We start from the raw sequence: 57,671 nt of genomic DNA, 5'->3' as shown, positions 1-57,671 counted from the left end.
TTGATCCAGCCGTGCGCCGGCCGCGGGTGGAAGCGCGGGAAAGCCGGGTCCGGGTGGGTGGCCGCCGCGGCGAGTGCAGGGGCGGACGAAATGAGGTCCGTCATCGAAGTCCTTTCAGGGAAGTAGAGGCTATTTGCCGGTGCCGGCGGTGAGTCCGTCACGCAAGGCGCGTTGGCCGAACATGAACACCACCAGGGCGGGAATCATGGAGAGGATCACGCCTGCCAGCACCACGGAGATGCTGCCCGTGCCCAGGTTGCCCTGCAGCGACACCAGGCCCAGCGGGAGCGTGAAGTTCTGCTCGGAGATGGTGAGGATGAGCGGGCGGAAGAACTCATTCCAGTGGTAATTGAAGGCCAGGATGCCCACGATCGCCATGCCCGGCATCGCCAGCGGCGCATACACGGAACGGAACGTGCGCCACGGCGAGGCTCCGTCGATCGCGGCGGCCTCGCCCAAATCGGCCGGGAGCCCCAGGAAGTACTGCCGCATCAGGAAGGTGCCGAACGCCGTCGGGATCGCCGGAAGGATGAGCGCGAGGAGCGTGTCGGACAGGCCGATGCCGCGGATCAGCATGAAGACCGGAACGATCGTCACCTGCGCCGGGACCATCATGGTGGCCAGCACAATCGAGAACAGTGCCCCGCGGCCGCGGAACTTGAGGTTCGCGAACGCGTAACCGGCGAGCGCCGCCGTGAACATCTGCCCGACGGCGATCAGTCCCGTCACGAGGGCGCTGTTGAGAACCAGAAGCATGATGTTGAGTTGCTTGAAGACCTGGTCATACGACGAGAAATCGGGGTTGAGGGGAAGGAACGACGGCGGCAGTTGGAACGATTCCGCCGGTGGCCGCAGCGAGGTGGACAGGGTCCACAGCACCGGACCGAGGATGAAAACGGACGCGATCAGGAGCAGCACGATTCGTCCCGCCATGCTCCAGTTCCGCTTCTTTCGCGGCGCGAGCCGCTGGGGAGCCAAGCGATCGACGGCGGCGCGCTGGGTTGAGGTTGTAGTCATGGCGGGCCTTACTGGTAGAAGACGAATCGTTTGCTGAGCCGGAACTGGGCGGCGGTAATGGCCATGATGATCAGCGTGAGGATGACGCCGATCGCCGAGGCCTGGCCGAACTCGAGGCGCTGGAACGCGGACTCGAAGATCACCATCACTGCGGTGCGCGTGGCGTCGCCGGGGCCGCCGCGGGTGAGGACGTAGGGCTGGTCGAACACTTGCAGGGCGTTGATGATCGCCATGACGGACGCCACCAAGGTGGTGGGGCTCAGGAGCGGCAGCGTCACGTGAAGGTGCTTGCGCCAGCCCGTGGCGCCGTCGATCGACGCAGCCTCGTACGTTTCGGTGGGGATGGACGCCAGTCCGCCGATGAACAACAGGAACGAGAACCCGAAGTTCTGCCACACGTACACGAGGATCACGACGGCGGCAGAACCGGCCGGCGTCGTCAGCCACGGGACGGCGGGGATGCCGACGAAGGACAAGAGCCAGTTGACCACGCCGAATTGTTCGTTGAACAGGTAGCGCATGAAGATGGACACCGACGCCGCGGACAGGATCAGCGGGAAGAAGAAGGCGCTGCGGAAGAAGACACGAAGCCAGGCCGGGAGCTTCTCCTGCACCATGATCGCCAGTGCTAGCGCGAGGCCGAGCTGAAGCGCGACGGCGACCACCACGAACAGGATCGTGTTCAGGAACGAGACACGCACCGTGGGGTCCTGGACCACTTCGGCGAAGTTGTCGAACCCGACGAAACTTGGCGCCGAAATAATGTCCCAGCGGAAGAAGGCGAGAACCACGGAAGCAACGATCGGCACGAGCGTGAACAGCCCCATGCCAAGGATGGTGGGAGCGAGGAACGCCCAGGGCAGCCAGCGCTGACGCTGTCTTCCGGTAGTCTCGCTCTTCGCTGCTGCGCCGTTGCGGCGTTTGGTGGACATGCCCGTTGTTGCCGTGCTCATGCCTGCCTCCTCAAGGCGATCTCAAGGTCGCGTTGCATGGAGGCGAGGGCCTGCTTGAGCTGGTTCTCATCACCGCTGACGGCCAGGGATACGTTTTTCATCAGGGCGGTCTCGACGGCGGCCTGCTGGGGCGGTGCCGGAATGGGACCTGTGGTGGGGAATTTGTCGAGGGTGTCGTAGAAGACTTTCCAATGCTTGGGTCCGCGTCCGGCGTACAACTGCTCGTTGACCATGGAACGGCGCGCCGGGGTGGTGTTCGGCGTCGGGAAGACCAAGCGCATGGCTTCCAGGCTGGAAGCGAACTTGAGCCACTCCCACGCCGCGTCCTTGTCCTTGGCGGTCTTCATGATGGCGTAGCCGGCGGTGCCGAACTGGTGCCGCTGGGTGCGCCAGCGCGGGAAGAACTGAACGTCGAAGCCGTCTTCCTTCATTCCGGCTTCGTGGAGGCCTTCCACCCAGTAGCCGCCGGCCGGGGTCATGCCGATCCTGTTGGAGGCGAACAGCCCGACGAGTGAATTTCCGCCACCCTCCTCGGGACGAACGCCGAGGCCATCCTTGACGAGGCCGCGGAGGTAGTCGAACGATTCGTACACCCGCGGGTCATCCGCGTTGGGCTCAAGCCACTGGTAGCCGCCGGAGCGCAGCCCGCGTGACGGATCCTGGGCGTAGAAGCTGTCCCAGAGCCATTCGCCGCCGGTGGACTTGGATTCCTTGAGGAAGCTGGTGTCGTTGGCATAGAGCCAGGGCACCACGCCACCGAAGAGCCTGTTGGTCCAGTAGTACGGAGTGAAGTCCTGCGGCCTCGCTTTGCGCATCGAAGCCAAGGTGTCGCGGAAATCGACCTGGGTCCAGTTGTCTGCCGGACGTTCGAGTCCGGCTTGCTGAAGGGCCGAGGTGTTGTAGTACATGTTGGCGGCGTTCCAGTCGATGGGAAGCTGGAACAGGCTGCCCTTGTACATGAACGCCTCCACGAGGCTCGGGTGGACGTCCGCGAAGTACTCCTTCATGTCCGCGGCGTCGCGGCGAAGGTACTCGTCCAAGGGGTGCGCCAGTTTCTCGGCGAAGAGCTGGGCACCTTCCGTGGCCACGTAGACCACATCCGGTGGCGTTCCTGCTGCCACCATGGTGAGGATCTTGGTGAAGAAGTCCTTCCAGTCCGCGGCCTGGATGGCCTGGACCTTCACCTTGATCTCCGGGTGCACTTTAGCGAATGCATCGATGACCCGCTGGCGGGCGGCTGCGTCCGCTGCGGTTCCCAAGATGGCGATGCTAAGGCTGTTGTCCCCGCGGCCCGGGATGTCCATGCCGGTCAACCGCGGCCACGACGCCACTGTTGCTCCGACAATTCCCGCACCCAAGGCACCAAGGGCCGTCCTGCGTGAGATCTCACGCAGCTTCCCATTGCTTCCTGCCATGTCCAATTCCTTCCTAACACGTGTTAGGTAGCGTAAATCCATCACCTAACACGTGTCAAGCGTCACATTCGTGTTACGGCTCCCTCACCCGTCCCCGACGCCCGCTCACCTATGTGCCCTTTTTCCCGGACGCTCGCTCGGATACAAGGCCAAACCGGCAAACCCTCGCTCACCTATGTGGCCTATTGGCCAAACCCTCGCTCACCAACCGCGCTCAACCCCAGGCCCACAACCCGCCATATCCGAGCGAGCGTCCACCCACAACCCGCCATATCCGAGCGAGCGTCCACCCAAGAGCCGCCATATCTGCAGGAGGGTTCACTTCCGAAGACGCGGCGAATACGCTGAAGCAAGCTGCCCCATTCCCCCGTCCCTAGCTTTGGAGCCCATTAATGACAGGTTGGAATGCCGAGAACCTCGCAGGTTCGGCCGGCGCAGGTGCCGTGACACTTTTGGCAGGAACATCGTTTTGCGTCTCGGCGGCCAACGGCGATATGGACCAACTGCGCCCGCACGGGATGTTCTTCCGCGACACACGGTTCGTTTCGAACTGGGCATTGGAGGTGAACGGCCACCGCATCGAGGCCTTGGGTTCCCCTGTCCCGGAGCCCTATCGCGCCGATTTCGTCGGCCGAGCGTCTCGCACCGATGGCTTGGCAGACAGCCATCTCCTGATCGAGCGCCGGCGGAGCCTGTTCGGCGGGGTGCACGAAGAGATTACGATCAGGAATTTTTCCAGCAAGCCCACCCACGCCACGGTTTCACTCACGGTCAATGCGGACTTTGCGGACATCTTCGAAGTGAAGGAAGGCCGGGCACGCCACGAGAGCGTGCATTTGACGCGGGCCAGTGACGGTTCGTTAGTCCTCGAGTCCCAGCGGGAGGGGCGGCACGTACTTGTCACCATTGACGCACCGAATTCCGACGTTGACGGAGACGTCCTCAGCTACGACATCTCTCTTGAGCCCCAAGGCCATTGGTCCACGGGTGTGACGGCCACGCCCCGCATCGACGGAGTTGGACCCGAGGCGGACGCCCAGGTTTGGGGCAACCAGCGCGCCTACGATCTTCCTGAAGAAAGGCTTCAGGAGTGGCACGGCAGGGTTCCCATAACGGAGCTTGCCAACCAGGCCTTCGACAAAGCATTGGCCCGGAGCAGGGAAGACCTCGGTTCCCTCAGGATCTTCGACCCCGACCATCCTGGACGGACGGTGGTGGCCGCAGGATCGCCTTGGTTCATGGCACTTTTCGGCCGGGACTCCCTCCTGACGTCCTTCATGACCCTTCCACTGGACCCGTCCCTGGCGTTGGGAACGCTCAAAACCTTGGCCGACCATCAGGGCCGGACCGTCAATCCGCTCAGCGAAGAGGAGCCGGGCCGGATCCTGCACGAGGTGCGCCTGGGCGCCACGACAGGCCTCGCGCTTGGCGGCGGCAGTGCGTACTACGGTTCAGTGGATGCCACCCCGTTGTTCGTCACGCTCGCGGGGGAGCTCACCCGCTGGGGGTTCCATTCCGAGGTCTCGGAGTCCCTTCTGCCGGCGGTGGACCGGGCCCTTGACTGGATCCGCGACTACGGAGACGCCGACGGCGACGGGTTCGTTGAGTACTCGCGGGCCACGGACCATGGCCTCCTCAATCAAGGCTGGAAGGACTCCGGGGACGGGATCAACTTCGCCGACGGCACATTGGCGGAGCCTCCGATCGCCTTGTGCGAAGTCCAAGGCTACGTCTACACCGCCTATCTCAGCCGGGCCTTGATGGCCCAGGAGGAGGGCGACCTGAAGCTGGCTGCGGTGTGGGGCGCGCGGGCGGCCGAACTCAAGCGAAAGTTCAACGAGGAGTTCTGGCTCCCTGAACGCGGCTATTTCGCCATCGCCCTCGATCGCGACAAGCGGCCGGTAGACGCCTGCGCATCCAATATGGGTCACTGCCTGTGGAGCGGAATCGTCGACGACGACAAGGCTCGGTTAGTCGCGGAGCGGCTCATGTCGGACACAATGTACACGGGCTGGGGCGTCCGGACGTTGGCCTCGGACATGGCGGCCTACAACCCGGCGAGCTACCACAACGGCTCGGTGTGGCCGCATGACAATGCCCTCATTGCGGGCGGATTGATGCGCTACGGCTTCGTCGAGGAGTCCCAGCGCCTCGTCACGGGCCTACTCGATGCGGCAGAGGCGTTCGACGGACGGCTACCGGAGTTGTTCTGCGGCCTGGACAGGAAAACCTACGGGACGCCCGTCCCCTACCCTTCGTCCTGTTCGCCGCAAGCGTGGGCCGCTGCCACACCTGTTCACTTGCTGCGCGTATTGCTCCGTTTCGATCCTTGCCTCACTCACGGCGGCCTCTGGCTGGCACCGGTGGTTCCCGAAGGCTTCGGCCGGATCAAAATGCGGAACATCCCGCTTGCCGGCTCCCGGATCTCCGTGGAGGTGGTCAACGGAGAAACACGGGTCACGGACCTGCCCGAGGATGTCGCGCTGCACCGCGAAGCCCGCAAGCCGTTGGCCGATCTCTTGGATGTCCACCACGTCACCTCTGGTCTGCGGCGGGGGCACTAGGTGCGCATCGGCTTGGTTGCGCCGCCTTGGATTCCAGTCCCGCCGCCTGCATACGGGGGGACGGAGTCGATCATCGATATCCTCGCTCGCGGCCTGGTGGCCGCGGGCCACGATGTGCTCCTCGCCGCGGCGTCCGGAAGCACGTGTCCAGTGGACAAGGTCCCCGGCCCGCCGCTTGCCGACGGCTCCCGGATAGGGAACGGGACGGACGAGCTCCGCCACAGCGTGTACGCCTTCGCGGCCATGCACGACGTCGACCTCATCCACGACAACACCTTGGCGGGGCCGCTGTACCGGCATCGGCCGGAGGGAACGCCCATCGTCGCAACGGCGCACCTTCCGTTTTCAGAAGAAAACCATGACATTTACCAGGCCATGGCCACAGACACCGCGATCATTGCCATCTCGCACCATCAAGCGGAGACTGCCCCCGGAATCAAGATAAGGAGGGTCATCCACCACGGCATCGACACGCAATCCGTCCCGCAGGGAGCCGGCGACGGCGGCTACGCCAGCTTCCTCGGCCGGATGCATCCCGGAAAGGGCCTGCCGGAAGCAATAGAGACCGCCCGCCTGGCCCAGGTACCGCTGCGAATTGCGGCCAAGATGTACAGCGCGGAAGAACATGAGTACTACGCCGCGGTTATCGCGCCGCTGCTGGGGCCCGACGTCGAATACCTCGGAGAGCTGAACGCTGCGGACAAGTTCGTCCTCCTGGGCGGGTCCGTGGCCTTGCTGAATCCGCTTCAGTGGGATGAACCTTTCGGCATGGCCATGATCGAGTCCCTCGCGACCGGGACTCCGGTGGTGGCAACATTCCGGGGATCCGCCCCGGAAATCGTCTCCGAGGGCGTCACGGGCTACCTTCGTTCCAGCCCCCAGGAGCTGGCCGAGGCAGTCATCGCCGCCGCCGCGCTGGATCGCGCCGAGTGCCGCCACGCCGCGGAAAACTACTTCAGTGCCGAGCGCATGGTCGCCGAACACTTGACGCTCTACGAGGAGCTCCTCGCCGAGCAAAAGTGATCCTCCCAGCCAAATATGACACCCTGAAAGCAATGAGTTTTCCTAAGACGAGCCGGCTGCCGGCCACACGTGGAACCGCTACCAGGCGCTGGCCGGGCGCTGGGATGGGCTTACTTTTTGTGCTCGCAACCCTGGCATGCATGGCCGCATTCGTTGCCACCTACTACTTTTTTGTTCGCACCACCACCGGACAGTACATCGACGAATCCGCCCTGGTGGAGGCCGCCACCATCAACGGTCCCACCGAGCGGGCGACCACCCAGTTCCTCGATTGGCTGCCGGTCACCTCGGTGGCGATTGCCGCCGTCGTGGTTCTTTTCGTCACCTTAATGCGCCGTCGCTGGAAGTCCGCCGGGATCGCGGTGGCCGCATGTGTCGCGGCAAACCTGGCCACCCAACTCCTCAAGGACTGGTTCCCGAACAGGCCGTTCCGCGGCGTCCAGACCATTGAACTGAACTCGCTGCCCTCCGGTCACACCACGCTCGCGGCGTCTGCGGCTGCTGCGGTGTTCCTGGTGGTGTCGCCGCGCTGGCGGCCCCTGGCGGGGTTCCTCGGTGGCACTTTCGCGGTGGCGGCCGGAGTTTCGACGCTGATCAACCAGTGGCACCGGCCTGCCGACGTCGTCGCCGCGTTCCTCGTGGTCGGAGCGGTCATGCTGCCGGCTGGCTGGCTGGTGCTGCGCACGGGAAAGCGCTGGAACGTCCAGGACGGCCGCGGTGACCATTGGGCGTCGTCGCGTTTGTGGCTTGCGCTGTCGACCCTCGCGGGCGTGGTGGCCGCGGCCGTTGCGGTGTACTCGCTGATCGGAATCGCGAGCGGTTTCGGGCAGGAGAGCACCACCCACTACTTCTGGGCCGGGGTCTCCTTGATTGTCATCACCGGTTATCTGGCGACGGTCGCGGCCACTTGGCTATTTGGTCTGAATGCCCGACGGCGGCAGTCACCTTAGTGCCGCGAGGCGTACCCTGATGCTATGGGCGCCGAAGTCCTGGATCTCAGGCTCACCACGGGCATACAGGTTCCGTGTTTGGTCCATGGCGACGCCGATGCGAAGCCGGTGTTGCTTCTGCACGCCTGGGGCGAATCCCGCCGTAGTTTCGACCGCCTTGTACCCCTGCTGACGGACTTCAGGGTCTACGCGCCCGACCTCCGCGGGCAGGGCGACGCCGAGAAACCGGAGCTCGGCTATTCGTTGGCGGAGCAGGCCGAGGACGCCGCAGCCATCCTGGATGCGCTCGGTGTGCACAGGGCGTCCGTTCTTGGTTCCTCGAGCGGCGGCTACGTGGCCCAGCAGTTAGCCATCGCGTACCCTGGTCGCGTCGCGGCGCTCGTGCTGGTTGGCTCTCCGCTGAGCCTTCGGGGTCGGACTGCTTTCGCCGATGAAGTCGCCACTCTGCAGGACCCCGTCGACGAGAACTGGGTCCGGAATTCCTTGGCTTGGTTCCCACTGCTGCATGCGGTTCCCACGTGGTTTATCGAGGACCGGGTGCGCGACGGACTCAGGATGCCCGCCCATGCGTGGAAGCTCATCCTCAATGGCTTGCGTACGGCAACTCCGCCCACCGAGTTCGGAACCATTCTCGCGCCCACCCTGATCCTGTGGGGCGCGCATGACGGTGTGTTGCCTCGAAGGCACCAAGAGGCCTTGGCGGCGCGAATATCGGGCGCCGTGTTGAAGGTCTATCCCGGGGTAGGGCATCTGGTCTTGTGGGAGTGTCCGGACCAAGTTGCAGCGGACACCATCGCGTTCCTCAGTTCGCTCGGCTGAGGTTCACGCACGGCATCACGCCCCAGGCCTCGCGGCACCGACCTTCGGCACCAATGCGCGCAACCGGAGTCGGGCCGGTTCCTCGACATACTTGTACAGCAGGTGGGTGGCCAAGGCAATCCCGAGCAAGCATGCCACCCCGAGCTCGTTCTCCGCCACAGGTCCGGCGCCGTTCGGCCAGTCCCTGATGAGCCAGTAGAAGAGGTAGATGAAGAACATGTGGACCAAGTAAAGGCTGTAGGAGCTGTGCCCGCCATACTGCAGCCACCGGGCGGACAATGCCGAGCGGAGCCAGCCGCGGGTCAGGCTAAGCAGGGCAATGAGCAACGGGAAGGCAAGCACGGCCAGCCGTCCCGGACCGGGTTTACCTGCCGTGGCCAGAAAGACGACGACGGCGGTTCCGGTCAGCAGGGCGGCCGGACCGGCCAGGGCAGCGTTGAATTTCATACGGTCCGCATTCCGTGCGGCGATGCAAGCGAAGGCTCCGGCAATGAAGCAGCATGCGATCCGCAGCAGCCATTCGTAAGGCTGATGCTCATCCGTGGCGATGGGCAAGTCCGGACCCCAGACGGCCGTCGGCAGGAGAACGAGCACAGAGGCGGCCAGCGCCGCGAGCGGATGGAGACGGCGTAGCCGGAACAGGACCAGCGCCAGCAGCGGAAATGCCAAGTAGGCCAGCCACTCGGCACTTACCGTCCATCCGGGCCCGAACCAACTGGCGCCGTCGGTACCCGGCTGGAACCAGAGATGCATCATCAGCAGCTGCTTGGCGAGACCCCACGGCGACAGGTCGGGAGACTCGGTCTGGAGGGACCATTCCCGCACGGATTCCTGCGCGCTCCCGTACACCAACCAAAGGCCCAACACGCCCACCACCAGCGCGAACGCGGGCCACATCCGGGCGAACCGGGCCCAGACAAAGTCCGCTGAAGCTCGCCAGCTGAACCGTGGGCCGAGTCGGTCCAAGTACGTGTAGGTGATGATGAAACCGCTGAGAACAAAGAACACGTCCACACCGAGGTCGCCGTTGGCAATGATGGGTCGGAACAGCTCGTAGACGGGGGCGAGGAAGGTGTGCTGCATGGCTTGAAGGTGGAAGAACACCACCCACAGAGCGGCAACAAAACGCAGTGCGGTGAGCGTCGCCAGATCAGGCCGGGACTGCTTTGCGTCGCTCTTCGGCAGGCGATTCTGTGCCCCTGAACCAAGCGACGGGGCGCCGTCTTTGGCGGGATTCCCAGGGGTCGGATTCGCAGTGGGGGCACGATGCGGAGGCGCGATGACTGAGAACATCCAATTCACCATACCGGAGCCACCTGACCGGAATCTGGGAGCCGCATACCCACACCGCCGGTGGTGGCTTGCAAAGCGAGGGGGTCTGGGCAACGCCACCGGCGAGGGAGCCGGTGGGTGGGCCCACAGCCGCGGGGTTCCCTGGCTGAGCTTGCGAAGCTAGGGGCGGCTGGGGACTAGTAGTTCCTGCGGTGCTTGAGTTTCGGGAGCGCGACGGCGAATACCGCCGCCGCGGCCACGCCCAGGAAGCCCGTGGCCCAGACGCCCGCCGCGAGCGATACTGCGGCAGTGAGTGCCGAGAGCAGCACTGGCCCGCCCGTGGCACCGGCGTCGGAAATGAACCTCCACAGGCCGAGGAATTGCCCGCGGCCCTTCTCCGGGGAAAAGTCGGCGCCGAGAGTCATGATGAGTCCCGAGCTGATGCCGTTGCCGAAGCCGATCAGGAGCGAGGCCAGCAGGAGCCCCACGAACTCGGCGGACGACGGCATCAGGAACAACGCCGCGCCCATGATGAGGGTGGACGGCACCGCGACCCACATGCGCCCCTTACGGTCCATGAGCTTGCCGGCCGGATAGAACACCAGCATGTCGATCGCGCCGGACAAGCCGTAGATCAGAGACGCGTGTGTCGCGTCCAACCCCAGGTGGTCCGCCCACAACGGGATGACAACTTGGCGTGAGGCCCGCAGGGCGCTGAGCAGCAGGATCCCGGTCCCGATCGTGAGGAACACGCCCGCATGGGAAACCGCAACACCACGGAGGGTAGGCTCCGGACCCTTGCGGCCGCCGTCGACGTCGTCCGGCAAGACGAGATCCGGGATGGTGAGGGACAACACCGCGGCGGCCGCCATGCCCACCACGCCAACCCAATACGCCCCGCTGATGCCGGCGAACTGCATCACGGCCGCACCGACGAACGGGCCGATGAACACACCGATCCGGGTCACTCCGCCCAACGTCGAGAGCGCGCGGGCCCGGTAAATCACGGGGACGGCTTCCGTGAGGTACTTCTGGCGCGCGAGGTTGAAGACGCTCGTGGACATCCCGACGACGGTCATCGCCGCGGCGAGCAGCCAGATTCCGTTGTGCTCAAGGAGCGGCGCGAATCCTGCGGCCAACAAGGCCAACGCTCCGGCTGCGCCTGCGGCCACGATGGCCCATCGTTCGCCGAATTTGATGGTGATCAGCGAGGCGGGCAGGTTGAAGAACCAGGATCCCAGCCCGATCAAGGTGACTACCAACGCGGAAACAGCCACGGACGCACCAAGGTCTCGGGCGGACAAGGCCACCACCGGAAGCACTGCGCCTTCGCCGATACAGAACAGCAGGGCGGGCCCAAAGGCGGGCAACGCGATGCTGCGGAGATTGAAGGGTTGAACGGTGCTGGTTGTCGTCATCCCTTTCATCCTAGGCCGCCACTCCATTTGCGACGCGCGAAATACCTGTCGCGCACGGAATTCCGGCAGCGCCAGGCATTCCGCGCAGCGTCAGGCATTCCGCGCAGCGTCAGGCATTCCGCGCGGCGTCAGGCATTCCGCGCAGCGTCAAAAGCCTCCGCGCGGACGACGCCGGGGCACGCCTGCCGCTGCCAGCTTCCGTTCTAACACGCCGGGCGCCATGAGTTCCGCCCACACCCAACGGACGACGCCGCACCCCGTGGCACGGATCCGGTCCTCGCGCAGCTTCTCCTCGACGACGGCTTGAGCGGGGGTCCGTCCCTTGAGGAATTCCGGTTTCAGGTACTTGTCGATGCCGTCAAACTCCCCGGCCACCCGCACACCCTTCCAATAGAAGTCCGAAAAGCCCACCAGGCCCGCTTCGTCGCGGAATTCGCGTTGAAGAACCGGGGCCTCAAAGCCGCCGACATGCATCAAGGCGCGGCTGTAGGATTCCCCCGCGGATCCGGACAGGGGATCTGCGAATTCGACCGCCGTTTGGATTCTCCGGATGGCCGCCGCCGTGTAAATTCCGTCCGCTCCTGCCAGAAGTGCCTCTTTCGTGATGGCAGGCAATCCCCGTTTCGGGTCGGCTTTGAGCACGTGATCCAAGGGAGCGACGGCTTCGACGAACGGGGTGAAAGCTGCCAGATCCAGTACGGTGCGAACCCTGTCAGTCACCAGGAGTCCCTCGCGGCGACATACCTTGAGGCCGGAGGGGTCCGCGTAGTGGCGGGTTATCCCTGCCCGCGAGCGGCCGCCGTCGTTCCTCAGGGTCACGGCCTGCACCGGATGACGCAGGCCGATGGTGGGGATCCCCCATACTGACGCCGCCGAGTGCCTGGCGAAAATGGTCCGCGCTCTGGAGGTTTCGGCCGCAGCGCTGATCTGGACACGGTATTGTTCCCACGGTTTCAGCGCTGCCCACGTGGCGCCGTCGACGTACACGCCTTGGCCGACGCGACGCAAGGCACCCGTTTTGGCGCTGCGGGCGAGTTCCTTGAGGGTCGTTCCGTGAAAAAGGTGATCTCGGCTGAGGATCAGGCGTGGCAAGCGGGTCATGCCTAAGAACCTGCCACGGGGATGGGGCCCGCGACAGGGCCGAATTCCCCCATGTGGACAACTCCAGTGCTCTCCGACACGGTCTTTTCCCTGCGCCCCCGGAATTCCGCCCGCGTCAGGAATTTAGCGCGGCGCAGGGCACGAAGCGCAGCGACTACTTCAGGAAGCTGGCGTTGAACGAGTTCAGGTCCACGTTGATGCCGTTCAGGGTATGTTCGAACTTCTGCTGGATGCCGACGCGCATGGTGCCGGCCGTGTTCCAGCCGCCGTACTGCACGGGGTTCGGTGCCAGGTAGTTGGGGACCCAGCTGGCGTAGTTGAGATTGCTCGTGTCGGTATCCCACAGGGGCACGTCAGCAAATGCGGTGCTGTTGCCCATCAGCCCGGGCCACATGCCGCTGCCGCTGTAGATCACGGGCCGAACGCCGAGGCTCCGCACGCCATCCACCATGGCCCGCGTCACCAGGGATCCACCGGGTTCGATGTCCAGGGCAAAGAACTGCAATTGCGACATGTACGGACCGGCCGCTTTGATCCCGTTCGACCAGCACGACGCGTCGCGCGTGTAGACCGCGATCTTGAGGCCGGCGTCGAGCGCCATCTTCAATTGGGCCTGGGTCTGCTGCCACGGAGTGCACGTGCCCCAGACGGTGGAGTGCATCACGTAGAGACGGAAGCCCTCGGCGTAGGCCTGGCGGAACCAGTTGGGGTCGGTGATGGCCGCGGTGGTGTCGAGCACCTTGACGGAGCCGCCCTGGTCGGTTTGGGGTACAGCGTCCGCTTGGGGTACGGCGGCAGCCTGGGGCACGACGACGACGGGCGCGGGTACGGCGGCAGGCTGCGGAACGGCGGGCGGTGCTGGAGTGGGGGCAGCGGGCGGTGCTGGAGCTGGCGTCGCGAGCGGGGCCACCTCAGCGGCGGGTGCGGCATTCGCGATTGGTGCGGCGCCGGCGTCGGGCGCTGTGTTGGCGGAAGGCCGAGCGCCCGTGGCACCCGTCACTCCGAGGAGAAGCACGGCAGCGAACATCAAGGCAAGTTTTTTGGGAATCAAAAGAGGCTCCTGGGTGCTGGCCTCGGGTTCAGAGACGGGCGCAGCAGGGTGTCATGAAGGCACGGAATTGGGTGCACCATGCCCGGGCCCAGTTCCCGGTCATGGCGAGGTCGCCCCGCAAAGCGAATGACGTCCAGGTGCAACTTTAGGGAAATCCCGGCGGAAGCGACAATTTGCAATCCGCGTAGTAGTCGAGTAAGAACCCGCTCTTACCCGGGCAAAAACAAGTAGTAATAGAGTGTCGCGGGCGTCACGCTAGGCAATAACTAAGTAGCCCCACCCAACTGACTCGCAGTTAATGTCGTTTTGAGCGCTCAAAACGACATCTAATGCGAGCTAGTTGGGCGGGGCCGCCGAAAAGGGGAGGCGCTACACGTACCCGTCCACGATCGCGGCCGCGATCTCTTTGTACGCACGCCGGGTGTCGGGGCGGAGGACGTCAAGGGTGACCAGGTCGCCGTCGGCCACTCCCCTGTCGTGCGGGACGGCAATCAACTGGCGGCAGATCCCGGCGAGGTGTTCCTCGATGGCATCCTTGTCCACGCGGGACGACACCTCATCCTTGTCCGTGATCACCACGATCGCGTTGCGGGCGAGGTCCTCGTAGCCGTGGCTCGCAAGCCACTGAAGGGTGCTGCGGGCACGCTTGGCACCGCTCACGGCGTAGCCGGCGGCGATGATGAGGTTGTCGGCCGATTGCAGGATGCCGCTCATGGCATTGTGCGTGACGCCGGTACCGCAATCGGTCAGCGCGATGGAGTAGTAGCCCGAGATCAGCTGGCGGATCCGCAAGTATTCCTCGGCGGTCAGCGAATCCGAAACTTCCGGGTCCTGTTCACCGGCGATCAGGTGCAGTCGGCCGGCATGGTGCATGTACCGGGCCAGCGCCGTGAGCGAATCGACGTTGTCCACGTTCTTGAGCAGGTCCGTGATGGTGCGCGGCGTGGCCTTTTGGTAGATGCCCTCGCCCAGCGCACGCTCCACGAGGTCGCCGGAATCCGGGTTCGCGTCGATGGCGCAGGGCGGGTCGCCGCGGAATTCCGCCAGGGTGAGGCCCACGCCGACCGTCGTCGAGGTCTTGCCGATCCCGCCCTTGAGGCTCAGCACGGCGGTGTTGTAGCTGCCTTGAAGCTGGCGGGAAATGCGCCGCGCGAGCTCGTCCTCTTCACGCTGCTTGGCGCTGGGACCGAGGTTCCACGCGCCACCGGTCAGCCTGTAGAGCATGCCGCGGAAGCCACCGATGGGACGCGGTTTCTGTTCCCTCACGAAGGAACCCGGGGACGAGATGAAGTCTGAAATCGGAGCATTGGCGGCTGCGGCCCGTCCGGCTCGAGCGGATGCCGGCGAGTCAGCGCCCGACGCCGGTGCTGCCGCTGTCGGGATCTCGCGGCGCGGTTCCTCACGGCTTGCGTCACCGCTGGCCGGGTCGGTGACCGCTCCGGTGGATGCGTCGGCTGCGGCTGCCGCTTCGGCCCACGATCTGCTTTGCAGCGGGGCAGGCGTGGATGCGGGTGCGTCGGAATCGTTCGGCGTGATGATCGGCATGGTTCCTGTCCAGGGGTCACCCTCTTCGCGACGGCGATCGCGGCGTCGACGAAGCTCGGGCTGCCCTTCGATAGATGCAGCGGCGCTGGCTTCGTTCTCCACGGAATCCGGCATGGTCTTGTCCCCTAGGATTCGCAGCGTTGTGCGCCGCGGCTCTCGTTTGAATTGCTTCAACCAGCAATTCTAGGTGGAGACGGTCACAAACCCGTCATAGCGGGCGTGCCGCGCAGTTCGGACATTCGTTTTTTGGCGGTCGCTCAAGCCGGCGGGTCGGACGTCGGAACACCGCCGATGCCGAACACAACGTCAAGAAGCCCGACGTCGATCGCGTCGCCGCTGTTGTCGAGTTCGACGTGGCGGGCACCTTTCCACTCACAGGCGTTGACCTGGGATGCGGCCCAGAATTGTTCCCAGTTATTGAGCTTCCATTCGTCGCGCTCATATCCCCGGGCTACAAGGCGCGCCCTGACGGCCTCCCCATCGGTTCGAACATGCACCACGATCAGTTCGGCCTCGGGCCAATGATGCTCGCGCCCGGCGTTGATGAGGTAGTCCGGATCGGCGAAGAACTTGCCAAAGGGTGCGTCCAGGACCACGGAGCGGCCGACGCTCAGGTTGTCACGGGTGAGGTCCAAAATGGACGCGTACTCCAGCGGCAGGATGGCCCGCTGGTAGAACTCATTATTATCGCGCTCGTTCGGATCGGAGCCGTCGAGTGTCAACAGCAGCTCCGTGAATCGCTTGGTGGCGGTGTCCTTGTCGATGTAAGCGGCACCGTGGTGTTCGGCGAGGAGCTTGCTGACGCTCGACTTGCCGGAGCCCGCCGGCCCGATCACGAAAAATACCTGCGGCATGGTTGTCTTCAACTGTCTGTTCTGCATTGAACCCTGGATCAAATTCTTTCAGTCAAGGGCTGTGGCGGGTAGGCGTTGTTGCCGTCCCCGCCACAGCGCCGAGGCTAGGCCGAAACTGTGGTCCGGCGGTCCTTAACGAAGAAGCCGTAGGAGAGTGCGCCCACCACCAGCAGGACTCCGCCAATCAGGAAGACCAGGGTGTAGTTGCCGCCGGTTTCGGTAAGGATGAAGCCAGTGACGATCGGAGCGAGTGCCGCACCGAGGAAGCCGCCGAAGTTCTGGATGGCGCCCAAGGAAGCCACCTGGGAGGGTTCTGCGATGTCCGCTGCCAGCGTCCAGAGGACACCGATCGGCACTTGGGCGGCGAAGTAACCGACAGAGAGCAGGACGATAGCCAGTGCGGAGTTATCAACATAGGCAACGGGCAGGACGGCTGCGGCGGCGAGGAGCGCGCCTCCGACGATCGGGAGCTTGCGGGCGGTGACGGTAGGAATGCCGCGGCGGATGGCCCTGCTGGAGATCACGCCGCCGGTCAGCACACCAATGATGCCGCAGAGGAACGGCAGGGCCGCGAGCCAGCCACTCTGGCTGAGGCTGAAGCCACGGGCGGTCTGCAGGTAGCTCGGCAACCAGGTGAGGTAGACCCACACTGTGTAGAAGATGCCGAACGCGCCCAGGACCATGAACCAGGTGTTCTTCTGCTTGAGCAGTTCGCCCCAGCCGGCTTGCTTTTCCTTGGGCTTCGACTGCTCTTCGAACTCGGCACCCTTGATGAGGAACTGTTCCTTGAGCGTGGGGTCACGGTACACGCGGAGCCACACGAGGGCGACGATCACGCCGAGTGCGCCGATGACGATGAACATGCCGCGCCAGCTCATGGTCAGCAACAGGAAGGTCAGCAGCGGAGGGGCGATGGCGTTGGCAATCTGCGAGCCGGTGTTGACGATCGAGACCGGCAGGGCGCGCTCGGTCTTGTTGAACCAACGGTCGGCGACCTTCAGCCCGGAAGTGAAGAATGGGGATTCCGAAATACCCAAGGCCACACGGGCGGCGTACAGGAAGCCGAAGGAATTGGCGAGGGCGGAGAGCATCGAGATGATGGACCAGAGTCCGGCGGCCCAGGCGAACATGCGCTTGGGACCATACTTGTCCACAAGGTAGCCGGCAGGCAGGTTGGCAATAGCGTACGGCCACGAGAACGCCGAAAGCAGCAACCCCATCTGAAGGGCGTTAAGGCCGAATTCCTTGGCAATCGTGGTGTTCGCGATGCTCAGGTTGTTTCGGTCCAGGTAATTCACGATCCCGCCGATGACCAGCAGAGCTACCAGGTACCACCTGATTCTCACGCGCCTCAGGGGCTTGGTATCCGTGGCGTCTATATCTGCTGATGCTTGGCTCATGCAGCTCACTCCTTTGTGTTCTGACCGACAGTCCTTGTCGGGTTGTGCTTTCGCCGGCTCCTGCCGGATTTGCTTGCCGGCTAGCGCCGGGCTTCGGTTAGCGCCGGGCTTCGTCGATCGCTGTGAGGAAGGTCTGCGCAGCGCGGGCGACTAGTCCGTAGTCGCCGTCGTTCCGGGCCGCCTTTGTCACAAAACTTCCCACGCCGACGGCGGTCACACCCGCGCCGAACCAGGCGCCGACATTCGCGGGCGTAACTCCGCCGGAAGGCATGATGGGTGCCTGCGGCAGGGGCGCCAGGATGGTCTTGACATATGAGGGCCCGCCCAGTTCAGCGGGGAACAGCTTGATGATGTCTGCCCCGGCTTCGAGGGTGTTGACGACCTCCGTGGGGGTGAATGCACCGCTGGCAGTGACGGCTTGGTAGCGGTTTCCTGCAGCGATCATCTTCGGATTGAACTGCGGGCTGACCAACAGCCGGGCGCCCGCAGAGATGCTCGCAAAAGCAGCTTCTGCGTCGAGCACGGTACCGGCGCCAATCACGATGCCTTGGTCCCCGTATTTATCGGCAAGCCGCTCGATGACTCCCAGGGCACCGGGAACAGTCAACGGGACCTCCACTGCACGGATGCCGCCCTCGATGGCCGCTTCAGATACACGGTAGGCCTCGTCGGCAGTGTCCAGGCGGGCAATCAGCAAGGCGCCGGTGCGGACGATGGTCTCTAGTACTTCAAATTTGGTTAACATTGATTAAGAGATTACCCCAAATATTCACAAATTGGAACAGTCTGTGAAAAATTGTTAAAACTTCGGCGGCCGGAGGCTCAGCTGCTGCGCATGGAAGTCGAAATGCCGGGTGGCATAGGCATAGGTATCCGCGAGCGTCATGTCAGCTGTGAAGAAGGGGTCCCACCGGGTCGGGAAAGGCATCGATCTGGCCAGGGAGTCCGGGGATTCGCGTTCGAGGCGTTGCGCCAGTACCGTGATCGTCTTTTCGAGTTTCCGGCCCATCCGGTGCCGGTCATAGACGGTGGCGGCCGCCCGGGAACCCCAATAGTTCACCCAGTCGAACGGGCCGGTTCCCGCGTTCAAAGCGGCGGCGAACCCCCTGCCCCAGGATCGGGGCAGGCGACTCATGACGCGGACCAAGGGCAAGAGGGACCGGACGATCATGTATCCGAAGACCATGTGGAAAAGCAGTTCCTCGTTGGTCCAGCGGGTCCCGTTGCTCTTGCGCTTCAAATCCGATGGCGTCGCGTTCGCCAGCCAACTTTTCAGCTGAAGGCAGGCACGCCCGTATTCGGCGACGGTTGCTTCCCGGCCCGGATCCATGGCTCAAGTGTCCCGCAATCGACCGCCGAAGGAACGCCGATCGTGTCAAGTTTTTCGGCCCGGGCGGGCCGGCCAAATCTGGTCCGGTGGGGCAGGGCCCGCCAAAGCTTCATGCCCTCGGAAACGAACCTGCGTTCATCCTGTTTCAGGCAGTGAGGGCATATCCTTCGCGGATCCAGGCCAGCATCTCAGCATCAAGCTCTGAAGGGTCCTTCAGGAGGACTTCGTTATGCCACCGGTTAGCAGATACACGCTCGGCGCGGTGTACACGATCAGATTCGAGTTGCCTGTCCAAAACAATGTTGACCAGAATCCCGCCTCGGCGGGGATGGATCCCCAGAAACGCGCGCCCGTGAGCGACATGGAACGACGAGGCGTTCTCCTGCAGCTCACACCCGTCAAGCGCAGAAATCTGATCGAGGAGGGCACCGTAAACGCCCGACGAAACGGGATCGCCATCAATGCGTTCTCTTGCGGTACGTGCCATTCAGCCAGCATAAGGCGAAGGCTTGTCTCCGAGCCTTCGCTTGGACCCGGTTTAGTCGGGATTTCACGGAAAGCGCCTCGGGCCCCGCTTGTGACTATCAAGGAGTTGACCGGCTGAGGCCGTGTGCAAGGCGGAGGAGCCTGTCCCGTAATCGGCGGCCGAAGAAAAGCCGGCGGCTTAGTTTTCCACGAGTTCGGCGTACAGCTTGTGGACGCGGGCATTGATGTCGTCACGGACCAGGCGCATGCGGTCCATGCCTTCTATTCCGCGAGCGGAGGGCTCGTCGGTTTCCCAGGTTAGGACGCGGGCCGTGCCGTGGCGTTCGAGTTTGGCTTCGGTGCCCAGGACAACCACGACGTCGGCGGCGTCCAGCACCTCGTTCGTGACCGGTTTGGGGTGCTCGCCGGTGACGTCGATGCCGAGTTCGCTCAGGGACTCCACGGATTCGGGATTCAGTGCCTCGCATGGGTTGGTGCCCGCGGAATGAACCGCGACAGCGTCTCCGGCAAGGTCACGCATGAGCCCGGCGGCTAACTGGGACTTTCCGCCGTTCCTGCTGCAGACGAACAGGACGCTCGGGGTCTTGATTGACTCGATCATGCTTGTGATTCTTGCATCTGAGATCGCCGATTCTTGCATCAGGCTGCGCCCGAGCGTCCGTGGGTCAGCCCGGTGGGGAACCCGACGAGGACCGGCTCGGGAGCCGCGCAGCAGCCGGCGTCCTCCGATGATGCAATCTCCTGGGCGGGGACGTCGCAGCTGGCACCGGCATCCGTGGAGCACACCCCGGTTTCGGGCAGTTCAAGCTGGACGGTGTCAGCGGCGGTCTGGTCTCCGGCGAGGGCGGCAGCAACGGAGCGGACCTGTTCGTAACCGGTGGCCAGCAGGAAGGTCGGGGCCCGGCCGTACGACTTCATGCCCACGATGTAAAAGTCCTTCTCGGGGTGCGCCAGAAGCCTCGCGCCGTGCGGAGGCACCGTGCCGCAAGAATGGAATTCAGGATCGATCAGCGGGCCGAGCCTTGTAGGTGCTTCAATGGCGGGGTCAAGGTTGAGTCGGAGTTCGCGGAGCATGTCCAGGTCGGGGCGGAAGCCGGTGCAAGGCACGACGACGTCCGCGTCGAGCGTGCGGCCATCGGCGGCTTCGACACTCACATGGGTATCCAGGGATTTCAAGGTGCGGATGCCGAAGCCGGTGTGCAGTTCGATGGTGCCGGCCTCGACCAAGCGGCGGAGCCGGGATCGGAGCTGGCCGCGGGCGGGAAGACCGTCAGCGTCGCCGCCACCATAGACCTTCTCCGCGGAGGCGCCCCGGACCGCCCAGAGGATCGTGGTTCCGGGTTCTTCCTTGGCGAGGTCCGCGAGGTTGATCAGGGTGTTCGCGGCCGAGTGCCCTGCCCCCACCACGAGGACGCGGCGGCGGGCGAATGCGGCGCGGTCCCGGCCCATTACGTCGGGAAGGGGCGAGGAGATCCGCTCAGCAGCCGCGTTCTCGCCGATGGCGGGCAGGCCGGAGGTGCCGAGCGGATTGCGGGTGGACCAGGTTCCTGAAGCGTCAATGACGGCTGCCGCGGTGTGGTCGCGGATTTCGCCGTCCTCGTGCTCGACCCGCACAACGAACGGCGTGGTGTCACGGTCCCTGACGTGGGTCTTGTCCAGGCCTGCACGGGTGACCGCCACAACTCGGGCACCCGTCTGGAGGCGGGAGCCGATGGCAGGAAGGGCGGCCAAAGGTGCAAGGTAATTGTCGATGAGCTCCCCGCCATACGGGAGTGCCGTGGGGCGCGGTGCCTCCCACCCGGATGCATCGAGCAGGCGGAGGGAAGCGGCGTCGAGGTTGAACCGCCAGGGTGAGAACAAGCGGATGTGGCGCCATTGTTCGATCGCGTCCCCCGCCGTCGGGCCTGCTTCGAAGACCACCGGTTCCAAGCCACGTTCAAGGAGGTGCGCAGCGGCGGCCAGGCCGATAGGTCCGGCGCCGATCACTGCAATGGGAAGGTTCTTCACTGAATCCATGCTGCCCTCGGTTTGTCCAGTTCTCCGGCGTCCCGCGCTAGGCGGCAGGGCTAAGGGATGCGATCAGGTCCTCGATGCGGGTCTTGATCTCGTCGCGGATCGGCCGGACGGCTTCGATCCCCTGGCCGGCCGGATCTTCGAGGACCCAATCCTCGTAGCGCTTGCCCGGGAAGTACGGGCATTCGTCGCCGCAGCCCATGGTGATGACGACGTCGGATTCCTTGACGGCCTCTGTGGTGAGGATCTTGGGGATTTCGGCGGACATGTCGATGCCAAGTTCGGCCATGGCTTCGACGGCGGCAGGGTTGACCTTGTCTGCGGGCTGGGAACCCGCCGAGCGGACCTCGATCCGGCCCTCACCGAGGGTCGTGAGGAAGGCGGCAGCCATCTGGGAACGGCCTGCATTGTGGACACAGACAAAGAGGACGGAGGGTTTCTTGACGGTTTCAGCGCTCATGAGAGGACCTTTCGATCGGGTGCGGGAGCTGACAGAGACGGAGGCAACGCGGGAACGCGTGGGTACAGGGTACGGATCAGGAAGAACCCTACGGCTCCGCCCAACAACTGCGCGAGGATGAACGCCGGAGCGGAGGCCGGGGCTATGCCGGCGAAGGTGTCGGTAATGGTCCGGGCCACGGTCACGGCGGGATTCGCGAAGCTGGTGGAGCTGGTGAACCAGTAGGCGGCCGTGATGTAGCCGCCGACTGCAAACGCCACGCGCTCAGGGCGTCCGGAGCGGATGGTGCCGAAGATAACCAAGAGCAGCCCGATGGTCGCGATGACTTCGCCGAGCCACAACCCTCCCCCGGCGCGTTCGTGCGTGGAGAGCGTCACGGCGTCGAGGCCGAACATCAGGTTGGCCAGCACTGTCCCGGCGAGGCCTCCTACGAACTGTGCGGCGATCAGTGCAAGCGCAGTGGGCGTATCCAGGATCCCCAGGGCGCGCTCCACCAAAGTGACCACCGGGTTGAAGGATGCCGAGACCGGCTGCAGCGCCAGGATCAACGCCACGAGCGCGGCGCCCGTGGCGACGCTGTTCTGCAGGAGCTCCAGTCCGACGTCGTTCGGGGACAGTCTCGAGGCCATGACCCCGGACCCCACCACGGCCATGACCAGGAAGGCAGTACCCACGAACTCCGCCACGGCCCGCCGTGTCAGAACGCTCACTGGCCCTGTCCCCCGATCAAGGCCGCCAGGCCGGACAGCGCGTCGGTTCGGGCGCGGTAGTAGACCCAGACTCCCCGCTTTTCGCGTTCCAGGAGACCTGCTTCGTGCAGGACCTTCAGGTGGTGGCTAATGGTCGGCTGTGACAGCTCAAACGCGTCGTTCAGATCGCACACGCAGGCTTCGCCGCCCTCATGGGACGCCACGAGGGACATCAGCCGCAGCCGTACCGGATCGGCCAGCGCTTTCAGCAGCGGAACGATTCCTTCGGCTTCGGATTCAGACAAGGGCTCCCGGGACAGCGGCGAGCAACACGCCACCGCCTCGACGGGCGTCAACTGCAAGGACATAGACACACGTAAATATTCACACTTGTCGATGTATAAGGCAAGGCCGCGGCGATCAAGAAGGTTCCCGACTCCGGCGGCAAACACAAATCGGAACACTGTGTGAAAACTTGTTAAGATGGGTTTGTCACCGCGAAGGAGCAACCTTGAGTTCGTCAACATCACCTCCCCTGATCCCGGAGCAGCGCCATCAGGAGATTCTTCGCTTGCTTCGCCGCGAGGGAGTGCTGAGCATCCGCAGCCTGACGGAATCCATGAACGTCTCCCACATGACCATCCGGCGCGACATTACGGCCCTCGAAGATGCCGGTCATGTGTTGTCGGTCCAGGGAGGCGTGCGTTTGGCGGAGAGGACCAGCCAGGAACCTCCACGGGAGCGGGAATCACGGGCTCAGCTAGAGCTGCCTCGGAAAAAAGCAATCGCCGAGCTTGCGTCCCAGTTCGTTGAGGATGACATGGTCTTGTTCCTCGACGCCGGTACAACTTGCCAGTCCGTGGTCCCCTATCTCGGTGCCCGGAAGAACATCACGGTGGTCACCAACGATTTTTACGTGGTCACGTCTTTATTCGCATACCCCAACGTTGAGACCATCCATACCGGCGGTGTGGTGGATGCTTCCAGCGCTTCAAGCTCAGGCCGCATGGCAGCCGACGCCATCAAGCACATCAACATCGATCTGTTCTTCATGAGCACCGGCGCATGGAGCCTCTCTCGCGGCGTCACTACGCCGTCCATGGACAAGGTGGAAATGAAACTGGCCGCTCTTGAGGCAGCGTCGCGCTGCTTCCTGCTGGCGGACAGCACCAAGTTCGGAACCTTTGCGAAGTTCCGGGTCGCGCCGATCGAGCAACTGGACGCCGTCGTCACCGACGATGAACTGGAGCGGGACACCCGGGATAACATCCAAGAATTGGGCGTCACGGTGTACGTCGCGGCAGCGAACGGTTCCGGCCGCTAAGGCAAGGCCGGATCGTCGTCCGCCATCGACGCCGCCGCTGCCGTAATTCGGTTGGCCATTCCCTTGAAGATGACGCCGTGGAAGGGCAATACCGCAAGCCAGTACAAGCGTCCGCCCAGGCCTTTGGGGAAGAAGATCGCCCTTTGTTGGTAGAGCGCCCCGCCTTCGGCTTCTTCGGCGCGCATTTCCAGCCAGGCCCGCCCCGGGACCTTCATTTCCGCGCGGAGGCGCAACAGCGAGCCGCGGTCGATCTGCTCCACACGCCAGAAGTCCAGCGCGTCCCCCGTATTCAGGCGGGTCGGACTGAGCCGGCCGCGGCGGAGCCCCACTCCACCCACGATCTTGTCCATCCAGCCGCGCACGGACCAGGCCAGGGGAAACGAGTACCAGCCGTTGTCCCCGCCGATGCCTTCGATGACTTGCCACAATTGTTGCGGCGTCGCCGTCGTGAGCTGCTGCTGGTTGTCCTGGTACACCAGGTGACCGGCCCATTGCGGGTCGCTGGGAAGCGGATCACTTGGAGCACCGCGAACGGAGGAGTTCTGCCAGCTGGTTTCCACTTCCCCGCCGGCCTCCCGCGCCAATGCCAGGCGAAGCGATTCACGGTATCCAAGCAGCCCGGCTTCGGGTGGATCGATGTATTGATGGATGTCCCGCTCCCCGACCACGCAGTTCTGCTGCAGGGATCCGATCAGCGGCACGGCCAAGGACCGGGGAATGGGGGTGACGAGGTTGACCCACTGGGATGCCAACCAGGGAGTCAGGACGGGCAGTGCAATCACCGGACGACGCCGCAGCCCCGCTTCCGCGGCATAACCGTTCATCATCTCGTCGTACCGGAGGACGTCCGGGCCGCCCAGGTCGAAGGTGCGGTTGAGCGAAGCCGGGAGCGCGGCCGCCGCGACCAGGTAATAGAGCACGTCGCGGATCGCGATCGGCTGGACTTTGTTCCGCACCCATCGCGGAGCCACCATGAGGGGCAGCACCTCGGTCAGTTGCCGGATCATTTCGAACGACGCCGAACCGGAACCGATCACGACGCCGGCCTGAAGGACGATCGCGGGCACGCGCGGTTCCGCTAGGAAAATGTCGCCCACTTCCTTGCGGGATTGGAGGTGCCGGCTGAGCGTTCCTTCCGGGTGCAGTCCGCCCAGGTAGATGATCCGTCCGGCGCCAGCGTCGGCTGCCGCACGTGCAACGTTGCCGGCGCAGAGCCTTTCGGTCTGTTCAAAAGACCGCTGGCCGGATGGACCCATCGAGTGCACCAGGTAGTAAATGACGTCGGCCCCGGTAAAAGCCTCCCGCAAGGAGTCGACATCCTCGAGGTCGCCGATCATTACGTTCACACGGTCCGCCCAGGGGACGTCCCTGAGCTTGTTCGCATGGCGCACCAGGACCCGGACGTCGTAACCGGCGTCGAGCAATCGGGGAACGAGCCGTCCACCGATATAGCCGGTGGATCCCAATACCACTGCAAGTGGATTCATTGTGCCCCTTCCGAATGACCTTGCGGAGCCGGATGACCTTGCGGAGCCGGAACGCCGACGCCCTATGCCAGCGTAGCCCTACACCGATCCGGCCCGTTTCCGGCGGTCGTTCTTGCCGCGGAGGTCCCGGTTCAGGCGGCGGTCACCGTGGTAGAGCAGCGACTCCCAGTCGACCTGTTCCGGGGTTTTGGGAATGATGGCCGGCGGCAGCGCCTTCGGCTTCTTGGGCTCGACGTACAGCCAGTTCAGCACGCCAAGGTACAGGTCCACTCCGGAGTTGGCCAGTCCGATATAGGCCCGGATCGCGCCGGCGGCCATGATGGCGTTGAAGGCGGCGAAAGCGGCGTTGCCCCAGTTTCCAAGTTGCCAGTTGCGCCAGACGGTCAACAAGGAGAACGCAACGATCAAGTACGGAGCCAGGACGTAGAGGGCCGGGGCCGCGGTGCGGTCCTTGACCTTCGGGGTGCGGACGAACGGGATCTTGTCTCCCGTGAGGGCCTGCTGGAGGGACTTCAGGACGCCGGCAAGATTGACCGGCAGCAGCACCAGGTTGAAGCCGTAGATCCGGAAGATGTCGCTGAACCGGTGGCCGCAGTCCCGCAGGTCGCTGCCCATCGCCAGGAAGTAGGGCAGGGCGGCGAGGAAGACCAAGGGGCTGAGGAGGCGGCTGTCGTAGGGGTACGCGAGGAGGAACAGCAGCCCGAAGCTCGCCCAGGTGATGGAGGCCATGTAGTTGACCCGCAACAGGATCTCGCGGAAGAGGACCGGCCGGGCCTGCCCACGGCGCTTGCGGATCTGTTCCCAGAGTTTGGGAAGGATCAGCAGGCCGCCGTTGGCCCAGCGCCGTCGCTGCACCACGAGCGATCCGAAGTCCGGCGGCGTGGCGCTGTAGCTGAGCCTCTCCGGGTAGTTGGCCAGGGTCCAGCCGTGCTTGCCAAGGTCCACGCTGGACTCGGTGTCTTCGATGACCGTGCGGTCCTGGATGTAGGTCCTGACTTCAAAGCCACCCACCGTCGAGATCTCGACAATGTCTTCCAGTGCGCGTTTGCGGATCACGGCGTTCGCTCCAACCCAGAACGTGGCGCCGTATTGGGTCATGCCTTGGTGCTGGATGTGCTGGATGTCCGTGGTGGCGCCGGCGATGCGTTCGATCCGGGTCGGTGCCCCGCGGAAGGAGGAATACGGGGTCTGGGTGACGGCTACCTTTTCATTGCCCGGGGATTCGAGAAGATGAACCAGGCGGAGGCAGTAGTCGCGCAGCAGCATCGAGTCGGCGTCCAGGGTCAGGACGTAGGTGGTGTCCGGGACGGACAGCACATCGCCGTCGTCGACTCCTGCGGGCCGCAAGACGGTGCCGTCCGCCGTCTGTTCCGGGTGCCACGTCCCGCCCATGAGCGAAAGGTAGGCGTTCAGGTTCATGGCCTTGTTGGCCTCGTGGGAGAGGCTCGCGAATCGCTTCCGCTCGAACGTGGACACCCGGGCGTTGAAGATCCAGGTCAGCCGCGCGTACAGTTCAGCGATGCGTTCCGGGCCGGGCGAGGTCCGCTGCGCGTTCGCGGCTGTCAGGGCCAGGATCACCAGGCGCAGTTCCCGGGCCAGGCCCATGAGGACCAGATCGACGAAGAACTCGTCCACGTGGTCCTCGACGGACTCGGTCTCGGCCATAGCTTCGAGCCATTCCGCGGCGTATTGGTATTCGGCGATGAGCCGCTCAACTTCGGTGCCCGCGTTAGGCCCGGCCCCCGGTTCAGCTTCTTGATCACGACGACGACGGCGGTACCTCGCGTAGGCGCCGTTGACCCTCGCCGCTGGTTCCTTGAGGGTTTCCGTGATCTGGCCGGCGAGCGCGCGGGTGGCTTCGAGGCGGCGGAGCACGTCAGGGTCTGCAGGGAAGGGTGGGTCATCGAGGAGCAGCACGACGCTGAGGTCCGGGAATTCCTGCAGGACCGCGGACCACATGGTGCCGCGGACTACTTCCGGTTCCTCCGCATAGGAGGGAATCAGCACGGTGATGCCCTCGGAGTAGTCGAAGAAGTGCCGGTCGAGCTCCCCTCGGGGAACCCGACGGTGGGCCCGAAAACGGGTCAGGGCGCCCTGGCGGGCGGTGAGGTACATCAGTGCCGAGAACGTCAGGAAGGACACCACCACCAGGTAGGAGAGGGTTTCGGCGCCGAAGCGGAATCCGGCGCCGGGGTTGTCCACGAGCTGCTTGAGCACGGTCGTGATCACATAGCCGAGCCAGGCGAGGACAGTGGTGAGGACGCCGACGCGGCCGAGGACTATCTTGCGGCGCGACGGTGCTGGGTGGACGATCGAGAGCGGTTCAGAGCGTTTCTCCGCGCCCCACTGACGCTTCCGGGCTTTTGAAGACTGCCCGTCCGCGGTTCCCTGGTCATCGGGGCGTAGCAGCACGATCTGGTCCGACATGAATCCCCATTCGCCGTCCGTGCGCCCCCAGCGGACGCGCGGCACAATGCAGGCGTAATGTGACGGCCCGCACTACAGTGCGCCCCTATGATAGGCGAACGACGCGTAGTTGGGATAAGACTCGTGGAAATGCTACGCCAAGCTGCGCAGCCACCACCGGAGTGAGTTCTTTCCCGGACATCCGCGAAGTCCTATTCCAATGCTCTGGGGGTATCTCTGTGTCGAAACGCTTTCCCGGCCGCCGGCTGTCCGTCCTGCGTTTGGGCATCCTTTGCGTCATCGTGGTGGCTGCGGTCACGGCGGGCTACCTCGGACTCCGCAACGTCCAGGACGTCAGCGCCGCGGCCTCCATGCCTTCGGTGTTTTCCGGCTATGTGGACGTGACGGCGACGCCGCGGTTCGCGTTCGAAGATCCAGCCGTTCCCAGCGCGAAGGCCGTGGTGTTGTCCTTCGTCGTCGCCGATCGGAAGCAGGGCTGCGCCCCGTCCTGGGGTGCGGCGTACAGCCCGGACCAGGCAGCTTCCGACCTCGATCTGGACCGGAGGATCGCCCGGCTCCGCCAGCTTGGAGGGGCCCCGGCGGTTTCCTTCGGCGGGATGAACAACAATGAACTCGCAGTTTCCTGCAAGGACACGAAGTCCCTGACCGACGCCTACCGGCAGATCGTGGATCGCTACGACGTCGCGACGGTGGATCTCGACGTCGAAGGCGCCGCCTTGGGCGACATAGCCGCTGCCGACCGACGTGCGCAAGCTATCGCCGCCCTTCAGAAGGAACGCAAAGCCAGCGGCAAGCCCCTCGCCGTCTGGCTCACCCTTGCGGCCGACCCGGACGGACTCACGAGCCAAGGCCAGGTCATCGTGGCGCATACCCTCGCGGGCGGCGTCGAACTGGAAGGCGTAAACATCATGACGATGGATTTCGGCGCCAGCAAGCCTGCGGCTTGGAGCATGTCCCGGGCCGCGGAATCAGCCGCGGATGCCGCCCACGGACAGCTCGCCGCCCTCTACCGCAACGCCGGAACCGACTTTGGCAGCGAAACCCTTTGGCGCAAGCTCGGCCTGACCGTCATGGTGGGCCAGAACGACATTGCCGGCGAAATATTCACGCTCGACGATGCCGCCACCATGAACAGCTTCGTCAAGGACAAGGGCCTCGGTAGGTTGTCGATGTGGTCCATGAACAGGGACCGGACGTGTAGCCCCAACTACCCGGATGTGAGCAAGGTTTCGGACGGATGCAGCGGGGTGGTCCAGGGTTCCCAACTGTTTTCCGCCACGCTTGCCAATGATGTAGGGCTGCCTACGCCGGCTGTGGCTCCATCGCCTACTGCAACTGCCTCAATCAGTGCCACGCCCACCACCGACGATCCCGCAACCAGCCCTTATCCGGTGTGGAGCAGCTACGCCGCCTACACCGCGGCGGACAGGGTGGTGTGGCACGGCAGCGTCTACGAGGCAAAATGGTGGACCCGCGCCGACGTCCCGGACAACCCCGTTCTGCAGGGCGGTGCCACCCCGTGGAAACTCGTGGGTCCGGTGCTTCCTGGCGACAGGCCAAGCCCCAAAGCAACGGTGCCTGCGGGAACTTTCCCGGCATGGGCGCCGGAGACGATCTATCACAAGGGCGACCGCATTGTCTTCGAAGGGTCCGCGTTCGAGGCCAAGTGGTGGACCCAGGGAGACAGCCCGGAGGCAGCAATCCAGGGTGCCCCGGACTCCCCCTGGGCGAAATTGACCCCGGCCCAGCTCATGTCCCCCTCGCCCACCGCGCCAGCGGCCTGAACTTAAGCGCGAGCTGGCAGCTGATGCCCGCAAAATCGCTCCCAGAGGGCATTTGCTGCCAGTTCGCGCTAAGAAGGCAAGCCCAACCCGCTGCCGCCGTAAACGGGATAACTGTTGCGAAGTTCCCAACCGGCAGCCTCCGGCTACGGACCGTGTCCCCTATACTGACATCTGAATACCTGTTCAGATGTTGGAGGTTCCGTGCCTGTTCGTGAAGCCGTCGATGAATGCGGCGTGAAACTTGTCGACCCCGGCAAGGTCGAACTCGTCCGGGCGGCCCTGCCCTCGGATCACGACATTGCCGAGCTGGCGGACGTGTTCTCATTGCTGGGCGATCCGGGACGCTTGCGGTTGCTGACGTCCCTGTTGGAGGGCGGCGAGCTGTGCGTATGCGACCTCGCAGCGACGACGGCGATGAGCGAGAGTGCAGTCAGCCATGCGTTGCGGCTTCTGCGCGCCCACCGGGTGGTTTCCGTTTCGAGGCGCGGCCGGATGGCCTACTACCGTCTGGATGATGCCCACGTGCGGATGCTGTTGGACTTGGGCCTGACCCACACAGGACATACCGTCGCCGTTCATCCCGAGCGCACGGCCAAGAAGGACAGCGGCCAATGAGCAACCACCACCATGACACGGCGGGCAACCCAGCCAAGCACCACAGCCACGGCCACAGCCACGCGATAGCAGCGAACGCGGACCGGCGCTATCTGGTGATCGCGTTGGCGCTGATTGTCGGGTTCATGATCGTCGAGGTGATTGTCGCCATCCTTTCCGGCTCGCTTGCGCTGCTTTCGGACGCCGGGCACATGCTCACCGACGCCGGGGCGATCGCCGCCTCCCTGTGGGCGATCAACCTCGCGGCCCGTCCGGCGCGGGGAATCTGGACGTTCGGATTCAAGCGTGCCGAAATCCTCTCCGCGGCCGCCAACGGAATCACCTTGCTGGTCATCAGCGCCCTCGTGGCCGTGGAGGCAATCCACCGCCTCCTTGATCCGCCACCGGTTGAGGGCGGCCCTGTCCTCATCGTCGCGATCTTCGGCATCATCGTGAACCTCGTGGCGGTGTGGGTGCTGGCCAAAGCCAACCGGTCCAGCCTGAACGTTGAAGGATCCTTCCAGCACATCCTGACCGACCTCTACGGATTCATTGCGACGGCGGTCGCCGGGCTCGTCGTCCTGACCACCGGTTTTACCCGTGCGGACGCGATCGCTTCCCTCATTGTGGTGGCCCTGATGCTGCACGCCGCATGGGGACTGCTGCGGGACTCCGGGAGGATCCTCCTGGAAGGCGCACCCGAAGGTGTCGACCTGGACCAGGTCAGGGCGCACCTCCTCGAAACCGGGCACGTGCACGACGTCCACGACCTGCACGTCTGGACGGTCACCTCCGACCTTCCTGCCCTCTCCGCGCACGTCGTCCTGGATGAGAGCTGCTTCCACGATGGACACGCCCCGCTCATCCTTGACCAGTTGCAAAGCTGCTTGACCGGCCATTTCGACGTCGAACACTCCACCTTCCAGCTCGAACCCGCCGGCCACGCCGTGCACGAAACCGGAACCCACTGATGACAACAGTCCCGGAGGCCGCCTGGATCAAGGACGCCCGTATCGTCCGGCTGCTGTCTTGGTTCAGCCTGGCCTGGATGGTCCTGGAGGGAGCCCTCGGACTGCTTGCCGGCGGTACGGCAGGCTCCGTGTCACTGATCGGCTGGGCGCTCAGCTCCGCCGTCGAGGGCCTGGCGAGCATCATCGTAATCTGGCGGTTCACCGGCTCCCGCACAATGTCGGAAACCGCCGAAGGCCGCGCCCAAAAGGCCGTCGCCATCAGTTTCTGGCTCCTGGCGCCGTACATCGGAATCCAGTCGATCATCGATCTGGCCACGTGACACCGGGCCGGGAACAGCGTCCTGGGCATCGTGCTCACGGCGGCGAGCCTGCTCATCATGCCTGCCCTCGGCGTCGCCAAGCAGCGCCTTGGCGCCAGGCTGGATTCCGGGGCCACTGCCGGTGAAGGAACCCAGAACCTGCTCTGTGCCGCCACGGCCGCCGCTGTCCTGATCGGACTGGCCGGCAATGCGGTCTTCGCCGCGTGGTGGCTTGACCCCGTCATTGGCCTCATCATCGCCGCCGTGGCCGTCAAAGAAGGCCGCGAAGCGTGGAAGGGTGAAGACTGCTGCTAGCGCGCCCCAAGACAAAGGACACCCATGGCCAGCATTAACGACACAAGCGAAGTCCGCAAACTCTTGTTGCGCCGCGGTTTGCGGCTTGAATACGCGACCCTGGGCTGGAATGTGGTGGGCCTGGGCGTCCTGGCAGCCGCCGCCATTCAAGCCGGCTCCCCGGCGCTGGCCGGTTTCGGCCTGGATTCCCTGATCGAGATCTTCGCTTCGATCGTGGTGGTGTGGCAGCTCAAGGGTGCCCACAAAGAGCGCGAAGCCCCCGCGATGCGCCTGATAGGGATCGCCTTCGCCATTCTGGGCGCTTACCTGCTCATCCAGGTGGCCGTTGTGTTTGCCACCGGCGTCCGCCCCGCAACCTCGGGTCTGGGCATCGTCTGGACGGCCCTGACCTTCGTGGTGATGCTTGCCCTGGCGTGGGGCAAGATCCGCACCGGGCAGCGCTTGGGCAATCCCGTACTCCGCGCGGAAGGAAAGGTGACCCTCGTGGACGCCTACCTGGCCGGCGCGGTGCTGGCCGGGCTCGCGCTGAATGCCCTGTTCGGCTGGTGGTGGGCCGATCCGCTGGCAGGGGTCGTGATCATCTACTACGCCGCGGTGGAAGCCCGGCACGCCCTCAAACACACATCGACCAGGGCACCCCATGAATGACCTTGTCTACCGGGCGGTGCACCAGTGAGCCGCACCAGCCCTGCCGGTACAATCCACAGGCCGACCATTCCTCTCTATGCAGCGGGATTCGTGACCGCTTTCGGCGCCCACAGCATCGCCGCAGGAATGGGAGCCCAGAGCGGGAACATCGGCCTGAGCCTGCTGAACCTGGGCATCCTGCTGGCCGTTTACGACCTGGCCGAGGTGTTTCTCAAACCCGTCTTCGGTGTCCTCAGTGACCGGATTGGGCCCAAGCCGGTCATCGTCGGGGGCCTGCTGGCGTTCGCCGTTTTCTCGCTGGTGGGCTTGTGGGGCGCGGATCCGCTCCTGCTGGGCCTCGCCCGCTTCGGCCAGGGCGCATCCGCGGCGGCATTCTCCCCCGCCTCGTCGGCCACCGTGGCACGGCTGGCCGGCGGAAAGAACGCCGGGAAATTCTTTGGCCGCTATGGATCCTGGAAAAGCCTCGGCTACATCTTCGGCCCGCTCCTGGGAGCCGGACTGATCCAGGCCGGCGGCTTCGCATTGCTCTTTGCGGCCCTGTCGGCCCTGGCGGCAGCCACCGCCCTGTGGGTGGCGGTGAGCCTGCCGCGGTTCGAACCGGTTCCCCGCGTCAGGTACACCGCCCTGGACCTCGCCCGGCAGATCACCGAACGGCGTTTCCTCGTGCCCACGGCGGTGCTTGCTGCATCCACCGGCGCCCTGGGTGCCGCCATCGGCTTCCTGCCCGCCCTGGCGACCCGGCACGGACTCGATCCCGTCGCAGGGACGGCCGCAGTGAGCGTGCTGGCCATCGCTTCGGCCATCATCTCGCCTTGGGTCGGAACGCGGCGTGATTTGCGAGGGATCAGCGACGCAGCCGGGATGAGGGCCGGGCTGCTGCTGACCGCCGCGGGCATCGGAATCGTGGCCGCTGCACCGGGACCCATCACCCTGTTCATCGCCGCCCTGCTGATCGGGGCCGGGATCGGAACGGCCACCCCGCTCGCGTTCGCCCATCTGGCCGACACCACGCCCCACGAACGGATGGGCAGGACCATGGGTTCAGCCGAACTCGGCAGGGAACTCGGCGACGCGGGCGGACCGCTGATAGTCGGAAGCCTCGCCACCTTGGGCGGACTGCCGCTGGGCCTGGGCGCGCTCGCGCTGCTCGTAGGCGCAGCAAGCACACCGAGGCTCAATCGAACCTGACCTTCAAGCACACCCCTTAGTGGTGTGCTTGCGTCTCCTGGAGCCGCTTGATGAACCAGCGTGATTGCTCGGGTCCGTAGGGAAGCACCGGGATCGCTTTGGTAGCGTCCGACGGCGTGTCCCGGATCGACTGCCTAGCCTGACGTACCGCCGTGGACATGGTGTCTGCCATGGTCTTCACGAACTGGTCACTGCAAGGCTTGCCGTGGCCGGGGATCAGGAACTCGTAGCGGTGGCGCAGCGCCGAGATGTGCCGCAGGACATCTGCCCAGTCTTCCGGGTAGGAGTCCTCGAACGACGGGTGCGCGCCTTGTTCCACGAGGTCACCGGCGAAAAGGGTGCTGGGCGTGCCTACCAGGAGGTCGCCGTCGGTGTGGCCGCGGCCCAGGTAGAACAGGGTGGCGGTGAGTCCGCCGAGGTCAACCAGGACGGGTTGATCCTTGACGATCGCGTTGGGAATGACGAGTTCGACGGCGTCGCCCCGGCCCGCGGCCATCTCCGGTTCGGTGGCGGCGACGAAGCGGCGCTGGTGGTCGCCGTCGTCGTCGATTGTCGCCGCACAGTTGACGTGCCCCCAAAACTCGGTGACGCCGTCGTCGGCAAAAACGGCGTTGCCGAAGTAGTGGTCGTAGTGGGCGTGGGTGTTCACGACGACCAGCGGCAGCTGGGTCTTTTCGCGGACTGCGGCGAGGATCTGCCGGCCTTGGCGGGGGCCGCAACCGGTGTCGATCACCATGGCTCGTTCCGTACCTACAACGAGGCCCGTGTTAAGCAGGCACCCTTCGGTCTCCAACACGTAGTTGTTAGGGCCGACTTCGAGCCATGCTGACATTGTTTCTCCGTCTGATGCGTTCCGGCAGTGTTCAGGCCTCGATTCTACCCACGTAGAGCTGGGAGGATCGGGAGGAAAGGCACAGTTGAGACCCGGGCCGTTCGAAATCGGTCGATGCGCACTGAGAAGGCTTGAGGAGCAATGCGCGGGGAGCTACGCTATCGGGGTTGGCGATTGCTGCTTGTTAACTAGTTGCAGCTAGGTTCGGCCGCCTGCCTGGGGAGGACATGATCGTGTTACCGGATACTTCGGACGGTGAAAAGGCCAGTGTCGATTTGGGCGTCGACGGTCTTCTCCATTTGCGCTGGCGGCGCGGGGTCGCCATTGAGGTTGAGGATGCGCGGGCGGCCATGGCGAAAGTCAACGAGCTCTGCCAACAGGAGCAGCATCCAATGCTTGTAGACATGGCCACGGTCGCTTCCGTTAGCCGGGAGGCCCGGGGTGTGTGGTCCATTCCCTGCGGCGCTTCGCGCATCGCACTGTTGGGCTCGTCGCCTGTTGACCGGGTCCTGGCGAACTTCTTCCTGGGAGTGCACGTCCCGCCTTGCCCCACCCGTTTCTTCACATCGCGCAGCGAGGCCCTGGACTGGCTTAATGCGGGTTCCTGAGCCCAGGATGTGCTCCTTGCTGCTGCCCGCTGAGAATACGTGACCTCGAGAGAGGGCGTTGAGGACCCGCGCCTGCAGCTATTGGTTGACGGCGTTGTCCGGTTGGCTGCCGGCGATCTGGACGCACGCATTGAGCCGTCGAAGCATCGTGATGACATTGATGCCGTCATCACGGGAGTCAACCTGCTCGCGGAGGAGCTGGGCCACATCCATGCGGATCTGGAGCAGCGCGTGGCCGCCCGCACGGCTATGTTGCGGCGAACGCAGGTTGAGCTGGAACAGATGGCCAAGACAGATGCCCTCACGGGCCTCGCGAACAGGACACTGCTTACCGAGCGGATCCAGCAAGCGACCCGGTCCAGCACGGACGGCGGAAAAGCCCCGGCCGTGTTGCTCCTGGATCTGGACTCCTTCAAGGCCATCAACGACATCCTGGGCCACAGCGCCGGTGACGCCGTGCTGGTGGAAGTTGCCAAACGGCTCCGCTCGGCCGTCAGGGAGCAGGACACTGTGGCCCGCCTGGGCGGGGATGAGTTTGCCATTCTCATTACCGGGGCCACGGAAGGGGAGATCCTTCGGATTGCGCACCGCGCATCGGAGTATCTGCAGGACAGCATGAGCATCGGAATAGAAACGGTCTGGGCGATGGCGAGCATCGGCGTTTGCATCGGCAAGCCCGGGGACCGGGCGGAGGCGCTGATGCGCGACGCCGATATTGCCATGTATCAGGCAAAGGCTCGGGGCCGGAATAATGTCCAACTCTTCCACCCGGACATGCTCGACGCCGTTCAGGAACGGTCGCGAATAACCGCCGAACTACGCACCGCTGTTGCCGGAGGCGAGTTGGGGCTGGTGTATCAGCCGGTGGTCGAATTGGCTTCCAGCCGCGTCATCGGGGTGGAAGCCCTCCTCCGATGGCATCACCCTGTTCGCGGAACCATCATGCCGGGCAGCTTCATTGGCATCGCAGAAGAAACCGGCTTGATCTTTGAGCTGGGACGGTGGGTGCTGCATGAAGGTCTTGCCCAAATGAGCCGCTGGAGCCAAACAGACCCGGAGCTGACGGACTTTTGCCTGCACATCAATCTTTCCGCCGCCGAACTGCTTCGGACCGACTTGCTGGAGGACATCAAGGCCACGCTGGCCAAATATGGCGTGGATCCGCGGCGGTTGATCTTGGAGATCACAGAGACCGTCTTGATGTCGCGTGAAACCGTGCAGGAACAGGTCCTGAGCGGGCTACGGGAGCTCGGCGTGGGGCTGCAAATCGACGATTTCGGTACGGGCTATTCGTCAATCAGCTACCTCAGGTCGCTTCCGGCGGACACTGTGAAGGTGGATCAGTCCCTCATCAAGGACATGGAGCTGGACCCTCGGCAGCAAAAGTTCGTCTCCGCCATCCTGCAGCTGATTTTCGCTGCTGGGCTCAACGCAACCGTGGAAGGCATCGAAACCGCCGAGCAGGCGGCCCAGCTGGAGGCCATGGGTTGCCTCTACGGGCAAGGCTACTTCTTCGGCTATCCGGGGCCTCCCTCCGAAATACCGCGTCAACTCCGCCGGCCCGCACGGCGTCTGTAGAGTTAGCGCATGTCGAAGCTTTGGGACCAGATGTTGCTTGTCCCCACAGTAGTACGCCTCGCTTCCCGGGCACCGAGAAATCCGGACACCGCGTGGGAAGGATACTGGCGCGGAATCCGCACCACTGGCCGTTCCGGAGATGTGCTTTGGGACTCCGACTCCGCGGCCGAGCATGCTCAGTACTCCAACGCGATCGCGGCCCACTTTGATCCAGCTCTTCCGGTAGTTGACGTCGGGTGCGGCAACGGCACCCACACCCGCTGGCTTGCCGGCCTGTTTCCCCGGGTTCTCGGAATCGACGTGTCCAACGGGGCGATCGAGATGGCGCGCAAGGAAGCAGAAGGCGTCCACAATGCCGACTTCATGGTTCTGGATGCGGCTTCGGCAGGTGCCGGAGAGGTCCTGTTGGAGCGGCTGGGGCCCGCCAACGTCTTTGTCCGCGGAGTCTTCCACGTCCTGAAACCCGGCAAGCAGGCCGCTATGGCCGCCAACCTGCGGACCGCCGTCGGGAACAGAGGCCGGGTGTTGCTGGCCGAAACCAACTTCCGCGGAACTAGCCTCGGCTACCTGACCGAGCTCGGCGCCACCCGGCAAAGCATTCCCCTGCAACTGCGGCGCGCCTTGGAGAACCTTCCCAGGCCCGGGCATTTCGGTGCCGCGGAACGGCACCGCGCCTTTTCGGATTCCGACTGGCAGTTGATTGCGGACGGCCCGATGAACATCGAGGTGGTCCCAATGAACGCCGGCGGCCTTCCGCAGTGGGTTCCGGGATACTACGCACTCCTGTCCGGCGCGGAAAATTCCGGAACAGATCACAATCGGGTGTAACTGCGCCCAGGAGCGCAGCGCAGCGTTACATCCCTATGAAGATTTCATTTCAATCCGGGGCGACCGGATTGTTCGGCTGTAGTGTTTGCTTTGTTGCAGGTCCCGGGCTCAGCCGGAACTCAAGGCAAAGGAATGATTCATGTCGACGCGCAAACCGTCTGCTCGTGCATTGACCGATTCAGGGATGCCGGCTAGTCCGGAGGCTACGGAGCCGCCCCTCGAGCAGTTGCGCGGGCTGCGGCTCCAGGTACTGGAAATCATCGATGAAGTCTTAGGGGACTCTTCGCAGGCAACAGATGCGGTGCGCGAGGAACTTCGCCGGCACATTGCTGCCCACCCTGGGCGTCCGGAAGAGGCGCTGCTGGAACACTTGTCTTCACTCAGGTCGGAACAGCCGGCCCCGCAAAACGAGCCAGAGTCACAGGACAACCCGGCCGCCCAAGGCGAGCCGGAGTCCCAGCACGCAAACAGCCAACACGCAATCAGCCAGCACCCAAGCAGCGCGCGTCTTGAGGCGGTGCTCCGCGACCACATGCTGATGACCGCTTTCCAGCCCGTATTCGACCTCAGTACGTCCACGGTGGTCGGCGCCGAGGCTTTGACCCGCTTCGTCAGCGACAGCGGAGACCCTGCCGATTACTGGTTCGCAGAGGCTGAGGACTCGGGGCTCCGAACGGATCTCGAATTCGCGGCGTTGGAGTCGGGGCTTGAGGCCGCGCTGAAGCTGCCGGCCCACCTTTTCGTGGCGTTGAAACTTTCCGACGAGGTCTGCCTGGACCCGCGCCTTCCTGGGCTTTTCGAGCAAACGCCGCTGGCTCCCGCGCGGGTGATCCTTGAAGTCTCCGGGAAGTTCCCCCAGGAGCAGGCCGCTTCGCTTGACGCCGCGGTGGCTCCGCTGCGCAGTGCTGGCGTGCGCTTGTCCATCGAAAACACGGGTTCCTTCTTCGCCGGGGCCAGCCATATCCTTCGGCTCAAGCCGGAAATGATCAAGCTGGAGCGGAATCTGACTGCGGGTCTCAACCAGGATTCCCTCCGGCAGGAACTCGTCGAGGCCGAGGTCGCGTTCGCGCGGGAGATCGGGGCGGCCTTGATTGCCCAACGCATCGAAACCAGGGACGAACTCGCCACTCTTGCGGATCTGGGAGTAACCCTCGGAGAGGGGTATCACCTTGGGCGGCCCTCGGTGCAGCCCAGCGAATGGGCAAAGTGGGGCGGGCGCTCCCGGCATCTCGCCTCCCCCGGCGGTCGCGGCAGAACCACTCGCAGCTGACGGTCGCGAACCCCCAAAAGGGCCGCCGCTTCGGATAACTCAGGCAGCTACAGGCCGATCCGGGCCTCGGTGTTGTTCTATCAACCAGGCCGCCATCTGCTGTGCGCGCTTTGATGCCAGGACGTCGCCTTCGGTGGCCGAAATGATGGAGCCTTTCATCAGGATGTGCCAGGACCGCGCGAATTCCTCGGTGCGCTCGAGCCCGGCTTCCTCGGCCAGTTCCTGGATGTGTCCCCTGATCCTGGCGAGGTAGCCGATGCTGGCTTTCCCCAGCGGATGCTCACGGCCCATTTCGAGGAGGACGTTGATGAACGAGCACGCCTCGAAGTCCTCCCGCTGGAACCAATCCCCGAAGACGTCGAAGATGGCGAGCAACTGCTCCTCGGCGGTGTCTCCCCGGCTCCGGGCATCGGAGATGATCAAGTCCACGGTCCAGATCTGGTCCCGAAGCGCGAGGAATGCAAGAACCAGATCGTCCTTGGACGGAAAGTGGCGGTAGAAGGTGGCCTTCGCCACCCCTGAACGCTCGATGAGCTGGTCGACGCCGACCGCGCGGATCCCGCGCCGCGAGAACAGTTCGTAGGCGGCGTCCAGGATTCGATCCACCGCGTCATCACGGGTGGTGGTTTGTCCGGCTGGCGATGAAGACGGACCGGGTGCTTCCGAGGCATCTGGCGTGCTCATGGTAAGAGCAATCTTACTCGTACCCCGCCAAGACAGACCGGTCTGTCATAGCCCTTCTTGCGCCAACGCGGGGTCACTTACGGCCCATGTCGGGCAGCAACATGGGCTGGAAGTGACCCCGCGTTGGCGCAAGAAAGGCTATGACAGACCGGTCTGTCATAGCCTTTCTTGCGCCAACGCGGGGTGCATTGCGGCCCATGTCGGGCAGCAACATGGGCCGTAAGTGACCCCGCGTTGCGTAGGGTGCCAGTGCGCTCCCCTCTTGCTTCTCTTGCGGCCTTCTGGTTCTCTGGCACTACCGGGCCGCCGCCGCGCTAAATCCGGTGTGGGCCGCGCCCCGGCTGAAGGGACGTGGGACTGCTATGACTTCTCTTTGGCTAGACGTGCGCGAGGCTTCCGCAACCGCGAGCCCCGATGAATTCACGCCAGGGAACACGTACGACGCCGTCGTGGTGGGCGCCGGAATCACGGGCCTGGCCACGGCCCTCATGCTGGCCCGGACCGGGAGCAGCGTGCTGGTCCTCGAGGCACGACATATCGGGGCGGTCAACACCGGCAACACCACGGCCAAGTTGAGCCTTTTGCAGGGCACCACACTGTCCAGGCTCCGGAACCAGTATTCGGTGAACGTGGTCCGCGCCTACGTTGACGCGAACCGGGCAGGCCAGAAATGGCTGCTCGACTACCTCGAGGGCCGGGGTGTGCCGTTCCAGTACCGGGATGCTTACACCTTCGCCACCACACCCACCGGCGCGGAACACCTTGTCGCCGAGGCCAACGCTTCCCGGGCGTGCGGGCTCAACGTCAAGTCCACCCGCGAGACCGGGTTGCCGTTCGACGTCGACGCCGCCTTGCGGCTTGCGAAGCAGGCGCAGTTCAACCCCATGGACGTCCTGGATGCGCTGGCTGCGGATGTCCGGGCTGCCGGCGGCAGCATCGTGGAGGGTATCCGCGTCATGAATGTCCGCAACGGCGATCCCCTGACCGTGGTTACCAGGAAGGGCGAGGTCCGCGCCCGCTACGTGGTGCTCGCCACCGGGACACCCATCCTGAACCGCGGGCTCTACTTCGCGAAGCTGCGGCCTAACCGCTCGTACGCGGCCGCGCTGCGGCTGCCGGACGGCATGAGCCCTCCTCCCGGAATGTACCTTTCCGCCGAGCCGCCCACCCGCTCGCTGAGGGACTATCCAATGCCCGACGGCGGGACCTTGCTTTTGGTGGGCGGGTTCGGGCATGCGGGTGGCCGGGCGCCGTCGACGCAGGTGCACGTGAATGAGCTGCTCGGCTGGGCGCAACAGCACTATCCTGGCGCCGAGGTGACGCACACGTGGGCTGCCCAGGACTACCAGGCCGGAAACCTCATGCCGTTCTTCGGCAGGTTCCCCCGGGGCCACGGGAAGATCTTCTTCGGCACCGGCTACAACAAGTGGGGCATGACCAACGGTGTTGCGGCGGCGCTGGATATCACCGCCGATATCCGTGGCGAAAAGCTGGAGTGGGCCCGCATCATCCACCACCGGGTGACAGGTCCCCGCGGTGCTGCGTCGACGATTTCGCTCAACGTGGAGACCCAGCAGCAGAATTTCCGGGACAAGGCCGCCTTGAAGGAGAAGCCGGCCATCACGGAGGAAACCCACCCCGCCGAGGGCACGGGCGTCACGGGACTGTTCCACGGGAAGCCCGCGGCTATCTGCACGGTGGATGGCGTGGTGTGCAGGGTGTCGGCGGAATGCGCGCACCTGGGCGGGATCCTGCACTGGAACGACGCCGAGAAGTCCTGGGACTGCCCCCTGCATGGCTCGCGCTATACGGCCGCGGGAAAGCTGCTGGAGGGTCCGGCGACGCACAATCTGTTCAAGCTGCAGTAGGGGGCTGCGCCCCTCAGCTTGGGTTGAGGCCTAAGCGTGCCGCCAACTAGCCTGGGCGGTTGAAGCGGTAAAAGGACGGACCGAGTTCTCCCCTGTCGAGCGTTGAGGTCAGGGCGATGAGACTTTCCAGCGCGCCGCCGACGTGACCCCGCCCAATCACGTAATCCTCATGGATTCCACCTACTTATTCGAAGCAAGTGCCGACGAACGACACCTCTCGGAGGCATCACCGCCGACTAATCGCTGGGGCCGGCTGGCTCATGGCCGCCGGATTCACCACTCGAATTTCGTTCAGCGTCGCGGCAATCATCGCAGCGACCAACGAATTGATGTGGGCAATCGGGGCCGCCATCGCCCTCCCCGCGGAGCAAGGTAACTTTCATTCCGGCATCCTAGTCCCCCGCGCGGGCCGCCGGAAGGCTTCGCGGCCCGTGTCCTTCCGGGGGAACTGCGAGAGACCAACGAGGCGTAGATCGAGAAATCTAACCACAGCCGACTCGCTAATCCTCCTTTTGAAATGCAAATTTAAGAACTCACGTAAGACGAGTTTTGCTCGAAATTCCCTTCCAACAAAGGCAAAAAGACCGTATGACTTCTTGCAAGCTGCGGGTCTCAGGGGGCACCTATATGAATAGGAGCCTCAATTGCGACGTCTACATATTTTTGCCTCAGCTACCGCATGTCTTTCTTTGATTGCGACCATCCTTATTGCCGCACCGGCACATGCAGGTAGTGCCCGAAGGAACACGGCACCCCAGGAACAGGAAGATCAGCGGATAGGAGCTGATACCGGCCGTGGAGTCCAGCCTGTCGCCCGGGATCAGGGGTTGTCGCCCGGGCCAAGTGCCCTTCCGTTGCATGAAATCGCCAAGAAGTACGACGGCGTGGATGTGATGGCCGGGAACGCCCCCGGAACCGCAGCAGTCCAAACGCAATCCCCCTCGGGTGCGGTACGGATTACCGTTCCCGGCAAAAAGTCAGAGACGAGACCTGCCCAGCTTAAGGGCGTCCCGATCGGGCACTTTATTGGCGAAGGCGCACCACTTCTAACAACCGCCCTGTCCGGCGCGACAACGACCACCTACAGCACCCCACACGGCTCGCAAACGCTGATCACGGTCGAATCGGACAAAGCACTGCGCGATTACCGATTCCCATTAGCTCTCGCGGCCGGATCCACCGCGAAGGTGGAAACTGACGGTTCGGTACCGTGGCCAGTCCTCGCTCTCACCGGCGCCGAGTTGCAGGTGCTAGCGGGACTCTCGGCCGCGGTGTTCGTCGGTGGAACGTGGGTAGGCTGCACATTCAGCAAGCTAACCGGATGGATCGCAACGGTCGTGAATCTGATTTGTAGGGTGAGCGGTGTTAGCGGAGCCATATCGGCCATCGGTATCATCAGTGGCGCGTTCAGGGGCGCCAGGCTGGTTGCCACAAAGTGCTATGGAATCAACCTTTCTAAACCGTCCGCTCCGCTCCGGGATATGCCTGGTCGAGACTGCGGCTTCTGAGAGAAGGCAATCGTGAAATGGTACTCGTGCGCGCATGCGCCGATGTTTGGAGCATCCTTGGCGCCCCTTTTTATGACCAATTGGGACCTGTGGCTTCAAATCCTCTTGCCATCTCTGGTCCTGGTTTCCTACGTGATCAATGAAGTAGTACTTCACCGGAGGAAGAAGGCCGCGCGTGCGCGCGCAGCCGAGCTGGATCACGCCGACCCTATGGTGCACGCCTACCGCGAGCCGGATTCGTGAACTCTGGTGAGATCTACTAGGACAGGGGTTTCAAATTGACCGCGAACGTAAATGGTACCGAAAGCGGCATCCGGTTTTCCCGACTGTGCGTAATTGTCGGGGTCATTGGGGGCGTCCTGACAGTCCTTCACCCGCTTCTGGGGGCTGCGCTGTCCGTGCTTGCGTTGGTGTGGGCTATTGCCGGTCAGCGCAGCACCGGCCAGCACGCGTACCGCATAGCACTCTTAGTCAGTCTGGCCGCTCTGGTGATGAACATTGTAAACACCACATATTTTTGCGCACGTAAGAAACCGGCTACTCATTATTGGCGTGATAGTTTGCGCGGGCGGGGTTCTGGGTGGATGGACTATGGGACCCAGTAACCGGTAGTCCATCCTGTCGAATGGTGTGGCCGGCCAGTCGGTTTGGCCGGCCACAGACTTGGCTGCTCCGAAAGCAAAGTCTCACGCCCGGTATCTCAGGGGGCTGACGTATCGGGCGCACCATCCGGGGGCGGCTACCCCACTCCGGGGGCGGCTAACCCACAACGAACGCTATCGTCGAAAAGGACCGATAGGTGGCCGTTTGCTCGAATTTGAGTGGTAATCCCTGCGAATTTGAGTGGTGATCGCTGCGAAATTGAGTGGTCAGCCGCGCTACCCCGGAGTAGGCGGGCAGCCAAACCGGTCGCAATAACCGAACCCCGAGAGGCGAGCGCAAATTCACCGGCGATATCCTCGCGGCATGGGGAACTACAGCACGGGATATCTGGCCAGGGATGAACGGCGCGAGCGCCGGAGAAGGGTTCAGCGGAAGCTGTCCTACGTTGGATTGGCGATTCTGGCTGCCGCCACAATCTTCGTAGTCACGATCGCCCTCCGCCACTGAGGCCGAAGCCTGAGGCGAGCACTCCGGCAGCCGCCGTCGCGAAACGTAACGCGTGCGCGCCGCCGTCGTGATCTGTCCTGAGCCGTAACAACTGGCTGCTGCCGGTGAATCACTCGGTGTGCTCGGATACCCTTCAACCATGGGGGCTATGGGGTGGGTTCGGCGGGTACTGGTTGTCGAAGATCAACCGTTCATGCGCGGGCTTGTTGCCGAGGCTTTGAGGGGCGCGGAATTCGACGTGCATGACTGTGCCTCCGCGTCCGAGGCCATATCGATGTTCGCCGCCGTCGATCCCGATGTTCTCGTGACTGACATTGACCTGGGTACCCGGCCCAACGGCGTCGAACTGGCGCACGTGGTGAAGGCGCTCTCACCGGGGTGTGCCATCGTTTTCCTGACGAACTATCCGTCGGAAGCTCCGTTTTCCGAGTTGCCGGCGGGATCAACGTTCGTCAACAAGTCGTCCCTCGACTCCGTGGACGGCCTCATCAGTGCGGTGAACTCGACCCTCGTGGAGCTTCCCGTCACGGTGACTCCCCCGGTGGAGTCTGGCGCAGCGAAGATCGGCGCGCTGACCCGCGTGCAGTTGGATATCCTGCGCTTGGTCGCGGAGGGATGGTCGAACGCTGAAATCGCCAAACAACGGGGAAGCAGCATGCGCTCCGTGGAGAAGGCCGTCTCGCGCACGTTCGAGGCCCTTGGCCTGAACCGGAATCCGGACGTCAATCCGCGGGTTGCCGCGGCCACGCTGTACTCGCGCACGTTTGGGTTGCCGGCCCCTGCCGATAGCGATCAATGAGCCGCCGCTCCCCTGCGCTCTGGGCCCGGGGTATCGGCAGTAACAATGCCTTGAGCTTCTGGTCGTGGCTTCTGACCTTGCCCTTGGCGCTGACAGTCATGAATATGTTTGCCGGGTCGGTCACGCTCGCTGGGACGGGATCGGTCCCGCTGGCTGAGGAAGCTTCCGGCACGGCCGTCGTGTTTCTGGTGCACGTGGTGCTTGGCCTTTTGGGGATACTCCTGCGCCCCTTGATCCCGGCCCGCCCGAGCCTCAAAGGCAGAATTACGACGGCGTTCGGCACCTTCGCGTTCCTGGGCGCCTGCCGCCCGCTCCTGGTGGCTTGGTCCGCACGGGCCCTGAATATCGCGGACCTGAGTGAAGATCTCTGGGCCCGCGTCCTCATCAATATCGGGGCGGCCCTGGTTTTCCTCTCGGCGATCGCGATGCTGACGGACTCCATCCGCGGGCACGCCGTGCTTGAACGCCGGCTCCGCGCTGCCCAGGCTGCGATCGAGGCTCAGCTCGGATTCGATGAGCACCGCTTGCGCTCGATCCGTTCCGACTATGTCACCGAACTCTCCAAACGTCTTGACGCGGTCCTCGCTTCCCGGATGAGCGCAACCCTCCACAGATCCGAGGCTTCACGCCTGCTGCGGACCATCTCCGATGACGTCGTCCGCCCGATGAGCCACCAGCTCTTCCACGACCACACCCCTTTGCCACCTGAGACACCCCCTCCGCGGCCGCCTTCCCGCGCGGAACCCACCGAGGGACTCCCGCATTTGATCAGAGCCGCACCGATCGCATTGCCTGTGCTGCTCTTCGAATCGCTCATCGCAGTGCGACTGCTGACAGAATACGGCCTCCTCTTCCTGCTGGTTCAGGGGGTTGTGGGCGGGACCATCCTGCTCGTCGGGAACGCGGCAACCGCCCGGACGGTACGGAGGATCGCCAGTCCCCTGCGGCGAATTTCCGCCATGACCCTTTGCTACGCGGGCACGTCCGCACTTGGCGCGTCGGTGACCTGCCTCCTACAGGAGGCGTTCGGCTATGCCCAGCTCTTCTACTGGTCCGCCCTCTGGTCCTATCCGCTGACTGCGCTCACGGTGGCGCTTCTTCGAGCTGCCGAACGCCAACGACGGCGGCATGAAGTCAGGCTGGCACGCTCGCTCAACGAGCTACTCAAGCTTGCAGACCGCGCGCACCAAAAGCTGCTCCACACCCGCCGGAGGGTCGCCAGGATCCTGCACACCAAGCTGCAAGGAAACCTGGTTTCGAGCGCCCTCGCCCTGGCCGGCTCCAGAGGGAACGACGCGGAAGAGGATCTGGCCCCGCAGGACGTTAGGGACATCTTGGCCAGCGCCGTGGCTGCTGCGCAGAGTGAGATCTTGGAAGAGCCACACGGGCAGTCGGTGCGCGGAGCGTCCAGTATCCGGGAACTGCTGAGTACCTGGGGGCGCGTGTTGAAGCTCGCGTGCGACATTGATCCCGGTGTGTGGGCGCCATGCGACGAGGACCCGGCCCGAGCTGAGGCAGTGATTGAGGTGCTCTCCGAGGGATTCACCAACGCCATCCGGCACGGTGTACGAAATAATGTCCGGGTCACGATGTCGCTTCCTGAATCGCGCCCGACAGGATCGGCGGCCGACACCGGCGCCATTCACATAAGCATCAGTTCCCCTGGCAGGCTCCGAGGCCCGGTCCGCCCTAGTCTCGGGATGACAACGCTTCAGGCATTGTCCAAGGAAGTGACGCTCAGCGCCGATGGCGACAAGGTCGTCCTGCGGGTTGTTCTTGGGTGAGCCAGCGGCGGGTCTCTGTGTGAGCAGATAGTAGTCTTAGATCCAGTGCAGCGCTGCCGCCCACATCCCCGCATTGGTAAGAGGACGGTATGACTCTTCTCCGCGATCACGAAATACAGGCCAACCCGCCTGTCCGAAAGAAGCGTCTGTTCTTTCGCTCGTTTGCTGTCCTTGCAGCCTTGGCGATCTTCTGGGCCGTTGCCGGCATCTTTCTGTACGTGGCTCCGCCTGCAGACCAACCCAAACACGCTGATGTGCTGTTCGTGCTCGGTCCGCCGGACCAACGCATGGTCTACGCCGAACAGCTGATGCAGCAGGGTTACGCGCCAACCATTGCCGTCTCAAGCCCGGTGGGCAAAGATGGCAGATTCGAAGCGGCAATATGTGGCGATCACCGCTCGTACCGGATTATCTGCTTCAACCCTGATCCGTTCACTACCCAAGGCGAAGCGCGAGCACTAAAAGACCTCTCGGATCAGTATGGCTGGAAGAGTGCTGACGTCCTGACCGCCCAGTTCCACGTGACACGGGCCCGAGTGATCGTAAGCCGCTGCTACTCAGGAGACCTTCACATGGTCGCTGACCGGATGAACTTGCCGCCGGTTTCTTTGACTGACCCCACGTATTCCTGGGCATACCAGTACCTGTACCAGACGGCGGCCTTCGTCAAGGTTGCGATCCACCCGGACTGCTGAGTCAAAAAGTGATTCCTCCAGAATATTTATAAAAGAACTCGAATAATCGCGACATGGTCCCGCCCGCAGCGGATTCCACAATTGCCCAGCTTGCCCGGACGGTTGCCGGATTCCGCCATAAGATTCGCTAAATTTTAGTAAGTCACCTTAGTAACTAAAACCCTGAACGTGCAGTACTTGATTCTTAAGGAAATTCAAACCTTACAAGCCCAACCCCTGCAGTGAGCATCTCCACAGACAGGGCTCTTTTGACGTACTCCCACGTCAGACCCTATTTTCAATTTCGCCGACCAGCCATGAAGCTGTGCTATCGCACGCCAAGTTTCGGCAAATAGTGTGTGGCTCCGCCGCCTCTGCCGCGAGTGTTCAGGCTAAATCTCATCGAACGAAATACGTAGCTCAGCCGGCAGAAGCGAGTATGGACGGCTAAAAAGGCGTAATAGCTACTGTGGTTAGGGGAATCCCGCGCACTTAGCGTTTGGACATGTCGATCTACCTGTAGGAATGCGTACTACCTCGGGGCTTCTTCAAGCTCCCGACCACCTGCGCAGCTCTTCCTGGTCGATCAACGGTCTCCTATCAACACCATCTGGGATTGTGGTCGGTCATGTACAACGAATCTGAGGAACGAGGTGCGCCGCTGGGGGGTGCCGCCAGTATCAAACGCCGTGGCGTATTCAAGCTTGGAGCTCTCGCGACAGCGGTGACAGGTGTCTTCGCAGCTTCAAGCTTCGAGGCCGAGCGGGCCCAAGCAGCCGAGTTGTCCGGGCTGGCACAGACAGGAATCGGCACCAGTGATCTCGCCGCCAATTACGTCCTGAAATGGCAACCAAACACCGCCTACATTGTTGGTTCCCCTGTCCTCAACCCGTCCGGTGACATGGTCACGGCGAAGAGGAGTTTTACTTCAGGGGCAAGCTATAGCGCGGCCGATTGGAACCTCAGCCCAACGTACGTTCCGGTGGTTGCCACGGGGACAGGCCTTTATCGGGTTGCAGACGCTTCCGGAACTTACCCCACAACCCCTATTTTTGGGGATGCCGGAAGCATGGGATTCGCTGGTTCAGGTTCGCCGTCGGGGATTGCTGGCGGACTGGGATGGTACAAGCGGTTCGGCTTTGCCTCGCCCGGCAGTCCAGTGCTCAAGACAACGCAGGGCCTCTTCGGGAACACGCTCTACTACGGCCCAACCACCGATGACAGCGCAGAAGGCGGTTCGTCTACTACATATCTCAAAGACGACGGCAACATTGGCTGGGCGCAGGCGAAGCCGGTAATTGGCTGGGAAGCCAATGTTCGCGTCGAGGGCGCGGTCCAGGCCGTAGCCGGGGACACCGCCCCTGTCGGCGGTATGGGGACCCGTCTCAATGTCCTCGGCACAGCGCACGTCGCCTCCGGGTATGGCTTCAAGACCTCCACCCAAACCGACCCCGGCGCAACAGGCAGTATTGACAAATACGTAGCCTATTGGCAGCAAGTAGCGTCCGGTGCCGCAACCGCTTTCGGTGTGTATGTCATTGATCCAGCAAATTCCGAAACCCAACTCAGTGTAGGTCGCTCCGCTGGCACTGCATTCAAGGCCAAATATGGAGGCGACAAGGACGGATCGACGTCGCTAGTTCAAGTTGGGCAGCCCACCGCGAGCTATGGCACACTTTCCGGCGCATATACCCTGACAACCACGCCGCAGACACTTACCACTAATCATGGTGCGACCCTTCCAGCTGGCGGCGGCACGTTCATGTTGGACTCATCTAGTCGGACCATCGTCGCCTACACTGCCTTCTCAGGAGCGACCATAAGTGGCGCTGTCATTGCCTCAGGATCATTCGCAACCACTAATGGTCAGCTCATGCTCGACCCAACAACACCGAACACGACGGCGTTGCGCATCAATGCTCAGAAAGGGCAGGCGAAAAACCTTACGGAATGGTTTGACAGCGGGTCAAACCTCCGCGTCCGCGTCAACGCCCAAGGCAACTTGGTCACCCAAGGAACTAGTTTCTTCGCCGCCAACGGATCCGCAGCCACTCTCGCATCAATGAACGGTGCTACCGGAGCTATTACCCCCGGAACAACGGCTGGCCTGGGTTCAGGGATGTACTCGGGAAACGGCGCGCCCAACGTGGTCGGGTCAGTCGCCGGGGACTATTACTTCCGAAAAGACACTCCTAGCACCGCAAACCAACGCATTTATGTTGCGACTGCGGCTAACACGTGGATAGGAATAGCGTGAGGCAAGCGGAAATGTTCGGACCATCGACGTCCTAAACATCCGGATACCTTCGCTGACCCTACAAATCCGCCAGCACCGTCCCAGGGTTCTCGATCGCGTCCGCAACATACCGCAGGAAACCCGCAGCCGTCTCGCCATCACAAACGCGGTGGTCAAATGCCAGCGTCAACTCGGTGACCTTGCGGACTGCAAGCTGGCCGTCCACCACCCAGGGCTTGTCGATAATGCGGCCCACACCGAGCATGGCAACCTCGGGGTAGTTGATGATCGCAGCGGATCCGTCCACTCCGAACACTCCGTAGTTGTTCAGGGTGAAGGTGCCGCTGGCCAACTCCGTCGGAGTTGCCTTGCCGTCGCGTGCGACGGCAGTGAGCCGACGGATTTCGGTATCGAGTTCGCGGGCGTTCAACAGATGGGCGTTACGGACTGAGGGAACCACGAGTCCGCGGTCCGTCTGTGCGGCGAAGCCAAGGTTGATGCCGTCGAATGCGATGATCTCCTGCATCACACCGCCGGCCGTATCCTCGGCCGTGACAAACCGGGTGTTCAGCTCGGGGAATTTTTTTAGTCCGGCTGTCACAAAACGAGCGATGAACGCGAGCAGGCCGGGAGCGCCGTGCGGATCGCGCTTCTTGAGTTCTGCACGCATCTCAAGGAGCGCGGTAGCGTCAACGTCCACCCAGACAGTTGCCTCTGGGATCTCGGAACGGCTGCGGGTCATGTTGGCCGCAACAGCTTTACGTATCCCACGGACCGGAGTGCGCGATGCCACGGTCAAGCCGGTACGGGCGTCCTGGACTCCGGTGGAAGGCTGGACTCCGCTGGAAGACTGCGTAACGGCGGGCACCTCAACGGGAGCGGTCTCGCGCGTGGCCCCTCCGATGGCGGCCTCAATATCGCGGCGCAGGATGAGCCCGCTCTCCCCCGAGCCAGGCACGGCGTCCAACGAGACTCCATGGTCCCGGGCCATCTTGCGCACCAATGGGGAAATCACGGCGGAGAGCTTCCCTGGGATCCGCGTACGGGACAACGAGAGTTCGGCAAAGTCGGGCTCCGAGGTCACAGCAACAGCAGAACCACCAGACACCTTCCGCGGCCGGGTGCGGCGGGCTTCGCCGCCTCCGGATGTGCCGTAGCCAATGAGGACGTTCCCGGATCCGGCTTTCTCTTCGGACCGGTAGGTCTCGGCAGCGACGGCCACCGCGGGCGCCGCAGGGACCTTTTCTTCCGCAGGCTCAGGCTCAGGCTTAGCAGCAACCGAAGCACCGACAGGAGCCACCGAGATCAGCGGCTTCCCAACGTCCAGCGTCTGGCCGGCTTCACCGTGCAGCACGGCGACTATGCCTGCGTACGGCGAAGGCACCTCCACCATGGATTTGGCGGTTTCAACCTCAGCGATCGGCTGATCCACGCGGATCTCGTCGCCCACGGCCACAAGCCAGTTGACGAGTTCAGCCTCGGTGAGGCCCTCGCCCAGGTCCGGCAGCAGGAACACCTGCATTTCTGTGCTCATGGTCAGTTCTCCCATTGAAGGTCGTCAACGGCGTCGAGGATGCGGTCGACGCTCGGCAAGTAGTAGTGCTCCAGCTTCGGAGCCGGGTACGGGACATCGAAGCCGGTCACGCGGCGGATGGGCGCGGCCAGATAATGGAAGCAGCGCTCCTGCACCCGGGCCACGATTTCGGAGGATACGGAAGCGAATCCGTGAGCCTCGGCGATGACAACAGCTCGGCCGGTCTTGCGCACCGATGCGCAGACTGTTTCGTCGTCGAAGGGCACGATGGAGCGGACATCAATCACTTCAAGGCTGCGGCCCTCTTCAGCCGCCGCAGCCGCGGCGGCAAGTGCGGTCGGGACCGAGGGGCCGTAGGCAATAAGCGTTGCATCAGTGCCGGGGCGCGCGACGGCGGCGCGGCCCTCGCTGCTGGATCCTGTCGCAGCATTCGCGGCGTGTTCGGCGCGCAGGGCGCCCAAATCTACCTGGTCTTTGGACCAGTAGAGCTTCTTGGGTTCCATGAACATGACGGGATCGTCGGAATCGATGGCTTCGCGAAGCATGCGGTAGCCGTCCGCTACCGTCGCCGGCGTGTAGACCTTTAGGCCGGCGGTGTGGGCGTAGTAGGACTCGGACGAGTCGCAGTGGTGCTCTACGCCGCCGATCCCGCCGGCATACGGGACGCGGATGACCATGGGCAGCGTGACGGCGCCCTTGGTTCGGTTGTGCATCTTGGCGACGTGGCTGACTATCTGTTCGAAGGCCGGGTATGCGAAGGCGTCGAACTGCATCTCAATTACGGGCCGCATTCCATTCATGGCCATACCTACTGCCATGCCCACGATGCCGGACTCGGCCAACGGGGTATCGAAGCACCGCTGCTCTCCGAATTTGGCCATGAGGCCATCGGTGATCCGGAAGACGCCACCGAGGCGACCAACGTCTTCACCGAATACCAGGACGGACGAGTCGGCCTCCATGGCGTCCGCCATCGCGGTGTTGAGGGCCTTGGCCATGGTGATGGTCTGCGGGCCGGAGGCTTCGGCGACTGCGGCTGCGCTGGCTGCCGCGCTGGCGGTGGCAGAGCTGACATCACCGGTTGCGGCGTGCTCGGTGGCCTCAGAGGATGTGGTGACGGCGGGGCTCATTTGCCTGCCTCCTTCTGGCTGGATGCCTCACGGGCGAGTTCGTCGGCGAGCAGGGCGGACTGCTCCTTCAGTTGCGGAGTGGGTGTGGAGTAGACGTAGCGGAAGAGGTTCTGCGGGTCGACCGGGACGTCCTCCCCCAAGCCTTCGCGAAGCTGCGACGCAACGGCTTCAGCCTTTGCCGCGATTCGTGTCGAGCCGTCGTCGTCGAGGAGTCCTCGGCCGGTGAGATAAGACGTCATGCGGCTGATGGGGTCCTTGGCAGTCCACTCGGCCACTTCGCTGTCCTGCCGGTAGCGGGTGGCGTCGTCGGCGTTGGTGTGGGCCTGCATGCGGTAGGTGTGGGCCTCGATCAGGAGCGGGCCGGAGCCTTCACGGGCCAGTTTCACCGCCCGGTCCAGAACGGCAAGTAGCGCGACCAGATCATTGCCGTCAACGCGCTCACCGGCCATGCCGTAACCGACGGCCTTGTGCGCCAGCGACGGTGCCACGGACTGTTGGCTCAGAGGCACAGAGATCGCGTACTTGTTGTTCTGTACGAAGAAGATGACAGGCAGGTGGAAGACCGCGGCGAAGTTGAGAGCTTCATGGAAGTCCCCTTCGCTCGTGGCACCGTCGCCGCACATTGCCAACACCACGGTGTCTTCGCCGCGAAGTTTGGCGGCATGGGCAACTCCGACGGCGTGGAGCAGCTGGGTGGTCAGCGGCGTGCACTGAATGCCGACCTTGTGCTTGGTGGGGTCGTAGCCGCCGTGCCAGTCGCCTCGGAAGATCGTCATGGTCTCCACCGGGTCCACTCCGCGGGACATGACCGCCACAGCGTCGCGGTAGGTGGGGAACAGCCAGTCGCCTTCGCGGAGGCACAGAGCAGCCGCTACCTGGCAAGCCTCCTGGCCGTGGCTGGACGGGTAAACGGCCATGCGGCCCTGACGGACGAGGGCGGAGTTCTGATCATTGACCCGTCGCCCGACAACCAGTTGCTCGTAAGCCGCCATGAGTTCGGCATCGCCGGGGATGGGATATTCGTGACCGGGTTCGGTACCCTGTTCAGCTTCAGGCTTGAGCACGCCAGAAGGATCGACCATCTGGATCTGATGGCGGGCAGGCAGCATGTAGTCTTCCACGCTGATTCCGAACTTGCGCCGCACTTCAGAAGCTTGATCGTTTGCTTCGGTTTCGTCCGGCCGAGCGTCAGCAAGACCCTGGGCCTCATGGTCCGCGGAGATCGTCATTGGTCCGTCCTTCTGTATCCACTATTTGTCACCAGTATGTTCCCTAGCGAAGTTTCGTATCCAGCTCTGGCCAGAATCGTGGAAAAGCTTGCCAGAAACCTATAGTCTGGAAGACAAATCGCAAATGTGAGCTGGCTAACGGGCCCACACTGTGGACGAATTGGAGATGCGATGGCCGAGGTCGAAACCGACCAAGCAGAAGTTCCTCTTGACCAAGTGGATAGGGACATCATTGCCGAGCTGACACGGGACGGCCGGATGTCTGTGACCCAGGTAGCTGAAAACGTCCACATCAGTCGAGCGCATGCATACTCGAGAATTTCCCGGCTGACGGGCGAAGGCGTGCTCACTAAGTTCACCGCACTTGTGGACCCCATCAAGGCCGGCTTGAAGTCATCGGCCTACGTCACGCTCAAGGTGCAGCAGCACTCGTGGCGCGAGCTCCGTGAAGAGCTTCGGCTCATTCCGGAGGTGCAGCACATCGCGCTTGTCGGCGGCGATTTCGACGTCATCCTGCTGGTCCGCGCCACTGACAACATTCACCTTCGCAGGGTCATTTTCGACCAGTTGCAGTCGATGCCGGGCGTGCAGGATACGCAGACGTTCCTGGTGTTCGAGGATCTGGATACGCGGTAGGACCACGGCTTGAGGCATATTCAGGGAACGCTACGTGCGAACTCCAAGGCCGTTCAACCTACGTCGTTGGACAGACACACGTTGTCGCGGGAGCGCAACAAGCAGGACGAGTCAGCTTAGTCTTTCCCCGCATACGAAGGGCGATGATCAACATGCCAGCTCCTCCGACAATTCCAAGAGCACCAAGCATCGTTGACAGGCCTTCGACGTAGTCTTCAATGGACATCGAGCGCTACCGAGACAGCGCCAGGTAGACCACTCCGGCCGTTACCAGCAACAAGACAATCAAACCGCCGAACTTGAACCGTTTCCGGGTGGCCTTTCGATATGGATTGATGTCCACGTACGGCAAAGCGTCCTCCACTTTTGATGTTCCTGAATGTCCCGTGAATAAGTATCGGCGATGAACCGCTCGACGTAAGGGATTCGGAACATGTTGTCCCTAAGAAGGACTCGCCGAACCCATCAGGAGCTGGGCTGAACAGAGGATTTCTCCCCTTGGGCTCTTCGACTCCGATAGCAGGCTCATGAATCACCACGGTGAACGGTCAAATGAAACTTGCCGAAAACTCAAGCGCCCCCGAAGTCTTTGCCACCTTCTGGTGCGAAGATCTCTCCTTAGAACAAATAGACCGATCGTGCCAGCGACTGGAGTCGTGCCCAGTCTGCTCGTCTCCTACTTGTCCAGCCGGGCGCGCGGGAACGAACGGGCCTGCCTAATGTCATCTGGTTTCATGACATAGTCAAGAGCATCCAAGGCCCCAGCATCGTTTGAACCCTGTATCCCGGAGCTGGTCGACGGACCGGCTTTCGAGTCACTTGAAGCGCTTGCGTACTCCCCGCCGTAATAGCTGTATGCGTAGGAATCTGGGCCCTTAATAGGAACCCGGTTAAGGACCACCCCGAGAAGCTTCGCGTCAACCATCTTGAGCGCGTCCAGGGACTTCCGCAAATCGTGATGCTTGATCTTCTGAGAACCGATTACGATCACAACACCTCCAACGTGCTGGGACAATACGGCTGCGTCTGTGACCGGAAGGAGCGGAGGAGCGTCAACGATCACTGTGTCGAATGCATGTTCCAATCTCGTAATGAGATGTTTCATCTCTTCGGAGCCCAAGAGTTCACTCGGATTCGGCGGAATCTGGCCCGAAGTAAGCACAAATAGATCATCTTCACCCCAAGGTTGGATTAGATCATTTACGTCGGCAGCTCCCACCAGAGCAGTTGTTAGACCTGCATTTCTATCTAGGCCCAAATAATCATGAACCATGGGCCGCCGAAGATCTGCATCTATGAGACACACCGTTTGCCCCGCCTGGGACAGAGCAATTGCTAGGTTAGTCGCCGTCGTACTCTTTCCTTCTCCCGGAAGGGACGACGTGATCAACACGGTCTTCGCTTGCCCGGCTACATTGGCAAACTGAAGGTTTGTACGCAGCTGACGGTATGACTCGGCCCTTGGGCTCTGCGGGCCAGATTGAGTCAGGAGCGGCTTTCGAACTGCGTCAGCATGGAACGCGATCCCGCCGAGAACTGGAGCGTCAGTAATTTTGCGAAGGTCGGCTTCTCCTCGAATTCGAAAATCCAGGTTCGTCCTGAGAACCGCAGCGCCGATACCCAGAACTAGTCCCAGAGCAAGGCCTAACAAGAGATTCAACTTCGTATTGGGCGCTGAGGGTTCCGAAGGGGCTTCGGCGGGCGTGATGATTGAAAGGCTGACTGGCGATGTACCGCCAGTTTTCGGTTTCTCAAGCAGGTCGATCGCCTTGATGAGACTGTTGGCGACAGATTGCGCGGTTGCGGCCGCCTGCACCGGCGATGTGTCCGAAACCGAAATGTTGATGAGGACTGTGTTGACATCCGTACTCGCTTTTACGTGTTTAGCGAGTTGATCAGCGGTGACCTTCAAACCCAACGCGTCGATCGCGGGCTGCAGCACTACCGGAGTGGTCACTGTCTTGACGTATGACTGCACCCGAGCCTGAGTGAAGGTGTTCCCCTGCTGCAGTTCTTGCACCGTACCGGAACTCTGAATGGCCACAAAAAGTTGAGTCTCTGCGGTGTAGGTGGGCTGAATTAATACGGATGTAACGCCTCCCCCTAAGAGGCCTGCGAGCGTGAAGGCTACAAGCAATATCCAGTTTCGACGCCCAATGCGCAGATAGTCTCTTAGGTCCAAACCAGATCCCCCTGTATCGATGAATGGAGCCCTGCCGGATGGCATGCCACCATAACTGCTCAATTCTTGCGGTTACGGCAATTGTAGCTGTTTGGAAGTGTTGCGGATTACGGTCCAAGCTCGCCAGAAGACCTTCACGAGCTCGTCGCCGACCATGAAGAGGAGCCCTAAACACTGTCGACGACCAGAACTCGCCAACGACGACAGATGGAAGGCGACGGTTGGAGATGAGACTCCGGAAACTTGTCAACGCGTTGTTCACGTGTTCCCCTATCTGAGCGTTGCAGATCCGTACTCTGCAGCAAGACCTCACCGAGCTCCGCCCCCACCACGACGCCCACGGTCATACCCCTACCGATGAGATCCCGAGGAGGCAAGGAGCGTCGACTTATAGATATCGACTATCCGACCTACCATCGCATCCCGCGTGTACATTGATAGATCACGCTTTGCCAACTCCGCTCGCTTGGCCGCCAAGAATGACGGATCACGAACTATCCTCGACAGCGCCTCCGCAAGTGACTCGACCAAAGCACCAGGATCAATGTCTACGGTCCCAGCACCGGAGAGCTCTGATAGCGCGCCTCGCCCAGTCAAGAGAGCAGGAGTCCCGCGCACAAGGCTTTCGAGAGCAGACAATCCCATGGTCTCTGGAACTATCGATGGCATCACGGTCGCTTCCGCCATCGAAACTAGATCCAACAAATGCCCTCTATCAATTACTCCCAAGTACTCAACACTTGGGTCACTTGCCACTGCCGCGCGAACAGACGGTTCCAGAGAACCTCCGCCGACAACAATCAGTTTGTAGTCTTCTTTGGTTACCAAACCGGTCCAAGCATCCAAAAGCTGCCCCAAACCTTTGGACTCGTGGAGTCGGCCGGCATACAGCACAAACTTCGAACCGTTAGCGGGAGATTCAGACACCAGGACTGTCTCGGGAGAATTGGCGGGGACCCCCCAAGGGACAACGGTCATCCGCTCTTCCGGAATGCCCGATTCGACCAACATCTGGCGCAGAAAGCTAGACGGAACTATAAACTGATCTACAGAATCTATGTACCTACTCTTGTAGATCACTTGCTCCGCAGCACACACCACCGATGCAATTGCACTCCCCTTGACGCAACGGTTCAGAACGGCTGGCAGCGCAAATTTTCGTCCCACGCAGTCAGTGCAGATCTGAGAATCGCGGTATAGCGAGTAGCAAGGAGCGACCAACTTGTAGTCATGCAGGGTCATTATGGAAGGAACCGACGAAATATCAAGCACGGATGGACTCAACTGGTGGTAGATGGAGTGATAGTGCACCAAGTCCGGTTCAAACTTCTCAATGGCAGCGGCAAGAGCCTCTCGCGCAGCTGAGTTCCAGAATAGCGAACCGACCGATCGGACTTTTGCCGCCAGACCACGCGCTCGAGCATCGAATCCATCACCGGGTACATCCTCCGAACTAAACAACTCCACTCGATGTCCAAGTTCAGAAAGGCCCGCAATCAAATCTAGAATATGCGACTCAACGCCGCCGTGAAACTCCCGATACTTCGAGACCATTAGTATTCTCACCAAAGTCCCCTTTCACTCGATCAAAACCGAACAGACAAATCACGGCAGCGAAAAGAAGATTTGGTTTCGCTCCGACGTAACTATAAACAGACATCAGAATATACGCCGAAAAATAATAAGCCCACACCAAATTGGCCAAATTCAATCTAAACAACCCACGAGATCGAAATATTTCAAGAAGTATCCCAATCGCAACGGCGCCTACTATGACCCCCGCG

General features: G+C 63.0%; 54 protein-coding genes (2 of these 54 running past the window's edge). 25 read left to right on the top strand and 29 right to left on the bottom strand.

Annotated elements, in window-relative coordinates; all coding sequences use genetic code 11:
• The 4 genes from VLA65_RS12995 to VLA65_RS12980 form a co-directional block, all read right to left on the bottom strand.
• On the bottom strand, positions 1-104 hold the start of the coding sequence (locus tag VLA65_RS12995) for a glycoside hydrolase family 32 protein (protein WP_332602742.1). The gene continues 1,318 nt to the left of window position 1, outside the view; only the first 104 of its 1,422 coding nucleotides appear in the window; its start codon is at positions 102-104; the stop codon falls past the left edge of the window.
• Between the two features lie 25 nt (positions 105-129).
• Positions 130-933, bottom strand: a complete 804-nt coding sequence (locus tag VLA65_RS12990; RefSeq protein ID WP_253257148.1) for a carbohydrate ABC transporter permease — start codon at positions 931-933, stop codon at positions 130-132.
• Positions 934-1,025: 92 nt separating this feature from the next.
• A complete protein-coding gene (locus tag VLA65_RS12985) occupies positions 1,026-1,970 on the bottom strand; it encodes a carbohydrate ABC transporter permease (RefSeq protein WP_370872124.1) in 945 nt (314 codons plus the stop codon).
• Positions 1,967-3,385, bottom strand: a complete 1,419-nt coding sequence (locus tag VLA65_RS12980; RefSeq protein WP_332602741.1) for an extracellular solute-binding protein — start codon at positions 3,383-3,385, stop codon at positions 1,967-1,969. Before VLA65_RS12980 ends, VLA65_RS12985 begins: the two co-directional genes overlap by 4 nt.
• Positions 3,386-3,777: 392 nt before the next feature.
• On the opposite strand from VLA65_RS12980, the gene VLA65_RS12975 reads away from it, so the two are divergent.
• The 4 genes from VLA65_RS12975 (at position 3,778) to VLA65_RS12960 (ending at position 8,741) form a co-directional block, all read left to right on the top strand.
• Positions 3,778-5,949, top strand: a complete 2,172-nt coding sequence (locus tag VLA65_RS12975) for an amylo-alpha-1,6-glucosidase (protein ID WP_332602740.1) — start codon at positions 3,778-3,780, stop codon at positions 5,947-5,949.
• Between the two features lie 12 nt (positions 5,950-5,961).
• Positions 5,962-6,972, top strand: a complete 1,011-nt coding sequence (locus VLA65_RS12970) for a glycosyltransferase (RefSeq protein ID WP_332602739.1) — start codon at positions 5,962-5,964, stop codon at positions 6,970-6,972.
• A 104-nt stretch (positions 6,973-7,076) separates the two neighbouring features.
• Positions 7,077-7,922 (top strand): phosphatase PAP2 family protein, encoded by an 846-nt coding sequence (locus tag VLA65_RS12965; protein ID WP_332602738.1) that lies wholly within the window; start codon positions 7,077-7,079, stop codon positions 7,920-7,922.
• A 24-nt stretch (positions 7,923-7,946) separates the two neighbouring features.
• Positions 7,947-8,741 carry an alpha/beta fold hydrolase gene (locus VLA65_RS12960; protein ID WP_332602737.1) on the top strand — a complete coding sequence of 265 codons (795 nt, stop codon included), beginning with the start codon at positions 7,947-7,949 and terminating at the stop codon, positions 8,739-8,741.
• A 15-nt stretch (positions 8,742-8,756) separates the two neighbouring features.
• Here the strand turns inward: VLA65_RS12960 and VLA65_RS12955 are convergent, their stop codons facing one another.
• The 15 genes from VLA65_RS12955 to VLA65_RS12885 form a co-directional block, all read right to left on the bottom strand.
• Positions 8,757-10,034, bottom strand: a complete 1,278-nt coding sequence (locus VLA65_RS12955) for an acyltransferase family protein (RefSeq protein WP_332602736.1) — start codon at positions 10,032-10,034, stop codon at positions 8,757-8,759.
• 176 nt (positions 10,035-10,210) lie between these two features.
• Positions 10,211-11,431 (bottom strand): MFS transporter, encoded by a 1,221-nt coding sequence (locus VLA65_RS12950; protein WP_332602735.1) that lies wholly within the window; start codon positions 11,429-11,431, stop codon positions 10,211-10,213.
• 147 nt (positions 11,432-11,578) lie between these two features.
• Complete coding sequence (locus VLA65_RS12945) at positions 11,579-12,532, bottom strand: hypothetical protein (protein WP_332602734.1); 954 nt, start codon at positions 12,530-12,532, stop codon at positions 11,579-11,581.
• Positions 12,533-12,686: 154 nt separating this feature from the next.
• A complete protein-coding gene (locus tag VLA65_RS12940) occupies positions 12,687-13,583 on the bottom strand; it encodes a hypothetical protein (protein WP_332602733.1) in 897 nt (298 codons plus the stop codon).
• Positions 13,584-13,952: 369 nt separating this feature from the next.
• Complete coding sequence (locus VLA65_RS12935) at positions 13,953-15,302, bottom strand: MinD/ParA family ATP-binding protein (RefSeq protein WP_370872123.1); 1,350 nt, start codon at positions 15,300-15,302, stop codon at positions 13,953-13,955.
• Positions 15,303-15,385: 83 nt separating this feature from the next.
• Positions 15,386-15,982 carry an AAA family ATPase gene (locus tag VLA65_RS12930; protein WP_113990515.1) on the bottom strand — a complete coding sequence of 199 codons (597 nt, stop codon included), beginning with the start codon at positions 15,980-15,982 and terminating at the stop codon, positions 15,386-15,388.
• Between the two features lie 104 nt (positions 15,983-16,086).
• The gene (locus tag VLA65_RS12925) at positions 16,087-17,382 is read right to left on the bottom strand and encodes an MFS transporter (RefSeq protein WP_284990936.1); all 1,296 of its coding nucleotides are present in this window, start codon (positions 17,380-17,382) and stop codon (positions 16,087-16,089) included.
• Positions 17,383-17,479: 97 nt separating this feature from the next.
• Positions 17,480-18,127, bottom strand: coding sequence for a bifunctional 4-hydroxy-2-oxoglutarate aldolase/2-dehydro-3-deoxy-phosphogluconate aldolase (locus VLA65_RS12920; RefSeq protein ID WP_332602732.1), 648 nt, complete (start codon positions 18,125-18,127; stop codon positions 17,480-17,482).
• A gap of 54 nt (positions 18,128-18,181) precedes the next feature.
• The gene (locus VLA65_RS12915; protein WP_332602731.1) at positions 18,182-18,712 is read right to left on the bottom strand and encodes a DinB family protein; all 531 of its coding nucleotides are present in this window, start codon (positions 18,710-18,712) and stop codon (positions 18,182-18,184) included.
• Between the two features lie 145 nt (positions 18,713-18,857).
• Entirely contained in the window at positions 18,858-19,199 is a 342-nt protein-coding gene (locus VLA65_RS12910) for a DUF5655 domain-containing protein (protein ID WP_284990933.1), read from the bottom strand.
• A 177-nt stretch (positions 19,200-19,376) separates the two neighbouring features.
• Positions 19,377-19,799 carry an arsenate-mycothiol transferase ArsC gene (locus VLA65_RS12905; protein WP_332602730.1) on the bottom strand — a complete coding sequence of 141 codons (423 nt, stop codon included), beginning with the start codon at positions 19,797-19,799 and terminating at the stop codon, positions 19,377-19,379.
• 38 nt (positions 19,800-19,837) lie between these two features.
• Positions 19,838-21,214 carry an NAD(P)-binding domain-containing protein gene (locus tag VLA65_RS12900; protein ID WP_332602729.1) on the bottom strand — a complete coding sequence of 459 codons (1,377 nt, stop codon included), beginning with the start codon at positions 21,212-21,214 and terminating at the stop codon, positions 19,838-19,840.
• Positions 21,215-21,251: 37 nt separating this feature from the next.
• Complete coding sequence (locus VLA65_RS12895) at positions 21,252-21,671, bottom strand: arsenate reductase ArsC (RefSeq protein WP_306959068.1); 420 nt, start codon at positions 21,669-21,671, stop codon at positions 21,252-21,254.
• Positions 21,668-22,381 (bottom strand): aquaporin, encoded by a 714-nt coding sequence (locus VLA65_RS12890; RefSeq protein WP_332602728.1) that lies wholly within the window; start codon positions 22,379-22,381, stop codon positions 21,668-21,670. The genes VLA65_RS12895 and VLA65_RS12890 overlap by 4 nt, the downstream gene beginning before the upstream one ends.
• The gene (locus VLA65_RS12885; protein WP_284991066.1) at positions 22,378-22,728 is read right to left on the bottom strand and encodes an ArsR/SmtB family transcription factor; all 351 of its coding nucleotides are present in this window, start codon (positions 22,726-22,728) and stop codon (positions 22,378-22,380) included. The genes VLA65_RS12890 and VLA65_RS12885 overlap by 4 nt, the downstream gene beginning before the upstream one ends.
• A gap of 143 nt (positions 22,729-22,871) precedes the next feature.
• Here VLA65_RS12885 and VLA65_RS12880 point away from each other — a divergent pair, with 143 nt between their 5' ends.
• Positions 22,872-23,684: a DeoR/GlpR family DNA-binding transcription regulator gene (locus tag VLA65_RS12880; protein WP_059387214.1), complete on the top strand. Its 813-nt coding sequence runs from the start codon at positions 22,872-22,874 to the stop codon at positions 23,682-23,684.
• On the opposite strand, the gene VLA65_RS12875 is transcribed toward VLA65_RS12880, so the two are convergent.
• The gene (locus VLA65_RS12875; protein ID WP_332602727.1) at positions 23,681-25,171 is read right to left on the bottom strand and encodes an SDR family oxidoreductase; all 1,491 of its coding nucleotides are present in this window, start codon (positions 25,169-25,171) and stop codon (positions 23,681-23,683) included. The genes VLA65_RS12880 and VLA65_RS12875 overlap by 4 nt on opposite strands.
• A gap of 78 nt (positions 25,172-25,249) precedes the next feature.
• A complete protein-coding gene (locus VLA65_RS12870; RefSeq protein WP_332602726.1) occupies positions 25,250-27,598 on the bottom strand; it encodes a glycosyltransferase family 2 protein in 2,349 nt (782 codons plus the stop codon).
• A 218-nt stretch (positions 27,599-27,816) separates the two neighbouring features.
• On the opposite strand from VLA65_RS12870, the gene VLA65_RS12865 reads away from it, so the two are divergent.
• The 7 genes from VLA65_RS12865 to VLA65_RS12835 all read left to right on the top strand — a co-directional run bounded on the left by VLA65_RS12865 (position 27,817) and on the right by VLA65_RS12835 (position 33,397).
• On the top strand, positions 27,817-29,382 hold the full coding sequence (locus VLA65_RS12865; RefSeq protein WP_332602725.1) for a chitinase: 1,566 nt from the start codon (positions 27,817-27,819) through the stop codon (positions 29,380-29,382).
• Between the two features lie 201 nt (positions 29,383-29,583).
• Complete coding sequence (locus VLA65_RS12860) at positions 29,584-29,997, top strand: ArsR/SmtB family transcription factor (protein WP_332602724.1); 414 nt, start codon at positions 29,584-29,586, stop codon at positions 29,995-29,997.
• The gene (locus VLA65_RS12855; RefSeq protein WP_332602723.1) at positions 29,994-30,947 is read left to right on the top strand and encodes a cation diffusion facilitator family transporter; all 954 of its coding nucleotides are present in this window, start codon (positions 29,994-29,996) and stop codon (positions 30,945-30,947) included. Before VLA65_RS12860 ends, VLA65_RS12855 begins: the two co-directional genes overlap by 4 nt.
• Positions 30,947-31,267, top strand: coding sequence for a hypothetical protein (locus VLA65_RS12850; RefSeq protein ID WP_332602722.1), 321 nt, complete (start codon positions 30,947-30,949; stop codon positions 31,265-31,267). The genes VLA65_RS12855 and VLA65_RS12850 overlap by 1 nt, the downstream gene beginning before the upstream one ends.
• 21 nt (positions 31,268-31,288) lie before the next feature.
• A complete protein-coding gene (locus VLA65_RS12845) occupies positions 31,289-31,561 on the top strand; it encodes a cation transporter (RefSeq protein WP_332602803.1) in 273 nt (90 codons plus the stop codon).
• 24 nt (positions 31,562-31,585) lie between these two features.
• Entirely contained in the window at positions 31,586-32,209 is a 624-nt protein-coding gene (locus VLA65_RS12840; RefSeq protein WP_332602721.1) for a cation transporter, read from the top strand.
• Between the two features lie 24 nt (positions 32,210-32,233).
• Positions 32,234-33,397, top strand: coding sequence for an MFS transporter (locus VLA65_RS12835; RefSeq protein WP_332602720.1), 1,164 nt, complete (start codon positions 32,234-32,236; stop codon positions 33,395-33,397).
• A 16-nt stretch (positions 33,398-33,413) separates the two neighbouring features.
• On the opposite strand, the gene VLA65_RS12830 is transcribed toward VLA65_RS12835, so the two are convergent.
• On the bottom strand, positions 33,414-34,229 hold the full coding sequence (locus tag VLA65_RS12830) for an MBL fold metallo-hydrolase (protein ID WP_306959078.1): 816 nt from the start codon (positions 34,227-34,229) through the stop codon (positions 33,414-33,416).
• 233 nt (positions 34,230-34,462) lie between these two features.
• Here VLA65_RS12830 and VLA65_RS12825 point away from each other — a divergent pair, with 233 nt between their 5' ends.
• From VLA65_RS12825 to VLA65_RS12810, 4 genes are all read left to right on the top strand, one after another.
• Entirely contained in the window at positions 34,463-34,837 is a 375-nt protein-coding gene (locus VLA65_RS12825; RefSeq protein WP_253257089.1) for a DUF7793 family protein, read from the top strand.
• A 39-nt stretch (positions 34,838-34,876) separates the two neighbouring features.
• Complete coding sequence (locus VLA65_RS12820; RefSeq protein WP_306959080.1) at positions 34,877-36,415, top strand: putative bifunctional diguanylate cyclase/phosphodiesterase; 1,539 nt, start codon at positions 34,877-34,879, stop codon at positions 36,413-36,415.
• 9 nt (positions 36,416-36,424) lie between these two features.
• A complete protein-coding gene (locus VLA65_RS12815) occupies positions 36,425-37,243 on the top strand; it encodes a class I SAM-dependent methyltransferase (RefSeq protein WP_332602719.1) in 819 nt (272 codons plus the stop codon).
• Between the two features lie 139 nt (positions 37,244-37,382).
• Entirely contained in the window at positions 37,383-38,513 is a 1,131-nt protein-coding gene (locus VLA65_RS12810) for an EAL domain-containing protein (RefSeq protein ID WP_332602718.1), read from the top strand.
• Positions 38,514-38,552: 39 nt separating this feature from the next.
• Here VLA65_RS12810 and VLA65_RS12805 read toward each other — a convergent pair whose 3' ends face one another.
• Positions 38,553-39,197, bottom strand: a complete 645-nt coding sequence (locus VLA65_RS12805; protein ID WP_284989977.1) for a TetR/AcrR family transcriptional regulator — start codon at positions 39,195-39,197, stop codon at positions 38,553-38,555.
• 362 nt (positions 39,198-39,559) lie between these two features.
• On the opposite strand from VLA65_RS12805, the gene VLA65_RS12800 reads away from it, so the two are divergent.
• The 8 genes from VLA65_RS12800 to VLA65_RS12765 all read left to right on the top strand — a co-directional run bounded on the left by VLA65_RS12800 (position 39,560) and on the right by VLA65_RS12765 (position 49,197).
• A complete protein-coding gene (locus tag VLA65_RS12800; RefSeq protein ID WP_332602717.1) occupies positions 39,560-41,065 on the top strand; it encodes an FAD-dependent oxidoreductase in 1,506 nt (501 codons plus the stop codon).
• A gap of 854 nt (positions 41,066-41,919) precedes the next feature.
• Positions 41,920-42,573 carry a hypothetical protein gene (locus VLA65_RS12795; RefSeq protein ID WP_332602716.1) on the top strand — a complete coding sequence of 218 codons (654 nt, stop codon included), beginning with the start codon at positions 41,920-41,922 and terminating at the stop codon, positions 42,571-42,573.
• A 72-nt stretch (positions 42,574-42,645) separates the two neighbouring features.
• Positions 42,646-42,816 carry a hypothetical protein gene (locus VLA65_RS12790; protein WP_307053644.1) on the top strand — a complete coding sequence of 57 codons (171 nt, stop codon included), beginning with the start codon at positions 42,646-42,648 and terminating at the stop codon, positions 42,814-42,816.
• A 723-nt stretch (positions 42,817-43,539) separates the two neighbouring features.
• Entirely contained in the window at positions 43,540-43,683 is a 144-nt protein-coding gene (locus VLA65_RS12785; RefSeq protein WP_332602715.1) for a hypothetical protein, read from the top strand.
• A gap of 139 nt (positions 43,684-43,822) precedes the next feature.
• Entirely contained in the window at positions 43,823-44,482 is a 660-nt protein-coding gene (locus VLA65_RS12780; RefSeq protein ID WP_332602714.1) for a response regulator transcription factor, read from the top strand.
• Complete coding sequence (locus VLA65_RS12775; RefSeq protein ID WP_332602713.1) at positions 44,479-46,266, top strand: hypothetical protein; 1,788 nt, start codon at positions 44,479-44,481, stop codon at positions 46,264-46,266. Before VLA65_RS12780 ends, VLA65_RS12775 begins: the two co-directional genes overlap by 4 nt.
• A gap of 89 nt (positions 46,267-46,355) precedes the next feature.
• Positions 46,356-46,961, top strand: a complete 606-nt coding sequence (locus VLA65_RS12770; protein ID WP_332602712.1) for a YdcF family protein — start codon at positions 46,356-46,358, stop codon at positions 46,959-46,961.
• 595 nt (positions 46,962-47,556) lie between these two features.
• Positions 47,557-49,197, top strand: a complete 1,641-nt coding sequence (locus VLA65_RS12765; RefSeq protein WP_332602711.1) for a hypothetical protein — start codon at positions 47,557-47,559, stop codon at positions 49,195-49,197.
• A 58-nt stretch (positions 49,198-49,255) separates the two neighbouring features.
• On the opposite strand, the gene VLA65_RS12760 is transcribed toward VLA65_RS12765, so the two are convergent.
• From VLA65_RS12760 to pdhA, 3 genes are read right to left on the bottom strand one after another with little or no spacing between them, the layout of a single operon-like run.
• Entirely contained in the window at positions 49,256-50,710 is a 1,455-nt protein-coding gene (locus VLA65_RS12760) for a dihydrolipoamide acetyltransferase family protein (RefSeq protein WP_332602710.1), read from the bottom strand.
• Positions 50,711-50,712: 2 nt separating this feature from the next.
• Positions 50,713-51,840 (bottom strand): alpha-ketoacid dehydrogenase subunit beta, encoded by a 1,128-nt coding sequence (locus VLA65_RS12755; protein WP_332602709.1) that lies wholly within the window; start codon positions 51,838-51,840, stop codon positions 50,713-50,715.
• A complete protein-coding gene (gene pdhA / locus VLA65_RS12750) occupies positions 51,837-53,069 on the bottom strand; it encodes a pyruvate dehydrogenase (acetyl-transferring) E1 component subunit alpha (protein WP_332602708.1) in 1,233 nt (410 codons plus the stop codon). Before pdhA ends, VLA65_RS12755 begins: the two co-directional genes overlap by 4 nt.
• A gap of 171 nt (positions 53,070-53,240) precedes the next feature.
• Between pdhA and VLA65_RS12745 the strand changes: the two genes are divergently transcribed.
• A complete protein-coding gene (locus VLA65_RS12745) occupies positions 53,241-53,705 on the top strand; it encodes an Lrp/AsnC family transcriptional regulator (protein ID WP_284989995.1) in 465 nt (154 codons plus the stop codon).
• Between the two features lie 676 nt (positions 53,706-54,381).
• On the opposite strand, the gene VLA65_RS12740 is transcribed toward VLA65_RS12745, so the two are convergent.
• From VLA65_RS12740 to VLA65_RS12730, 3 genes are all read right to left on the bottom strand, one after another.
• Positions 54,382-55,932: a polysaccharide biosynthesis tyrosine autokinase gene (locus VLA65_RS12740; protein ID WP_442319981.1), complete on the bottom strand. Its 1,551-nt coding sequence runs from the start codon at positions 55,930-55,932 to the stop codon at positions 54,382-54,384.
• Positions 55,933-56,238: 306 nt separating this feature from the next.
• Positions 56,239-57,441 carry a glycosyltransferase family 4 protein gene (locus VLA65_RS12735; protein WP_284989997.1) on the bottom strand — a complete coding sequence of 401 codons (1,203 nt, stop codon included), beginning with the start codon at positions 57,439-57,441 and terminating at the stop codon, positions 56,239-56,241.
• A protein-coding gene (locus tag VLA65_RS12730; RefSeq protein ID WP_332602707.1) for an O-antigen polymerase crosses the window boundary here: on the bottom strand, positions 57,404-57,671 show its final stretch. Its footprint extends 920 nt past the window's final position; the window shows 268 of its 1,188 coding nt (coding positions 921-1,188); the start codon falls outside the window, past its right edge; the stop codon is at positions 57,404-57,406. Before VLA65_RS12730 ends, VLA65_RS12735 begins: the two co-directional genes overlap by 38 nt.

It is taken from the genome of Arthrobacter sp. S2(2024), assembly GCF_036662515.1.
In the GTDB taxonomy this organism is placed as follows: Bacteria; Actinomycetota; Actinomycetes; order Actinomycetales; family Micrococcaceae; genus Arthrobacter.
This window is presented reverse-complemented; position numbering and strand designations above follow the sequence as displayed.

Bases quoted from the DNA above. Each gene is read 5' to 3' on its own strand.
- VLA65_RS12990 (WP_253257148.1), bottom strand. From the start codon at position 933: ATGGCGGGACGAATCGTGCTGCTCCTGATCGCGTCCGTTTTCATCCTC.
- VLA65_RS12985 (WP_370872124.1), bottom strand. From the start codon at position 1,970: ATGAGCACGGCAACAACGGGCATGTCCACCAAACGCCGCAACGGCGCA.
- VLA65_RS12980 (WP_332602741.1), bottom strand. From the start codon at position 3,385: ATGGCAGGAAGCAATGGGAAGCTGCGTGAGATCTCACGCAGGACGGCC.
- VLA65_RS12975 (WP_332602740.1), top strand. From the start codon at position 3,778: ATGACAGGTTGGAATGCCGAGAACCTCGCAGGTTCGGCCGGCGCAGGT.
- VLA65_RS12965 (WP_332602738.1), top strand. From the start codon at position 7,077: ATGGGCTTACTTTTTGTGCTCGCAACCCTGGCATGCATGGCCGCATTC.
- VLA65_RS12960 (WP_332602737.1), top strand. From the start codon at position 7,947: ATGGGCGCCGAAGTCCTGGATCTCAGGCTCACCACGGGCATACAGGTT.
- VLA65_RS12955 (WP_332602736.1), bottom strand. From the start codon at position 10,034: ATGTTCTCAGTCATCGCGCCTCCGCATCGTGCCCCCACTGCGAATCCG.
- VLA65_RS12950 (WP_332602735.1), bottom strand. From the start codon at position 11,431: ATGACGACAACCAGCACCGTTCAACCCTTCAATCTCCGCAGCATCGCG.
- VLA65_RS12945 (WP_332602734.1), bottom strand. From the start codon at position 12,532: ATGACCCGCTTGCCACGCCTGATCCTCAGCCGAGATCACCTTTTTCAC.
- VLA65_RS12930 (WP_113990515.1), bottom strand. From the start codon at position 15,982: ATGCCGCAGGTATTTTTCGTGATCGGGCCGGCGGGCTCCGGCAAGTCG.
- VLA65_RS12925 (WP_284990936.1), bottom strand. From the start codon at position 17,382: ATGAGCCAAGCATCAGCAGATATAGACGCCACGGATACCAAGCCCCTG.
- VLA65_RS12920 (WP_332602732.1), bottom strand. From the start codon at position 18,127: ATGTTAACCAAATTTGAAGTACTAGAGACCATCGTCCGCACCGGCGCC.
- VLA65_RS12915 (WP_332602731.1), bottom strand. From the start codon at position 18,712: ATGGATCCGGGCCGGGAAGCAACCGTCGCCGAATACGGGCGTGCCTGC.
- VLA65_RS12910 (WP_284990933.1), bottom strand. From the start codon at position 19,199: ATGGCACGTACCGCAAGAGAACGCATTGATGGCGATCCCGTTTCGTCG.
- VLA65_RS12905 (WP_332602730.1), bottom strand. From the start codon at position 19,799: ATGATCGAGTCAATCAAGACCCCGAGCGTCCTGTTCGTCTGCAGCAGG.
- VLA65_RS12900 (WP_332602729.1), bottom strand. From the start codon at position 21,214: ATGGATTCAGTGAAGAACCTTCCCATTGCAGTGATCGGCGCCGGACCT.
- VLA65_RS12895 (WP_306959068.1), bottom strand. From the start codon at position 21,671: ATGAGCGCTGAAACCGTCAAGAAACCCTCCGTCCTCTTTGTCTGTGTC.
- VLA65_RS12885 (WP_284991066.1), bottom strand. From the start codon at position 22,728: ATGTCCTTGCAGTTGACGCCCGTCGAGGCGGTGGCGTGTTGCTCGCCG.
- VLA65_RS12875 (WP_332602727.1), bottom strand. From the start codon at position 25,171: ATGAATCCACTTGCAGTGGTATTGGGATCCACCGGCTATATCGGTGGA.
- VLA65_RS12870 (WP_332602726.1), bottom strand. From the start codon at position 27,598: ATGTCGGACCAGATCGTGCTGCTACGCCCCGATGACCAGGGAACCGCG.
- VLA65_RS12855 (WP_332602723.1), top strand. From the start codon at position 29,994: ATGAGCAACCACCACCATGACACGGCGGGCAACCCAGCCAAGCACCAC.
- VLA65_RS12850 (WP_332602722.1), top strand. From the start codon at position 30,947: ATGACAACAGTCCCGGAGGCCGCCTGGATCAAGGACGCCCGTATCGTC.
- VLA65_RS12840 (WP_332602721.1), top strand. From the start codon at position 31,586: ATGGCCAGCATTAACGACACAAGCGAAGTCCGCAAACTCTTGTTGCGC.
- VLA65_RS12830 (WP_306959078.1), bottom strand. From the start codon at position 34,229: ATGTCAGCATGGCTCGAAGTCGGCCCTAACAACTACGTGTTGGAGACC.
- VLA65_RS12815 (WP_332602719.1), top strand. From the start codon at position 36,425: ATGTCGAAGCTTTGGGACCAGATGTTGCTTGTCCCCACAGTAGTACGC.
- VLA65_RS12810 (WP_332602718.1), top strand. From the start codon at position 37,383: ATGTCGACGCGCAAACCGTCTGCTCGTGCATTGACCGATTCAGGGATG.
- VLA65_RS12805 (WP_284989977.1), bottom strand. From the start codon at position 39,197: ATGAGCACGCCAGATGCCTCGGAAGCACCCGGTCCGTCTTCATCGCCA.
- VLA65_RS12800 (WP_332602717.1), top strand. From the start codon at position 39,560: ATGACTTCTCTTTGGCTAGACGTGCGCGAGGCTTCCGCAACCGCGAGC.
- VLA65_RS12790 (WP_307053644.1), top strand. From the start codon at position 42,646: ATGACCAATTGGGACCTGTGGCTTCAAATCCTCTTGCCATCTCTGGTC.
- VLA65_RS12785 (WP_332602715.1), top strand. From the start codon at position 43,540: ATGGGGAACTACAGCACGGGATATCTGGCCAGGGATGAACGGCGCGAG.
- VLA65_RS12780 (WP_332602714.1), top strand. From the start codon at position 43,823: ATGGGGGCTATGGGGTGGGTTCGGCGGGTACTGGTTGTCGAAGATCAA.
- VLA65_RS12775 (WP_332602713.1), top strand. From the start codon at position 44,479: ATGAGCCGCCGCTCCCCTGCGCTCTGGGCCCGGGGTATCGGCAGTAAC.
- VLA65_RS12770 (WP_332602712.1), top strand. From the start codon at position 46,356: ATGACTCTTCTCCGCGATCACGAAATACAGGCCAACCCGCCTGTCCGA.
- VLA65_RS12760 (WP_332602710.1), bottom strand. From the start codon at position 50,710: ATGAGCACAGAAATGCAGGTGTTCCTGCTGCCGGACCTGGGCGAGGGC.
- VLA65_RS12755 (WP_332602709.1), bottom strand. From the start codon at position 51,840: ATGAGCCCCGCCGTCACCACATCCTCTGAGGCCACCGAGCACGCCGCA.
- pdhA (WP_332602708.1), bottom strand. From the start codon at position 53,069: ATGACGATCTCCGCGGACCATGAGGCCCAGGGTCTTGCTGACGCTCGG.
- VLA65_RS12745 (WP_284989995.1), top strand. From the start codon at position 53,241: ATGGCCGAGGTCGAAACCGACCAAGCAGAAGTTCCTCTTGACCAAGTG.
- VLA65_RS12740 (WP_442319981.1), bottom strand. From the start codon at position 55,932: ATGCCATCCGGCAGGGCTCCATTCATCGATACAGGGGGATCTGGTTTG.
- VLA65_RS12735 (WP_284989997.1), bottom strand. From the start codon at position 57,441: ATGGTCTCGAAGTATCGGGAGTTTCACGGCGGCGTTGAGTCGCATATT.